The 47,766-nt window shown below is 35.8% G+C and carries 49 protein-coding genes and 2 tRNA genes (1 of these 51 cut by a window edge); 38 read left to right on the forward strand and 13 right to left on the reverse strand.

All coding sequences use genetic code 11. The features are described 5' to 3' along the window. From N7603_RS04805 to recN, 10 genes are all read left to right on the forward strand, one after another. Positions 1-421, forward strand: partial view of an ABC transporter ATP-binding protein gene (locus N7603_RS04805; RefSeq protein ID WP_262096227.1) — the 3' portion only. 638 nt of this gene lie to the left of the window's left edge; the window shows 421 of its 1,059 coding nt (coding positions 639-1,059); the start codon falls outside the window, past its left edge; the stop codon is at positions 419-421. Positions 422-423: 2 nt separating this feature from the next. After that, entirely contained in the window at positions 424-1,242 is an 819-nt protein-coding gene (locus N7603_RS04810) for an ABC transporter permease (RefSeq protein WP_262096228.1), read from the forward strand. After that, entirely contained in the window at positions 1,239-2,024 is a 786-nt protein-coding gene (locus N7603_RS04815) for an ABC transporter permease (RefSeq protein ID WP_262096230.1), read from the forward strand. The genes N7603_RS04810 and N7603_RS04815 overlap by 4 nt, the downstream gene beginning before the upstream one ends. Further along, positions 2,025-3,101 (forward strand): ABC transporter substrate-binding protein, encoded by a 1,077-nt coding sequence (locus tag N7603_RS04820; RefSeq protein ID WP_262096231.1) that lies wholly within the window; start codon positions 2,025-2,027, stop codon positions 3,099-3,101. Between the two features lie 105 nt (positions 3,102-3,206). Continuing rightward, on the forward strand, positions 3,207-3,575 hold the full coding sequence (gene nusB, locus N7603_RS04825) for a transcription antitermination factor NusB (RefSeq protein ID WP_262096232.1): 369 nt from the start codon (positions 3,207-3,209) through the stop codon (positions 3,573-3,575). A 4-nt stretch (positions 3,576-3,579) separates the two neighbouring features. Beyond that, on the forward strand, positions 3,580-4,929 hold the full coding sequence (gene xseA / locus N7603_RS04830; protein WP_262096233.1) for an exodeoxyribonuclease VII large subunit: 1,350 nt from the start codon (positions 3,580-3,582) through the stop codon (positions 4,927-4,929). Further along, the gene (xseB, locus tag N7603_RS04835) at positions 4,920-5,129 is read left to right on the forward strand and encodes an exodeoxyribonuclease VII small subunit (RefSeq protein WP_262096234.1); all 210 of its coding nucleotides are present in this window, start codon (positions 4,920-4,922) and stop codon (positions 5,127-5,129) included. Before xseA ends, xseB begins: the two co-directional genes overlap by 10 nt. 9 nt (positions 5,130-5,138) lie before the next feature. Further along, positions 5,139-6,974 (forward strand): 1-deoxy-D-xylulose-5-phosphate synthase, encoded by a 1,836-nt coding sequence (gene dxs, locus N7603_RS04840; RefSeq protein ID WP_262096235.1) that lies wholly within the window; start codon positions 5,139-5,141, stop codon positions 6,972-6,974. Continuing rightward, on the forward strand, positions 6,971-7,663 hold the full coding sequence (locus N7603_RS04845) for a TlyA family RNA methyltransferase (RefSeq protein WP_262096236.1): 693 nt from the start codon (positions 6,971-6,973) through the stop codon (positions 7,661-7,663). The genes dxs and N7603_RS04845 overlap by 4 nt, the downstream gene beginning before the upstream one ends. Positions 7,664-7,676: 13 nt before the next feature. Beyond that, positions 7,677-9,338 carry a DNA repair protein RecN gene (gene recN, locus N7603_RS04850; RefSeq protein ID WP_262096237.1) on the forward strand — a complete coding sequence of 554 codons (1,662 nt, stop codon included), beginning with the start codon at positions 7,677-7,679 and terminating at the stop codon, positions 9,336-9,338. Positions 9,339-9,358: 20 nt separating this feature from the next. Here recN and N7603_RS04855 read toward each other — a convergent pair whose 3' ends face one another. Next, the gene (locus N7603_RS04855; protein ID WP_262096238.1) at positions 9,359-9,547 is read right to left on the reverse strand and encodes a hypothetical protein; all 189 of its coding nucleotides are present in this window, start codon (positions 9,545-9,547) and stop codon (positions 9,359-9,361) included. A gap of 70 nt (positions 9,548-9,617) precedes the next feature. On the opposite strand from N7603_RS04855, the gene dinB reads away from it, so the two are divergent. The 3 genes from dinB to N7603_RS04870 all read left to right on the forward strand — a co-directional run bounded on the left by dinB (position 9,618) and on the right by N7603_RS04870 (position 15,262). Next, on the forward strand, positions 9,618-10,769 hold the full coding sequence (gene dinB, locus N7603_RS04860) for a DNA polymerase IV (RefSeq protein ID WP_262096239.1): 1,152 nt from the start codon (positions 9,618-9,620) through the stop codon (positions 10,767-10,769). Between the two features lie 66 nt (positions 10,770-10,835). Next, positions 10,836-13,049, forward strand: a complete 2,214-nt coding sequence (locus N7603_RS04865; RefSeq protein ID WP_262096240.1) for an ABC transporter ATP-binding protein/permease — start codon at positions 10,836-10,838, stop codon at positions 13,047-13,049. Between the two features lie 8 nt (positions 13,050-13,057). Next, the gene (locus N7603_RS04870; RefSeq protein WP_262096241.1) at positions 13,058-15,262 is read left to right on the forward strand and encodes an ABC transporter ATP-binding protein/permease; all 2,205 of its coding nucleotides are present in this window, start codon (positions 13,058-13,060) and stop codon (positions 15,260-15,262) included. Positions 15,263-15,284: 22 nt separating this feature from the next. On the opposite strand, the gene ispH is transcribed toward N7603_RS04870, so the two are convergent. Beyond that, a complete protein-coding gene (ispH, locus tag N7603_RS04875; protein WP_262096242.1) occupies positions 15,285-16,217 on the reverse strand; it encodes a 4-hydroxy-3-methylbut-2-enyl diphosphate reductase in 933 nt (310 codons plus the stop codon). Between the two features lie 95 nt (positions 16,218-16,312). On the opposite strand from ispH, the gene N7603_RS04880 reads away from it, so the two are divergent. From N7603_RS04880 to N7603_RS04900, 5 genes are all read left to right on the forward strand, one after another. Beyond that, the gene (locus N7603_RS04880; protein ID WP_262096243.1) at positions 16,313-17,557 is read left to right on the forward strand and encodes a DEAD/DEAH box helicase; all 1,245 of its coding nucleotides are present in this window, start codon (positions 16,313-16,315) and stop codon (positions 17,555-17,557) included. Then, a complete protein-coding gene (locus N7603_RS04885; protein WP_262096244.1) occupies positions 17,557-18,444 on the forward strand; it encodes a deoxyribonuclease IV in 888 nt (295 codons plus the stop codon). The genes N7603_RS04880 and N7603_RS04885 overlap by 1 nt, the downstream gene beginning before the upstream one ends. A 52-nt stretch (positions 18,445-18,496) precedes the next feature. Beyond that, complete coding sequence (locus N7603_RS04890) at positions 18,497-19,369, forward strand: DegV family protein (RefSeq protein ID WP_262096245.1); 873 nt, start codon at positions 18,497-18,499, stop codon at positions 19,367-19,369. 114 nt (positions 19,370-19,483) lie between these two features. Beyond that, positions 19,484-20,473, forward strand: a complete 990-nt coding sequence (locus N7603_RS04895) for a VOC family protein (protein WP_262096246.1) — start codon at positions 19,484-19,486, stop codon at positions 20,471-20,473. Beyond that, positions 20,473-21,060 carry an alpha/beta hydrolase gene (locus N7603_RS04900; protein ID WP_262096247.1) on the forward strand — a complete coding sequence of 196 codons (588 nt, stop codon included), beginning with the start codon at positions 20,473-20,475 and terminating at the stop codon, positions 21,058-21,060. The genes N7603_RS04895 and N7603_RS04900 overlap by 1 nt, the downstream gene beginning before the upstream one ends. Before the next feature lie 59 nt (positions 21,061-21,119). On the opposite strand, the gene N7603_RS04905 is transcribed toward N7603_RS04900, so the two are convergent. Further along, positions 21,120-22,349, reverse strand: a complete 1,230-nt coding sequence (locus tag N7603_RS04905; RefSeq protein ID WP_262096248.1) for a glucose-1-phosphate adenylyltransferase — start codon at positions 22,347-22,349, stop codon at positions 21,120-21,122. A gap of 11 nt (positions 22,350-22,360) precedes the next feature. Beyond that, positions 22,361-23,785, reverse strand: a complete 1,425-nt coding sequence (locus N7603_RS04910; RefSeq protein WP_262096249.1) for a glycogen synthase — start codon at positions 23,783-23,785, stop codon at positions 22,361-22,363. A 162-nt stretch (positions 23,786-23,947) separates the two neighbouring features. On the opposite strand from N7603_RS04910, the gene N7603_RS04915 reads away from it, so the two are divergent. The 8 genes from N7603_RS04915 to N7603_RS04950 all read left to right on the forward strand — a co-directional run bounded on the left by N7603_RS04915 (position 23,948) and on the right by N7603_RS04950 (position 32,106). Beyond that, complete coding sequence (locus tag N7603_RS04915; protein ID WP_262096250.1) at positions 23,948-24,487, forward strand: hypothetical protein; 540 nt, start codon at positions 23,948-23,950, stop codon at positions 24,485-24,487. Positions 24,488-24,535: 48 nt separating this feature from the next. Beyond that, on the forward strand, positions 24,536-26,203 hold the full coding sequence (gene argS, locus N7603_RS04920; RefSeq protein ID WP_262096251.1) for an arginine--tRNA ligase: 1,668 nt from the start codon (positions 24,536-24,538) through the stop codon (positions 26,201-26,203). Beyond that, complete coding sequence (locus tag N7603_RS04925; RefSeq protein ID WP_262096252.1) at positions 26,203-27,234, forward strand: lysylphosphatidylglycerol synthase transmembrane domain-containing protein; 1,032 nt, start codon at positions 26,203-26,205, stop codon at positions 27,232-27,234. The genes argS and N7603_RS04925 overlap by 1 nt, the downstream gene beginning before the upstream one ends. A gap of 2 nt (positions 27,235-27,236) precedes the next feature. Next, complete coding sequence (gene mgs, locus N7603_RS04930; RefSeq protein ID WP_262096253.1) at positions 27,237-28,412, forward strand: alpha-monoglucosyldiacylglycerol synthase; 1,176 nt, start codon at positions 27,237-27,239, stop codon at positions 28,410-28,412. A gap of 12 nt (positions 28,413-28,424) precedes the next feature. Beyond that, positions 28,425-28,509, forward strand: a tRNA-Leu gene (locus N7603_RS04935). A 282-nt stretch (positions 28,510-28,791) separates the two neighbouring features. Beyond that, positions 28,792-29,931 (forward strand): DNA cytosine methyltransferase, encoded by a 1,140-nt coding sequence (locus N7603_RS04940; protein ID WP_262096254.1) that lies wholly within the window; start codon positions 28,792-28,794, stop codon positions 29,929-29,931. Further along, positions 29,922-30,998 (forward strand): DNA cytosine methyltransferase, encoded by a 1,077-nt coding sequence (locus tag N7603_RS04945; RefSeq protein ID WP_262096255.1) that lies wholly within the window; start codon positions 29,922-29,924, stop codon positions 30,996-30,998. Before N7603_RS04940 ends, N7603_RS04945 begins: the two co-directional genes overlap by 10 nt. Before the next feature lies 1 nt (position 30,999). After that, on the forward strand, positions 31,000-32,106 hold the full coding sequence (locus N7603_RS04950; RefSeq protein WP_262096256.1) for a protein NO VEIN domain-containing protein: 1,107 nt from the start codon (positions 31,000-31,002) through the stop codon (positions 32,104-32,106). Positions 32,107-32,187: 81 nt separating this feature from the next. On the opposite strand, the gene N7603_RS04955 is transcribed toward N7603_RS04950, so the two are convergent. From N7603_RS04955 to N7603_RS04970, 4 genes are read right to left on the reverse strand one after another with little or no spacing between them, the layout of a single operon-like run. Then, positions 32,188-33,393 (reverse strand): Eco57I restriction-modification methylase domain-containing protein, encoded by a 1,206-nt coding sequence (locus N7603_RS04955; RefSeq protein WP_262096257.1) that lies wholly within the window; start codon positions 33,391-33,393, stop codon positions 32,188-32,190. 51 nt (positions 33,394-33,444) lie between these two features. Then, entirely contained in the window at positions 33,445-35,541 is a 2,097-nt protein-coding gene (locus tag N7603_RS04960; RefSeq protein ID WP_262096258.1) for an ATP-binding protein, read from the reverse strand. Positions 35,542-35,559: 18 nt separating this feature from the next. Further along, the gene (locus N7603_RS04965) at positions 35,560-35,862 is read right to left on the reverse strand and encodes a hypothetical protein (protein WP_262096259.1); all 303 of its coding nucleotides are present in this window, start codon (positions 35,860-35,862) and stop codon (positions 35,560-35,562) included. Further along, positions 35,852-36,190 carry a hypothetical protein gene (locus tag N7603_RS04970; RefSeq protein ID WP_262096260.1) on the reverse strand — a complete coding sequence of 113 codons (339 nt, stop codon included), beginning with the start codon at positions 36,188-36,190 and terminating at the stop codon, positions 35,852-35,854. Before N7603_RS04970 ends, N7603_RS04965 begins: the two co-directional genes overlap by 11 nt. Positions 36,191-36,449: 259 nt before the next feature. On the opposite strand from N7603_RS04970, the gene N7603_RS04975 reads away from it, so the two are divergent. Next, positions 36,450-36,845, forward strand: coding sequence for a hypothetical protein (locus N7603_RS04975; RefSeq protein WP_262096261.1), 396 nt, complete (start codon positions 36,450-36,452; stop codon positions 36,843-36,845). On the opposite strand, the gene N7603_RS04980 is transcribed toward N7603_RS04975, so the two are convergent. From N7603_RS04980 to N7603_RS04990, 3 genes are all read right to left on the reverse strand, one after another. Continuing rightward, positions 36,840-37,556 carry a hypothetical protein gene (locus N7603_RS04980; protein WP_262096262.1) on the reverse strand — a complete coding sequence of 239 codons (717 nt, stop codon included), beginning with the start codon at positions 37,554-37,556 and terminating at the stop codon, positions 36,840-36,842. The genes N7603_RS04975 and N7603_RS04980 overlap by 6 nt on opposite strands. 24 nt (positions 37,557-37,580) lie before the next feature. Continuing rightward, entirely contained in the window at positions 37,581-38,165 is a 585-nt protein-coding gene (locus N7603_RS04985; RefSeq protein WP_262096263.1) for a hypothetical protein, read from the reverse strand. Positions 38,166-38,311: 146 nt separating this feature from the next. Beyond that, positions 38,312-38,902 (reverse strand): helix-turn-helix domain-containing protein, encoded by a 591-nt coding sequence (locus tag N7603_RS04990; RefSeq protein WP_262096264.1) that lies wholly within the window; start codon positions 38,900-38,902, stop codon positions 38,312-38,314. Positions 38,903-39,357: 455 nt separating this feature from the next. On the opposite strand from N7603_RS04990, the gene N7603_RS04995 reads away from it, so the two are divergent. The 7 genes from N7603_RS04995 (at position 39,358) to N7603_RS05025 (ending at position 43,707) form a co-directional block, all read left to right on the forward strand. Further along, complete coding sequence (locus N7603_RS04995) at positions 39,358-39,846, forward strand: hypothetical protein (RefSeq protein ID WP_262096265.1); 489 nt, start codon at positions 39,358-39,360, stop codon at positions 39,844-39,846. A 131-nt stretch (positions 39,847-39,977) separates the two neighbouring features. After that, the gene (locus N7603_RS05000; RefSeq protein WP_262096266.1) at positions 39,978-40,556 is read left to right on the forward strand and encodes an Arm DNA-binding domain-containing protein; all 579 of its coding nucleotides are present in this window, start codon (positions 39,978-39,980) and stop codon (positions 40,554-40,556) included. A gap of 235 nt (positions 40,557-40,791) precedes the next feature. Further along, positions 40,792-41,076 (forward strand): tyrosine-type recombinase/integrase, encoded by a 285-nt coding sequence (locus N7603_RS05005; RefSeq protein WP_262096267.1) that lies wholly within the window; start codon positions 40,792-40,794, stop codon positions 41,074-41,076. 37 nt (positions 41,077-41,113) lie between these two features. Continuing rightward, the gene (locus N7603_RS05010; protein ID WP_262096269.1) at positions 41,114-41,626 is read left to right on the forward strand and encodes a hypothetical protein; all 513 of its coding nucleotides are present in this window, start codon (positions 41,114-41,116) and stop codon (positions 41,624-41,626) included. A gap of 605 nt (positions 41,627-42,231) precedes the next feature. Next, positions 42,232-42,696, forward strand: coding sequence for a hypothetical protein (locus tag N7603_RS05015; protein ID WP_262096271.1), 465 nt, complete (start codon positions 42,232-42,234; stop codon positions 42,694-42,696). A gap of 80 nt (positions 42,697-42,776) precedes the next feature. Continuing rightward, complete coding sequence (locus tag N7603_RS05020; protein WP_262096272.1) at positions 42,777-43,238, forward strand: hypothetical protein; 462 nt, start codon at positions 42,777-42,779, stop codon at positions 43,236-43,238. Positions 43,239-43,251: 13 nt separating this feature from the next. Further along, positions 43,252-43,707 (forward strand): NUDIX hydrolase, encoded by a 456-nt coding sequence (locus tag N7603_RS05025; RefSeq protein ID WP_262096273.1) that lies wholly within the window; start codon positions 43,252-43,254, stop codon positions 43,705-43,707. On the opposite strand, the gene N7603_RS05030 is transcribed toward N7603_RS05025, so the two are convergent. Then, the gene (locus tag N7603_RS05030; RefSeq protein ID WP_262096274.1) at positions 43,679-44,242 is read right to left on the reverse strand and encodes a YdeI/OmpD-associated family protein; all 564 of its coding nucleotides are present in this window, start codon (positions 44,240-44,242) and stop codon (positions 43,679-43,681) included. The genes N7603_RS05025 and N7603_RS05030 overlap by 29 nt on opposite strands. 38 nt (positions 44,243-44,280) lie before the next feature. Between N7603_RS05030 and N7603_RS05035 the strand changes: the two genes are divergently transcribed. The 4 genes from N7603_RS05035 to N7603_RS05050 all read left to right on the forward strand — a co-directional run bounded on the left by N7603_RS05035 (position 44,281) and on the right by N7603_RS05050 (position 46,893). Continuing rightward, on the forward strand, positions 44,281-44,814 hold the full coding sequence (locus tag N7603_RS05035) for a putative immunity protein (RefSeq protein ID WP_262096275.1): 534 nt from the start codon (positions 44,281-44,283) through the stop codon (positions 44,812-44,814). Positions 44,815-44,887: 73 nt separating this feature from the next. Next, positions 44,888-45,679, forward strand: a complete 792-nt coding sequence (locus N7603_RS05040; RefSeq protein WP_262096276.1) for an alpha/beta fold hydrolase — start codon at positions 44,888-44,890, stop codon at positions 45,677-45,679. Positions 45,680-45,728: 49 nt separating this feature from the next. Beyond that, on the forward strand, positions 45,729-46,742 hold the full coding sequence (locus N7603_RS05045; RefSeq protein WP_262096277.1) for a PTS sugar transporter subunit IIC: 1,014 nt from the start codon (positions 45,729-45,731) through the stop codon (positions 46,740-46,742). Between the two features lie 60 nt (positions 46,743-46,802). After that, a tRNA-Ser gene (locus tag N7603_RS05050) sits at positions 46,803-46,893 on the forward strand. 202 nt (positions 46,894-47,095) lie between these two features. Here the strand turns inward: N7603_RS05050 and N7603_RS05055 are convergent. After that, positions 47,096-47,766, reverse strand: a 671-nt coding sequence (locus N7603_RS05055; RefSeq protein WP_262096278.1) for an IS66 family transposase, incomplete at its 5' end; no start/stop codon positions are given.

The following is a 47,766-nucleotide window of genomic DNA, read 5'->3' on the forward strand; positions in this document are numbered from 1 at the left end:
TGTCGTCATGAATGAAGGGGAAATCCTTCAAGTGGGTACCCCTGAGGATATTTATAATGAACCAAGCAGCCGCTTTGTTGCGGGATTCATTGGGGAATCGAATATCATTGAAGGGATTATGAAAGATGACTATCTTGTATCCTTTGACGGTAAAGACTACGAATGTGTTGACTATGGCTTTAAGAAAAACGAAATTGTCGATGTCGTTTTAAGACCCGAAGACTTAGACATTGTTGAACCTGGTCAAGGGTTCATCGATGGGGTTGTCGACTCGATTATATTTAAAGGGGTACACTACGAGATTGACGTAAAAGCGTCTGACCGCATCTTTACGATTCATACCATTAAATACCACGCGGAAGGTTCTAATGTGTCGATTGTATTTGATAAAGAAGATGTCCATGTCATGGAAAAGTGGTAATCATGCAAAAAAAGGTATTTAAAAACAAACTCAGTTTTAGGGACTTGAACCTCATGGGTAGCCCTTATTATGTTGTCTTGTTATTCTTAATCATCATTCCGCTGATTTTAATTCTGTTTTACGCGTTTACTGAACGCGTAAACGACTTATTTATCGCATTTTCATTTAAATATTTTAGCCAGTTTTTGAGTGAACCCTCCTTTATAAAGACCATGGTGGATTCCATTCGATTGGCTGTGTACACGACTTTGGTTACACTATCGATTGGCTACCCAACGGCCTACTTCATCACAAAGTTTAAAAAACGTACACAAGCGCTTTGGATCTTAATACTGACCGCTCCGATGTGGGTGAATATGTTATTGAGAACGCTCGCTTGGAAACAAATTTTTGAAATGTTGAATCCAGATTTATTAGGCACCGATTTCGCCATCATCACAGGGATGGTCTATGTGTTCTTACCATTTATGGTGTTACCGATTTATACCGTGTTATCCAAAATCGATCCAAAACTTTACGAGGCCGCAGACGATTTAGGAGCGAATAAGTTTCAAACGTTCTTAAAAGTGACGTTACCACTATCCATTTCTGGGGTATTATCCGGGATTACGATGGTTTTACTTCCAGCAGCAACCACGTTAGTGATACCAAAATATTTAGGTAAAAATCGTTACTTGATTGGAAATTTAATTGAAGACCGCTTCCTAACTGCAGGAAACTGGGGGTATGGGTCTGCTATCGCAATAATATTATCCATCGTCATCATGGCGATGGTCATACTCACTAAAAAACTCGATCGTAATAAGGGGGCACAAGAATGAACATCCTCAAAAAGATTGGGTCTAAAGCCTTCATCGTTACGATTCTAGCCTTTTGTTACGCACCGATTTTATCGTTAGTGATTTTCTCTTTTAATGAGAATAAGAGTTTAACCAATTGGGGTGGGTTTTCCTTCAAATGGTATGAAAAACTGTTTGACTCGACAGACATCATGACAGCGGTCATCATGACACTGCTGATTGCTATACTCGCTACCCTGATATCTGTATTTATTGGAACACTGGCTGCGATATCTTTATCGAAATCCAAAAAGGTATTTAAAGATATCATTATGGGTGTGAACAATATACCGATTGTCAACCCAGAAATTGTTACAGCGGTAGGGTTGTTGTTGCTATTTGTATCTTTCCAAATCGACCGTGGCTACACAACGATGTTACTTGCACACGTGGCGTTTTGTACACCCTATGTAATCATTACAGTTTATCCAAAAGTAAAAAGTTTAGACCCGAACCTCGCTGAAGCAGCGAACGACTTAGGGGCGACACCGGTTCAAGCGCTTTGGTTGGTGGTATTCCCACAAATCAAAGTTGCGATCTTCGCAGCGGCAGCGATCGCGTTTACGATGAGTTTTGACGACTTTGTCATCTCGTATTTCACCGCTGGGTCCGCAACCAATATTAGTATTTATTTATACACATTAAGACGTGGGGTAGAACCGACCATCAATGCGCTATCGACAATCATCATCTTAATCATTGGTGTGATTGTCACATACCGCTATTTAAAATCAAATAATGAACAAGTAAAGGAGATTGAATAAATGAAAAAAACGCTCGTTTTAGCTTTAATGGGCTTAGTGACTCTAGCCCTCACAGGGTGTGGGGTCGTAAGAAGCATAACTTGTATCAACAAAGAAAAATTAGCCCTATTCAACTGGGGAGAATATATTGACCCTGAAATCATCAAAGGTTTTGAAGAAGAATACGATGTGTGTGTCAATATGTCGACATTCGCTTCGAATGAATCTGCGATCACCAAAATGAAGACAGAATCGTTTGATTTAGTCGTTCCAAGTGATTACGCGATTGAACAAATGGTTTCGGAAGACTTAATCCAAACGATTGATTGGAATCAAATCGAAGGCTTCGATCAAACCACGGACTTAGCACCAGGTTTGGTATCTATTTTAGATGAACTCGATTTCGAATTGCTCAATTATGGCGTACCATACTTCTGGGGAAATGTCGGGATTTTATACAACAAAGATGTTGTGTCAAAATCTCAATTAGAAACCTTAGAATGGGAAGTATTCAAATCCAATGACTATGAGATTGCATTCTACGATTCTGCTCGTGATGGCTTTATGGTCGCGTTAAAGAATTTAGGTTATTCCATGAACACATCCAATCAAACAGAACTCAATGAAGCTGAAAACTGGTTGATGGATTTAGCGAGAAAAAACAATGTAGTATTCTTAACCGATGAAATCTTAGATGATATGGTTTCGCTTACCTACGATTTAGCCCTTACCTATTCAGGGGACGCAATCTATTTGATGAGTGAACAAGAAAAACTCGATTTCTTCGTCCCAAGTAGCGGTACGAACGTATGGGTCGATGCCTTAGTCATTCCTAAGAATGCGAAAAATGTTGATCTTGCTTATGCCTTTATTAACTACGTATTATCGTATGAATCCGCAACCCTCAACACCGAATACGTAATGTATTCAACCCCACGTAAAGATGTTTATGAAGCGATGATTTCTGAAGACTCTGATTTCTACGCTTATAAGAATGCCTATGAAGTTCAAATTCACGCGAATGACGAAGTGTTTCGTTACGTACCTGTAACTAAAGCCTTTGTTTCAGATGCATGGGCGAGAATTCGCGCAATCTAAACTAAACCTTAAAAGGGACAGTCACTAAAGTGACGTCCTTTTTTTGAGTTTGAATTTATTAATTCACATACTTATGGTAAAATGGAAAAGAATTGAGGTTTACTTATGCAAACAAGACACGAAATTAGAATCGAAACCATGACATTTTTATATCAACAAGACCTAAGAGGCGATATCGTTGTTGAAGAGTTTAAAGAATCCTACGATACCTACCAAGCGGTCTTAGCCCATTTAGCTGAAATTGACCAAATGATTTCATCGACGTTGGTGAACTATACCTTAGAAAGACTCTCGTTTGTAGACCGCGCCATCATCCGTTTGGCTGTTTATGAAATGATGTATACCGATACACCAAAATCGATCGTCATCAACGAAGCGATCAAACTCACCAAAGCCTACTCCAATTTGGATGATGAAAAACAATCCGCATTTACCAACCGATTATTAGACAATATTGCTAAACGATTAGGGTGATTCTATGCAAGACATCCGTTATTTGACGGTTACGGCTTTAACCAAATACATCAAACAGATTCTCGAAAATGACAAGCACCTAGGCCAGATTTATATCAAGGGTGAGATTTCCAACTTGACCAAACACAGCCGTGGTCATTTTTACTTTACACTGAAGGATGAGGGCGCTCAAATTCGCGTTACAATGTTTTCTAACTACGTAAAAAACCTAAACTTCAGTCCAAAAGATGGGGATAAGGTTCGTCTATTTGGTTCAATCTCGTTATACGAAGCAGGCGGGTCTTACGCCATTAATGCCTATACCTTAGAACAAGACGGAATTGGTAGTTTATATTTAGCCTATGAGAAACTCAAAAAGTCTTTAAACGACTTAGGCTATTTTGACCCAAAACGTAAAAAAGCCATCCCGAATTATCCCAAAGCAATCGGTGTGATTACCTCACCAACCGGGGCAGCCATCCGTGACATCATTCATACCATCGAAAGACGTTACCCATCCGCAACCCTTTACTTATACCCAGCTTTAGTTCAAGGGGAAGAAGCGAAGTATTCGATTGAAAAACAAATTCAAAAAGCAAACAAAGACCAACTTGTCGATGTCCTCATCGTTGGACGTGGGGGTGGGTCGATTGAAGATCTCTGGGCATTTAATGAAATGCCTGTCATCGAAGCGATTTTACAATCAAAGATTCCAATCATTTCCGCAGTAGGACACGAAACCGACTTCACACTAGCAGACTTTGTCTCAGACTTAAGAGCACCAACCCCGACCGCGGCTGGTGAACTCTCCACCCCAAGTAAAGATACGTTACTCGAACTCGTTTCAGGGTATCGAAATCAACTTGAAGTCTATACCCGTAAACACATTGAACAACAAAAAACACGACTCGTTCATTTAGATGAAAGACTCGCATCCAAAGCCCCAATGGCACTCATTAAACAGCTGTATGAACGTTATCAAAACGCGAACAAGCAATTAGAAGGTTCGATGGAACGTCTACTTTCAGGGAAAAAACACCAGTTTGATTTACTCAATCAACGACTTCAAGACTACGATATTCAAACACTGATAGCCTATAAAGTCGAAAAAACAACGCAATTAGCCAATAATTTAACTCAAAACTACGAACGCTTAAGGGTTAAGAAAGAAGACCAGTTCCAACTTTTACTTCAAGCTTTAAAACACCAAAATCCATTATCGCTGATGGATAAAGGGTATACCTATACGACAAAAAATCAAAAACGCATAGAATCCGTGACCGATATTGAGGTTGGGGATGCCATTGAAACCACCCTGAAGGATGGGAAACTCACTTCAGTGGTAAAAAATAAGGAGACACACACATGGAAATGACATTTGAACAAGCCATTCAAGCTTTAGAAAAAACCGTTAAAGCACTCGAAAACAAAGACATCGCTTTGGATGAAGCCGTTAAACTTTATAACGAAGGCTTGAAATTATCCAAAATCTGTTACGAATTATTGACACAATCTGAAAAATTGGTCGTGAAAACCATGACCGAGAACGGACCAGAAGATTTCAAACTAGAATAAGAGGTTATCATGAAACTTACCGATATCAAAAGCCCCAAAGACATCCAATCGATGTCGATCAAAGAACTCGAAACACTGTCTGCGGAAATCAGACATTTTTTGGTCGATTCGATCAGTAAAACTGGGGGACACCTCGCCTCGAATCTCGGTGCGGTAGAATTATCGATTGCGTTACACTATGTCTTCGATTCCCCCAACGATCAATTCATTTTTGATGTTGGGCACCAATCGTATACCCATAAAATTCTAACGGGTAGAGCAGACCAATTTGATACCTTAAGACAACACAATGGCCTTTCAGGTTATATCAACTATAAAGAATCTATCCACGATGTGTGGGAATCTGGACACGCGGGCACGGCAGTCTCTGCTTTACATGGCATCTTAAAAGCGAAACAGCTCAAAGGAGAATCCGGCACAGCCATCGCCTTAGTTGGAGATGGGTCCATTACCTCTGGGATGAGCTTTGAAGCTTTGAATTTATTAGGGTCAGACCATACTCTAAAAGGCATCGTCATTTTAAACGATAACAACATGTCGATATCTAAAAACGTTGGAGCTCTATCGAAAGTTTTGACCGCCTTACGCGGTAACCGCTTCTTCATGAAACTTAGAAATGGAATCGCGAAAATTATGCCCAATTTAATTGCGCGTATTTACCGTCGTTTAAAACGTGCGGTCAAAGCGCTATTTCAATCGGGTAATATTTTTGAAGAACTCGGTTATGCTTACATCGGTCCGATTGACGGGAACGATTTAAAAACCGTCATTAAGACCTTAAATCAAGCGAAAAAAATGAAAAAGAGCGTGGTGATTCACGCCGTAACTGAAAAAGGAAAAGGCTATGAAATCGCAGCCGCAGATGATAACGGCAAATTCCATGGGGTATCCTCGTTTGATAAAAACACAGGCGCTCCAGTGAAAACCAACCACAATGGGATGAAATCCTTCAGTGAAGTCATCAGCGAAGCGATGATCCACTACCAAAAAATCGAAAAAACATTCGTGATTATGCCAGCGATGCTGGTGGGTACGAAGTTTGAAAAGTTCTATCAACAATTTCCAGACCGCTTAATCGATGTCGGGATTGCAGAAGAACACGCCGCAACCATGGCGGGTGCGATGGCACGAAATGGGGTTTCAGTATTCTTACCCCTTTACGCAACCTTCACGCAGCGTGCTTATGATCAAATCATGAACGACATTGCGAGACCTGATACAAAAGTCATTTTCGGAATCGACCGTGCTGGGTTTGTTGGCGATGACGGGTCTACCCACCAAGGGTTGTTTGACGTTTCAATTTTTCACTCGATGCCAAACGTCGTTATCACGATGCCTTATGACGCTCAAGAAGCGTTTAATCTCATTCGATATGGCTATAGTCAAACCCACCCATTCGTCATTCGTTACCCACGTTTAGAAACCCACTTTGATCCAGCTAATCCACCGAAGTTTGAACTGATTACTCCGACCTGGACAGTATTTAGCGAAGGCGATGAACAAGTCTGGATCAGCTATGGTCCGGGACTTGATTTACTCTTAAAAGCGAAACAGGCTATAGGCATCAACGCGAGAATCCTCAATGCGAGATTCATCCGTCCAATCGATGAAGTGATGTTAAAAGAATCGCTTGAACTCAATACCAAAGTCTTTGTATATGAGGAAGCATTTGGTTCGGGGACGTTATATCACCACATCTTAGAATTCGCGATGAAACATCAGTTTGTTAACAAGATTGGTTCGATGTCTGTTAAAGACGTCATACATCACGGAACACGCGAACACAATCAAAAAGATGCGGGTATTGATTTAGACCATTTGATAGAAACCCTTAAGACCTTATGAGACTCGATCACTATATGGTAGAAGCGTACCAAAAGACACGCTCACAAGTTCAAGACTTAATCAAACAAGGCAAAGTGATGGTTGGTAATCAAATTATCACGAAGACCGGATATGAACTCAAAGACGAAGTGGTGATCCTCATTGAAGATAACCGCTATGTCTCACGTGGTGGTTTAAAACTACTAGACGCGATTACCGCGTTTCAACTCGATTTTAAAGATGTAGTCGTCTGTGATATCGGTTCATCGACAGGTGGGTTTACCGATTGTGCTTTACAACACGGGGCTAAGAAGGTGTATGCCTACGATGTTGGATCTAATCAGATGCATGACAGTCTAAGACATGACCCGAGAGTGATCCTCCACGAACAAACAAATATCCTTTCCGTCACATTACCGACAGATATCCAAATTTATACAGTCGATGTTTCATTCACATCGGTTAAACCAATATTAAATTACTTACAAACTCAAACAGGCACCTTCATCATCTTGGTGAAACCCCAATTTGAAGTTGGACCTGAATTCATTAAAGATGGGATCGTGAAAGACCCTAAAAAGCAAAAAGACGCACTCGATGGTATTATCAGTTATGCCAAACATTTAGGCTTTATCATAAAAGCCCATAAGACTTCAGATCTCTTAGGTAAAATGGGCAACCAAGAATTCTTACTGTACGCAACCAAGTAAAGGGGAATCGTCTATGTTACAAACGCTTAAAATCGAAAATCTCGCCATCATCGAAGACTTATCGGTCACGTTTCATCCAAACATGACCGCCCTAACCGGACAAACTGGTGCGGGGAAGAGCTTGTTGATTGACTCATTAAAACTCTTATTCGGTGCGAGAGCGGACGCAGACCTCATCCGTTATGGCTCAGATTCCGCCACCGTAGTGGGGGTTTTTAGCGATATTCGTAAACCTTTAGCCGACTACTTAAAAACATTGGACATCGACTCAAACCAACTCGTGATCAAACGCGAAATGAGCCGATCGAATAAAAACCAAATCAGTGTGAATCAAAAGCCGATTACACTTTCCGAACTCAAACGCATTGCGTTTTTCTTAGGCGATATTCATGAACAACATGATATCTCAAAACTATTAGACCCTAAACTCCAATTATCCTTGATTGACCAAATGGACCCCGATGGGATTTTACCCTTATTCAATCAATACCTTTTAAGCAAAGAACAGTATTTATCTCAGCTTAAAAAATACGAACACGCTCAAAAAGAACAATCGAATAAAAAAGAACAATTAGAACGACTAAAAGAAGAACAGGACGAACTTTCTAAGTTTGGATTAAACCCTACTGAAGTAAGTGAACTCAATGAGAAAATCGAAAAGCTTTCTCATGAGGAAAAAATTGTCACAAGGGTATCAAGAGCCTATGAAATCCTTGATGAACTCTATCAAAAAGGGGACCTCTATGAGGCCTCAGACTTATTATCTGAAATCAAAGTCTACGATGCGTTATACGCGACAGGTTCAGATTCATTAAAGAATGTATATTACGAACTCGAAGGCTTGAGAAGTGATTTAAAGAAGAGTTTAGATATTTTTGAATACCGATCTGAATTTGAACTTGATACCCTTCAAGAACGAGCTCATGAAATCACTCTAATTGAGAAGAAATATAAGAGGTCTATACCTGAACTCATCGAGTATTTAAAAGAAATCAGCGAACAGATTTTAATGACCGAAGACTATGAAGGTTATCTAAAATCACTCAAAGCCGAGTTAGATCAAAAATATAAACTCGTTCTAGACGCTGGAATGAAACTCCACCAAGCGAGACTCAAACTCTCGAAAAAATTAGAATCAGAAATCATCGATGAACTTCAAAACTTGGATTTGGAAAAAGTCCGTTTTGAAATTCATTTTGAACCAAAGACTACGCCGGTAACCCTTTATGAAGATGGCTTAGACATCGTCAATTTTTACATCGGCCTAAACCAAGGGGAGCCGTTAAAACCACTATATAAAACCGCCTCTGGTGGCGAACTATCGCGCTTTATGCTCGCCCTTAAAATCGTATTCGCGAAATTCCAATCTTTAGGTTTGGTTGTTTTCGATGAAATCGACATGGGGATTTCTGGGAAAACCGCTTCGAAGGTTGCGAATCGAATCCACGCTTTAAGCAGTCAAACCCAAGTCTTAACCATTACCCATTTAGCTCAGGTCGCTGCCAAAGCCGATCACCATTATCACATCCTAAAGAAAATAAAAGATAACCGTACGGTTACCCAAATTGATATACTCACCGAAGAAAAACGCATCGAAATCATCGCGGAAATGTTATCTGGTGAACGTATGGATAGTTATGCGATTCAACATGCGAAAGCCCTATTAGAGAAATAAAAAAAGGCTTTCGCCTTTTCTTATGCTCTTTCTATTAACATCATAATCAATGCAATAAACGGTAAAATAATCATACCTAGAACGAGGATAATCACAATGGTCTTACCCCACCAAGTCTTAAGTGGATTTCTTAGGGTTGGGACTTCAAATGTGTTTGAATTGGTTTCTGTTTTCTTCGCTTTTGGTCTATCTATTTTCTTATCAGCCATAATTATCACCTCAACTTGATTTCATCATTATGATTATAATATAAAACCCCTTAAAAAGGAAGTGATTTTAATGAAAAGTAGCGTAAGAGTCATTTTTCACATCGATTTAAACGCCTTTTTCGCTTCAGTGGAAATGATTGAAAATCCTTCATTAAAAAATAAAGTATTCGCTGTCGGCGGAGGCTTAAGCTATAACCGTGGTGGGATTCTTACAACTGCCTCTTATAAAGCGCGCAAATACGGCATTAGAAGTGCGATGACGGTTTCTCAAGCGTTATCACTTTATCCTAAATTGATCGTCGTTCCGAACCGTCACGGTTTGTATCAACAGTATTCTCATAAATTCATTTCGTATTTGAAGACGTATACAGACCTTGTTTGGCAGGTTTCGATTGATGAAGCGTATATGGATGTGACAGATATTGAAGGGATTCACCCCTTAGCACTCGCGAAGAAAATCCAAAATGAGTTGGTTTCTTTATATAAACTACCCTCATCTATTGGTATCGCACCGACACTATTTCTTGCTAAAATGGGTTCTGATATGAAAAAACCCATGGGGATCACCGTCATTCGTAAGCGGGATGTTAAACAAAAGATATACCCATTACCCATTAAAGATATGTATGGTTTAGGGAAAAAGACCTACCCCAAGTTAGAAAAATTAGGGATTTATACAATTGAAGACTTCGTTAATCCAGATAATCAAACGAAGGTTTTAAGTGTGTTGAGTCAGACGCATTTCGAGTCCTATATGAAAGATATTCACGGGTTATCATCAAATGTCGTAGACCCTTCAAAGTATGCACTACCGAAAAGTATTTCAAATGAGATGACACTATCATTTGACACCGATATAGAACAAGTCATCAAAGATACCTTAATTGGACAGTTAAATGATGCGTATCCAAGGATGAAAAACGATAAGTTATTCACCAAAACTGTCGGTATAAGATTACGTTATTCTAACTTTGAAACCACACAAAAGGTCAAAACCCTCGCGGATTACACAGATGATTATGATACCATCTTGAATATTGTCCTAGAACTCTTAGAAACCTTTTATACAGGTAAACCGGTAAGATTAATCGGGGTCTCATTAAATAACTTAAAACTCAAAACCGAGATTCAAAAACCTTATGACTTATTTGAGTATCAGGCCAATGAAGAAAAGTTAAAAAAGGCATACACAAAACCCGAAAACGAAGATAATGAGAAATAATTTACAATTAAAGCGATTGTTATAATAAAAAAAGTATATAATAGAACTTAACGAGGTGAACATATTATGATTCGATTAGAAGGCGTATCGAAGTACTACAATACGGATGCGAATGTCGTCTTAGGGTTAAGACGTGTTAATTTAGAATTAAAGTTAGGGGAGTTTGTCGCGATTACCGGGGAATCCGGAAGCGGTAAATCCACCCTTTTAAACGTGATTTCTGGATTGGATAAATACGATGAAGGGGAACTCTTTGTCAATGGCGAAGAAACCAGTTATTTTTCAACCGAGGAATTTGAACAGTACCGTAAACAGTACATTGGATTCGTATTCCAAAACTACAACATCATCGATTCGTTTACTGTTTATCAAAACGTCATGGCGGCTTTGATGATCCAAGGCTATGACCCAAAAAAACGCCGTGCTCGCGCATTAGAACTGATTGACCGTGTGGGATTAACCTCTCACAAGAACCACCGCGCAAGCAAACTGTCTGGTGGCCAAAAACAAAGAGCTGTCATCGCGAGAGCACTCGCGAAGGATTGCCCGATTATTGTTGCGGATGAACCTACCGGTAACTTAGATAGTGAAACGGGTAAGAAGGTATTAGAACTCTTAAAAGAAGTATCCAAAGATAAATTGGTCGTCATTGTTACCCATAACTACGAACAGGTTGAACCTTTCGCAACCCGTAAGATTCGTATGTTTGACGGTGAAATTGTGGAGGATAAAGCGGTTAAAGCACCACAAATTATTGAAACACAACCGGCATTAGCCTCTAAAAACCTCAGTCCTTTAGATGTTTTAAAACTAGCACTGGTATCGTTATTCAGTATTCCTAAAAAGACATTCTTAGTGTTGGTGACCTTGATGTTCGCATTCACAGCCATCAACTCTATTTATAGCATTAAAGAATGGTTGATATCGACCAATTTAAGCGATAACTCTAATCCAATCTTCAAAAATAACTTTGAAGGTAGAGTTATTGTTGTTAAAGAAGATGCTTCACTCTTTACACAGGATGAACTCAATACATTGCTAAATAAGAATCGTGTTCAAGGCTTAATTCATCACGATATTCTACTTCAAACCGAGTTTTATGTTTATAGCGAAGGTCGAGCGCCAAGTGGCACGTTAAGGCCTTATTATGGTCAAGAAATTACCCTAGAAAAAGGTAAATTTCCAACTACTAAAAATGAAATCGTCCTTTACGAAAGCTATTGGGGTGATTCGTACCAAATTGGGGATACCGTTCAGGTTTACTATCAAATGGATGAGAAAATCTTTGATGCACCAGAATCGCTTGCAGCTTTTTTTAACATGACCGTGGTAGGGATGATTGAATCTGGATACCATGACTATGTTGGTATTGTACACCCTTCGTTCTTCAATCAAACAGAAACGAACGCCGTAATGACAAACAACACCATGGCGTCATACGCTGTCAATTTAGGCGAAATGTGGACATCAGATTTCCAACCAATCACACTTTCTGGTGGCGATACTTATTTTATTCAAAAACGAAATATCATCATCAACAACGATTTACCCGATGGTCAGGCTCAAGTGAGCAGCGATTTATATTCATCATTGATTTATCTCTATTCAGACTTAACAACCATCCAAAATCACCCTTTTACACTCATTAAACCTAAGAATGGATTTACAGTTTCTAAATCTCAAAACATTCAAATCATTGGGGAATATCCGGGCATATCCTGGGAATATACGATTTACATCAATGAAAAAACCTATAATGATCTATTCTTTGAAGGTCCATATCAAGTAACCTTACTAGCCAAGGATGGGTTCGAAGCGAGACAAATCATCAGCAGTTTAGGGTCTGAATACATCGCGGTTCACCCGTTTGATTATGAAGGTCCTTCCTATGACTTCGGGATCAGTGGCGCGATGAACTTTGTTTATGTTTTGGTTGGTGGATTCATTTATATCATCCTTAATTTGGTCATTAAGTCCATCATTCAATCCCGTAAAAAAGATTTCATCATTTTCCGTTCGATTGGTGCTTCGAAATCTGACTTGCGTAAGATGTTATCCTTTGAACAAGTCTTATACAGTACCTTTGGGTTTATACTAGGTTTCATTCCGTTAACCATCATGAACATCTACATTAAGGAGTTTAAAGTGATGCGATACCTTACCTTTGGAGTATATATTGTCATTTATCTCATATTCTTAGGTGTACTGTTAACCATCAATAATAAGTTTGCCAATAAGTTATTTGGTAAGAGTGTCATTACGACACTGAAGAGCGAGTAGGTGAGACCATGATTAAAGCACATAAATTAGATAAACACTTTAACCGTGGTAAGAAGAATGAAATCCACGTCATCAATCAAATCTCGCTCGATTTACCCGATCATGGGTTGGTCGTTTTATTTGGACCTTCTGGTTCAGGGAAAACTACCTTACTGAATGTTCTTGGTGGGTTAGATCGAGCATCCGGAACCATCGATTTTGGTGATACTCAATTGAATGGGTATTCGATGTCCGCTTGGGATCGAATCCGTAATCGACACATTGGTTATATATTCCAAAACTACATGTTATTGGAAAATATCTCCATCTTTGAAAACATTAAATTAACCCTCAATATGATTGGAATTACCGATAAAGCGGAAATCAATAAACGTATTGAATACTTACTTGAAAAAGTGGGTCTTAAGAATTATAAGAAACGTAAGGCTGGATTGTTATCGGGTGGTCAACAACAAAGGGTTGCGATTGCGAGAGCTTTAGCTAAAAATCCCGATGTCATCATCGCCGATGAACCAACCGGAAATCTAGATTCGAAAAACACAGTTGAAATCATGAACATCATTAAAACCATTTCGAAAGAAAAACTGGTTTTATTGGTAACACATGAAAGAGAACTCGCAACCTTCTATGCAGACCGTATCATTGAACTATCAGATGGTAAAGTCGTATCCGATACACAAAACGAACAAAGCGGAAGCAGTCTTGAATTGAAACATGATTCCGATATTTATTTAAAGGATTTACAATCAAAAGCCGTTGAATCCGATGGTATTAATGTGTCTGTGTATAGCGATAAACCTGTAGACCAAATTGGGATTCGTCTAGTCTTGAAAAATGGTACATTGTATCTAGATATTGACCAAAAGATTGCACAAAAGGTCAACTTACTCAATGAAAAGAGTGAAGTTAAACTCATCAATGATCACTATAAAGACATGGAACAATCGGACATGCAAGAACTCGATTCATACCAGTTTGAAAATATCATAGATGAGAGCTTAATTAAAAAAGCTCAACCGGTCATTACTTGGAAACACGCATTTAGATTGGCACTCAACAAACTTGTGAACGCCACCACTAAACGTAAGTTCTTATTTGCAGGATTCATCCTAGCAGGGTTCTTATTATTAATTGCGTTTGGGTTTATGAACCGTATGCTCATTTTAGATGACAAACTGTTTATCCAAGTTGATAAGAGTTTTGTGACTGTGTATGATATTAACAAAACGGACTTACAAACACTTGTAGCTACCGATGAAGTGACCTATTATACCGAACGTAAAGGTTATCCAGTTCAGTTCGAGTACCCTACTTTCTATCAACAAAGTAATAATAGTAACCCATTCTTATCGATTGAATATTCAAGTAATGTGAAAAACTCAGATATCCTTCATGGCCGAAATATCCAAAATGAGGGTGAGATACTTGTAGATTACCGAATCTTTGAAGGTAAATTCAATCAATTGGTGAGTGTGATTAAAGCTTATGGATACCAAAGTCCTTTAGACCTCTTGAATACGAATATCACACTTGAAGATAGAACGTATAAATTGGTGGGCTATACCTCTCGTGGTTATGAAGCAATGTACATGGAAGAAATTGATTATTATAGACAAATACTGGGTTATGTTGCAGGAATGACTGTTGAAGAGTACCGTACCCAGTGGTTAAGTGTTACAGCTTTTCCGACTACAGTTTATGTAAGTTCATCCGACCCAGTCGAAACCATTCGATTCATCAAAGATAATTTTACCAATGTAGAAGCGGAGTATGATTATCTGCAACAACGTACCAATTACCTACAACAAATGGCCTTTTTCTACAGTTTCCTTTGGGTCTTCTCCATCGTTGTGATGTCGATTACATTGATTGCGTTATTCTTTGTCCTAAGAGCGTCCCTAACCGAACGTATTTCTGAAATCTCGGTATTCAGAGCCCTTGGGGTCAGACGTATCGATATCGTGAAAACCTTTGTGGTTGAAATCTTTATGATAACGACCACCTCATTCATTGTCGGTTATTTCTTTGGATTGTATTACTTTACGAACATCAATACCAACCTATATGACAATAAATTAATCATTTTCCCAATCTATATGGTCGCTTTAGGTGGGGTGTTCATTTATGGTATTAGCCAACTGATTGGACTCATTCCAGTCCTGTCGCTTTTACGTAAAACACCAGCTCAAATCATGAGTTCGTATGATGCATAAAAAAAACCAAGTTGGACTTGGTTTAAGCTAGAATATCTAAATAAGTTAAAGAAGAGACGTGGTCCCACGTTTCTTTTTTTGTATACTCGAATTGCTTCAAATACTGGATGACTTCATTGGTGAGTTTGGTGGGTGTAGAAGCACCGGAAGTAACGGATACCGATTCAACATCCTTAAACCATTCTGGGTTGATATCGGATACCCCTTCAATACGAAAACTTGGGATGTTTCGTTCGTGGGTCGAAACAAACGCGAGTTTGTTTGAATTCGATGAAAGGCTGTCTCCCACCACGATGCATAAATCGACAACAGGTTGTTCAATCACCGCTTTTTGGCGGGTTGTGGTAGCGTCACAAATATCGTCATCAAACGTTAAATCTGGGTATTTTACTTTAAGAACATCTAAAACAACGTTGATATCGTAACGAGAAAGTGTCGTTTGATTGGTTACGAAGAGTGGTTTCTCTGGAAATTTTTGAATGAAATTCATCGCGTCGATGGCTTTACATAAAAATGTAATGTCTTTAGAAATGCCTAATACACCTTCAGGTTCAGGGTGGTTTTCATGGCCGATGTAGACGACTTCATACCCTAATTCCAAATGGGTTTTAACGGCGTCATGGACTTTCGTAACATCCTTACAGGTTGCATTCACAACCGTTAGGCCTTTTTGTTGTGCTTTTACAATAACTTGATCAGATACCCCATGTGCAGTCATAATGACCGTACCGGATTCTACGGATTCTAAGAGTTCTAAACGCGTCTTTTTTGGATCATCCAACGAGATCACACCAAAATGTGAAAACGCCTCTGTGATGCGTTTGTTATGGACAATCAACCCTAGAATATGGATGGGTCTAGGGTAGCATTCATCTTGAATTACTTTTTTGACCATTTGGAGGGCACGTACTACACCGTGGCAGTAACCCCTGGGTCTTAAATCAATTACGTTCATACAATCACCTAATCTCATTATAACAAAGTGTGATTTCAAAACCTAACATTAGGATTAATGGCTTAAATAGAGTATAATATAAACGGTGATTTTATATGTTTAAAACAAGTATACAAGAAAAGATTCAAGCATTAGGCTACAAAACATTTACACCGATTCAAGAAGCGGTGTTTAAGGCGTACGAAAAGAAAGACAACATCATCGGATTAGCCCCTACCGGCACGGGTAAAACCCATGCTTATTTGTTGCCGATTGTGAATGAACTCGACCTCCAAGATGAATCCGTTCAAGCGGTTATTTGTGTACCAACCAATGAGTTGGTCGCGCAAGTAGAAGAAATGTTAAAAAAGGTAAACATCGGGTTTACTGTTAAGGCATATAGTTCCTCAAAAGATCGAAATAGAGAACTCGAATCCTTATCGAAAAAACAACCTCAAATTGTCATTTCAACCCCAGGTCGACTTGAAGACTACGCGATTAAAGAAGGAAAACTCAAAATCCATACAACTAAAGTATTCGTTTTAGATGAAGCGGATATGATGCTCGATATGGACTTTATGAATACCCTAGACCGTGTCTTTTATGCAGTTAAAGACGCGCGTATGTTGTTATTCTCAGCAACCCTACCTAACGGGTTAAACAAATGGCTCGATGCCTATTTTGGAAAAGCCCATGTCATCGATTTAAAAGACCCATCGGTTCTTAAGATTACACACGGATTAGTCTATACCCGTAATGAAACCAGAGATACCGATTTTAAGCGTCTCGTTAAAGCGATTAACCCATTTTTATGTATGGTATTCGTCTCTAAAAAAGAACAGGTTGACCATGTCTATCAACAACTATTAGACATCGGTATTAAAGCCATTCGTATTTCTGGGGATACCCCAGCTAGAGAACGTAAAACCATTTTAGATGATATCAAACAATTAAAGTATACTTTTATTGTTTCATCCGATTTAGGTAGTAGAGGTTTAGATATTGTCGGTGTCTCTCACGTCATTCATTATGATTTGCCTTATCATTTAGAATACTATATCCACCGTTCAGGTCGTACTGGTAGAGCCAATCAAACCGGGATGTCAATCGCCTTGGTTACCAATGAGAATTCAAGAAAAATTGACAACATCTCTAAAAGAGGTATTGGTTTCCAACGCTATCAAATTGAAGGCACTACGCTAGTTCCTGTTGTTAAAAAAGTGAAGAGTAATCTATCCGAAGAAGAACTTCAAGCAATTCGTAAAGTCAAAAAACCAACGAAAGTATCCCCAAACTACAAAAAGAAAAATAAAAAACTTGTTAAAAAAGCGCGAAACGCCGCGCGATATGGAGGTAAATAATGATTAAAATTGGTTCCCATGTCGGGTTATCTGGCAGCCAAATGTATGAAGGTTCTGTTTTAGAAGCTGTATCTTATGGCGCGAACGCATTCATGGTCTATACCGGTGCGCCTCAAAATACCATTCGTAAAGCCATCAAAGACTTAAATATCGAAGGTGCAGAAAAGCAAATGCAAGTTCACGGGTTATCGTTTGATAATGTCGTAGTACACGCCCCTTATATCATCAATCTAGCCAATCCAGATCCAGAAAAACGTGCATTCGCCGTAGAGTTTTTATCCAAAGAAGTTGAAAGAACGCACGCGATGCATGTAAAACAAATAGTCTTACACCCAGGCTCTGCTGTGGGTAAAGACCGTCAAGAAGCGTTAGAGTGGATTGCTGAAGGGGTTAATAAAGTTATTGAAAATACCAAAAACCTTCCAGTTAAAATCGCTTTAGAAACCATGGCAGGTAAAGGCAACGAAATGGGTAAAACCTTCGAAGAAATTCGTGATATTATTGCACGTATCGATGACAAATCTAGAGTTTCAGTTTGTTTTGATACTTGCCATACATCCGATGCTGGCTATGATATCCAAAATGATTTTGAAGGGGTCATTAAGCACTTCGATGAAATCGTTGGTAAGTCTTATATTTCTGTATTTCACGTCAACGATTCGAAAAATCCAAGAGGGGCAGCGAAAGACCGTCACGCCAACTTAGGATTTGGAGAAATCGGATTTGATGCTTTACTTAAAGTCATCTACCATTCTGATTTCAAAGACATTCCTAAAATCTTAGAAACGCCTTATATCGATGATAAAGCACCCTATAAGTTTGAAATTGAAATGGTCAAAAACCAAGCTTTTAATCCAAACTTGGAATCTGATGTGAAAAAAAGTTGAAATATTAACTAACCGTTCGTTATAATAGTACTTATAAAAGGAGAACTACTTTATGAGAGATTTCATCATCGTTACCGATTCAGCCTCAGACTTAACCGATGCGTTTGCTAAACAACACGACTTAGAAGTATTGCCACTTAAGTTTGTCATTGATGGGGTAGAATATCCAGATTATCTAGACCACCGATCGATGGATCCAAAAGACTTTTACGACCGCGTTCGAAAAGGGATGATGCCATCTACTGCTCAAGTCAATGCTCAAGAATATATCGAAGTTTGTGAAAAACTGATTAAGGCTCAAAAAGATATCTTAATTTTAACTTTCTCATCTGCACTATCCGGGACACACAATAGTGCTCGTATCGCAGTTGAACAATTAAGAGAGTCCTATCCAACTTCTAAAATTCTTTTAGTGGATACACTCGCTGCATCCTTAGGAGAAGGTTTACTCGTAGCTACCGCAGCGAAAATGCGTAAACAAGGTTACACCATTGAACAAGTTTACGAAGAAATCGAAAAGATTAAATTGAATTTGGCACACTGGTTTACAGTATCCGATATCAATCACTTAAAACGTGGTGGTAGAATATCATCCACAGCCGCTGTGGTTGCGAACCTATTGAATATCAACCCGATTTTACATGTATCGGATGAAGGGAAACTCATTGCGAGAACCAAAGTAATTGGCCGTAAAAAGGCTTTACATGCCCTTTTCGCAAAGATGAAAGAAACCTATAATCCAACGATATCAAAAACAGTGTTCATCAGCCACGGTGACGATATCGATGCTGCAAATCATTTAAGAGATTTGATTTTATCTGAACTTGACTGTGAAGTCGAAATGATCAACTTCATTGGTCCAGTCATTGGCGCGCATTCTGGTCCAAACACCATCGCACTATTCTTTTTCGCAAATAACCGCTAAACCAAAGCCTCACCGCTTTGGTTTTTCTTTTCTTAAATAATATTTCGAATTCGAAGCATGTTATTTGAATGTATGTAATTAATTCGTATAATGAGAAGCATGGAGGGTGAAATTATGAAACCACTATTAGGATTACACCATGTGACTGCGATGACGAGCAGTGCAGAAAAGATCTATGAATTCTTTACTTATATTTTAGGCTTAAGATTGGTTAAGAAAACCGTGAACCAAGACGACATTCAAACGTACCATTTATTTTTCGCTGATGACAGAGGTAGTGCAGGTACCGATATGACGTTCTTTGATTTCCAAGGCCAACCGAAGGCAATCCGCGGTGCGAATGAAATCTCAAAGACCGCATTCAGAGTCCCTAACGATGAGGCGATCCGCTACTTTGAAAAACGTTTTAAACATTATAATGTGAACGCTGAACCAGTTAAGACCCTGTTTGGAACTTTAATTTTACTATTTAAAGATTTTGACGATCAAGAATATGTCTTGATTTCCGATGAACACGACAAAGGGGTAAAAGCCGGGATTCCGTGGCAAAATGGTCCAGTACCGAATGAATACGCGATTTACGGATTAGGACCCATCTTCTTTAGAGTGAATAACACGACATTGATGGACCACATCCTCACGGAAAGACTCACATTTACTAAAACCCAAACTGAAGGCGCATTTACCCGCTATGAAACAGGTTTAGGCGGAAATGGTGGGAGTGTCATTGTTGAATACACCCCATTACTACCACAAGCTCGCCAAGGATTTGGTGGGGTTCACCACGTGGCCTTTGGGGTAGAAGGTGAATCCGACATCCAAAATTGGATCAAACGTTTGAATCAAATGCAAATCATGCATTCTGGATTTGTCGACCGTTTCTATTTTAAATCTCTATATACACGTATGTATCCTGGTATTTTATTTGAATTCGCAACCGAAGGTCCTGGTTTCATCGATGATGAAGAACCATATGAAACTTTAGGTGAACTTTTAGCTTTACCACCGAAGTACCGAGGTATGCGAAAAGAAATTACAGGGATGGTTCGTCACATCGATACAAAACGTAGCGATAAAATCTTTAAGAAGGAGTACACCTTCTAATGAAACATATTTACAAAAAAGGGAATGACCATACCTTAATCTTATTACACGGAACCGGTGGTAATGAATATGACCTCATTCCGATTGCGGAACGTATCCAACCAGAAGCTTCGATTCTATCGATACGTGGAAACGTATTAGAACAAGGTATGCCACGATTCTTTAAACGTATTGCGATGGGTGTATTTGATATGGAGAGCCTAAAAGAAGAAACCAAGAATTTGTATGAGTTTATCGTAAAAGCTTCGAAAGACTATTATTTTGACCTTAAGAAAACAACGCTCTTAGGGTATTCTAATGGCGCGAATATCGCGATATCAATGTTATATACTTACGATAACCCAGTTCAAAAAGCATTTCTCCTTAGACCGATGGTACCCACAGATGTGATTCTATCGAAAACGCTCAGTGAAGTAGAAGTTGTGATTTTATCCGGTAAGCAAGACCCAATTGTGTCTAATGATCATCCGACTAGACTTGAAAAGCAATTTAAGGCACTCAATGCGAAAACATCGCTGTATGTATTAAATACAGGACACAATCTAACACAAGAAGACTTAAGTATTCTAGTCAAATACACAAACTGAACCGACTTGGTTCAGTTTTTTCGAAAAAAAAGCCTGTACGGGTGTACAAGCTTTTAGAGTTATCGAATAGTGGAACCAGATTTGATGAATAAACTAGGGAACTTCGCGTGACGGTAGATGCGGCAGTTTCTCGCAATCTTCGCGTTATCTGGAACATACCCATGTTTCTCAATGACGTTAATACCGGAGGATAACACATTTGGACGTTCTTCATTCGGTGTATAGTCGTCTGAGTAGCCAACGATGGCGTTTCTACCGACATAGACTTTCTTATCCAAAATGGCCTTTTCAACAATCGCGTTTTCAGAAATAATCGTATTATTTAAAATAACTGAATCTCGCACAATCGCGCCTTTTTCGACACGTACACCAGGGCTTAATACACTGTTGATAACTGTGCCATCAATAACAGAACCGTTAGAGATTAATGAGTTCACGATGTGCGCATTAGAACCTACACGAACCGGTGGCATTTCTTCAGAACGGGTATAAATCTTCCAAGCATCTGAGTATAAATCGAGTCTAGGTTCAGACATATTTAAAAGTTCAATATTGGTTTGTAAGTAAGAGTCATACGTACCGACGTCTCTCCAATAGCCATTGAATTCGAAGGCGTAAACCTTACTTTCAGCTTCTTTAATAAGGGCTGGTATGATGTGTTTACCAAAGTCTAAGTTTGGATCTTTAATGGTTTCTAAAGCACGGTATAAGACTTCTGCTGAGAAGATATAAATCCCCATAGATGCTTGGTCAGAACGTGGTTGTTTCGGTTTTTCTTCAAACCCAATAATACGTTTTTCTTCATTGGTTTCCATAATCCCAAAACGATGCGCTTCATCCATCGGGACACGTTGTGTTGCAATCGTTAAGGACGCCCCTTTTTCGATATGGAAATTAATCATCTTACGGTAGTTCATCTTATAGATATGGTCACCAGATAGAATTAAAACAAACTTAGGTTCACGACGTCTTACGAATTCGAGGTTTTTTAAAACAGAGTCTGCTGTACCCATATACCATTCGTTATGAGGTTGTAAAAGGGTGACTTGAGAGTCTCTACGGTCTAGGTCCCAAGGTTTACCGGTACCAATGTGTTCATTTAAAGAGAGTGGTAAATATTGTGTTAAAATCCCAATGTCATAAATACCAGAGTTGGCGCAGTTCGACAATGAGAAGTCAATGATTCTAAACTTACCTGCAAATGGGACAGCAGGTTTACTGCGTTTTTCAGCTAAAAGGTCGAGTCTTGAACCTTTACCGCCAGCTAAGATGAGTGCTAATGTTTCCATATTTAAGTCTCCTATTTCTTCACTATTTGTTTATATAAAGACAAGTACTGTTCGCCCATGTGCTCAAGTGAATGATCACCACGCATGGCTGCTTGGACCAATATACGCCAGTCTGTTGGGTTGTTGGTATGAAGCAAAATTGCGTCTAGTAATACTTGTTTTAATTCGTGTGCATTGTAATTAGCAAAACTGAAGCCGTTACCTTCTTTGGTGTATTTGTTATAAGGGATAACAGTGTCTTTTAACCCACCGGTTTCTCTTACGAGAGGTAGACAACCATAACGCATCGCAATCAATTGGCCTAAACCACAAGGTTCAAACTGACTTGGCATCATCAAGATATCGGCAGAAGCATAAAGCTGATGTGCTAAAGCGTTGTTAAATCCAATGAAGGTATACACACGGTTACGATACTTCGTTTGTAAGTAGCGTAAGAAGTTCTCGTATTGTATATCCCCACTACCGATGAATACAAACTTCGCTGTACTTTCTGCAATCGCCTCTTCTAAAGTCGACATCATGAGGTCAATCCCTTTTTGTTTTGCGAGTCTACCAATGTAAGCGACAAGTGCGGTATCTGTGGATAAATCGAGGTTTAGTTTTTGTAAAAGGGCAAATTTGTTTTTCTTCTTCGCTGTAACAAAGTGTTTATCATTAAATTGCTGTTCAATGTAGGTATCCGTTTCAGGATTATAGATGTCATAATCAATCCCGTTTAAGATACCACTGAAGTGATTCAATCGAGATTTTAGAGCGCCATCTAAAGTAAATCCATAATATTCAGTTTGGACTTCTTGCATATAGGTTGGTGATACGGTATTGATGTGGTTTGCGCGCATGATCGCACCTTTTAAGAAGTTTAATCGATCAAAGTGAATATAAGCATAGTTGAATGGTCTACCAATCAGTCGGTACGCATCCTTCGGGAATGACCCTTGGTATTCTAAGTTATGAATGGTTAATAAAGTTTTTATTGGATTATAAAGTGGTTTTGAACGGTATATCTCATCTAATAGATACGGAATCAATCCAGTTTGCCAGTCGTTGATGTGTAGCAAGTCAAAGGCTTGATTTACCAAATCGATATACTCAAGGACGGCGTAATCATAAAATAAAAAGCGCTTATCATCATCAAAATAACCATAATAATTCGCTCGCTTAAAAAATAATTCATTTTCTACAAATATATATCTTACACCATCGTGCATTGTTTCATAATATTTAGCTTTAAAATCTTCACCAGCAATGGTGATCATTTTTTCACCTAAATATTTGAAACTAGACATTTTTGAATAAATGCCATCATAAAGAGGAGTAATCACACTGGCATCTTCACCCAGCTTATTCATGATTTTTGGTAAGGCTGAAGCCATATCAGCTAATCCACCCGATTTCGAAAATGGATAGGCTTCGCTAGAACAGAATAAAATACGCACATTCTCACCTCATTCCTATTATAACTTAATGAAACGGGTTACACAACTAGCCTACAGCCAAAATTAAGAAAGTCCCACACAAATCCCCATATTCATAAATGAATTGATAAATAAAAAACACCATGTTATAATGTTACTAGTCATTTAAAGGAGATTCAAAATATGTCTAAAAAAGCCTATGCAAGACCACAGTATAAAGTTAAACCTGCAGTCATCATCATTGTTGCAGCAATTGTATTTTTATTTGCAGCCGTAATCGTATTACTTCAACCTACAGATCAACAAAGAATCTACAACGCATATGATGTAGGTAACTCAACTATAAAAAAAGACCATGTTTTCGAAAGCATATCTGCAAGTAAACTTGCGAAACTAATTGAAAAGGGTGATCCAATTGTTGTTTTCTTTGGAGACCCATCTTGTTCAGTTTGTGTTAGCGAAATCGGTTGGTACGATCAAGAATTCAAAGATGCTGGATTGGTTTCAGAATTATCCGTTATCTATTATGTTAAATTTGGTAGCATGACTGAAGCTAGTAAGCAAACTCTTCGTGATAAATTCGGTATGGCGTTAACTGAAACACCTGAAGTTTATTACCTCAATGAAGGTGAAATCGTTTCGAAGCGAAAAGATTTTACAACAGGAACGATGGCAGGACAAATTAAGGCATTCTTTACCTTAGTCAAAAACGATTTACAATAAAAAGCACGCCTCACGTGCTTTTTTTATCATTAGAAAGATTGGTGCATTATGATTCAAACTATTAAACAAACCGTTAAGGCGTTAGTCCTTAATCATTTTCAATTAGATAATCTCAATGTGGTTGTAGAAGAACCAAAAAGAGGCACAACGGATCTTGCGATACCGCTTTTCGCATTGGTTAAACAACTTGGTAAACCGATGCCAGTGGTATTAGAAGAGGTTAAAACTGCCTTATCACAATACGAAATGATTACAGATATCCAGTTTTTAAATGGATTCTTGAACTTATCGATTAACCGTGGCGTGTTCGCTTCAAAAGTCATTGACCGCATTACAGAAGAACAAGCGTCTTTTGGTAATCAATCGGTTGGTAAAACTGTGTGTATCGATTACTCCGCTCCGAATATTGCGAAAAGCTTCTCCATTGGTCATTTACGTTCGACAATGATTGGTAATGCTTTAAAGAATATCTATACTAAACTCGGATACCGCGTCGTTGGTATCAACCACTTAGGCGACTGGGGCACTCAATTTGGTAAGATGATTGTAGCTTATCAAAAATGGGGTAACCGTGCCGATATTGAAAAGAACCCAATTACGGAACTTCAAAAACTCTATGTTAAATTCCATGAAGAAGTCGAAAGAGACCCTTCATTAGACGACCAAGCCAGAGCCGTATTCAAAGCCCTAGAAGATGGCAATCCAGAAATGTTAGCTCTTTGGCAATATTTTAGAGAAGAATCCTTAAAAGAATTCATGTCAATGTATGAACTATTAGGTGTCAGCTTCGATTCATATGACGGAGAATCCTTTTATAACGATAAAATGGAAGCTGTCGCGAAAACCTTAGAAGAACAAGGTTTACTGGTTGAAGACGATGGTGCAATGATCGTTAAACTTGATCCGTTACCACCAGCCTTAATCAAACGTCGTGATGGAGCAACCCTCTATATTACTCGTGATTTAGCTGCGTTGTTATACCGCTTTAATCACTATCATTTTGATAAAGTATTATATGTTGTAGGTAACGAACAAAAACTTCACTTTGACCAACTTAAAGGTGTTTCTAAGTTGATGGGGTATGACCTAGATATCCATCATGTCAATTTCGGTTTAGTCATGCAAGATGGTAAGAAGATGTCTACGCGTGGCGGTCGTGTCGTTAAACTCTATGATGTCATCAAAGAAGCCATCGAAAGTGCATCGAACGCGATTGTTGAAAAAAACCCAAATCTTAAAAATCGCGATGAGGTTGCGAAGGCTATCGGTATTGGAGCTGTCATCTTCAACGATTTGAAGAATGATCGAAACTTAGATATCGAATTCAACTTAGAATCGATGTTGGCTTTTGAAGGTCAAACAGGCCCTTACCTCCAATATTCAAGTGTCCGTATTGCATCCATTTTAAAGAATCAAGTATTATCCAAAAACTATCCAGTAAATTCATACACAGAAGACTTACCATTTGAACTCATCAAGCAACTCGCCGCGTTTGAAGATGCAGTTCAAAAAGCCGCTGAAGTCAATGGTCCACATGTCATCAGCAGATATTTATTACAACTTTCACAATTATTCAATCAGTTTTATGGTCAATATAAGATCATCACGGAGGACGAAGCACTCAAACAAGCGAATCTCCACTTAATTCAAGCCGTCAGAATTGTTTTAAATGAAGGCATGAGATTGCTCGGTATGATTGCACTCGATGAAATGTAATGGAACAACCAAAGAAAACCAATATAGCTAAAAATCTATTATTTGTAGTCATAATGCTAGCAGTGGTCCTCATTGTTGTTTTTAGTTTGAATGATATCAGTTTAATTCTAGAGGCGGTTAAAACGGCCAATGGGCGATTGATATTATTAGCTGTTGTTGTCTATTTAGGATACGTCATCACGACTAATCTCGCGCTCCACTTTGTGACGACAGGTCTTGGTATTAAACTGCCATTTCTAGATTCGATGGCCATTGGGTCAGCAGAATACTTCTTTAATGGGATTACCCCGTTTTCATCTGGTGGGCAACCGTTTCAGGCTTATTTCTATGTGAAAAAAGGGGTGAGCGGTGATAATGCGATGTCCATCTTGATGTCGAATTTCATCGTTTATCAAGTCATTATGACAGTGATGTCAACCTTAGGACTTATCCTATTTTATCGGGATATTAAGGATGTTCTAAATCAGTACATGTTCTTAATCCTTATTGGATATGTCGCGAACATGTCGGTATTGGCTATACTCATATCCATATCTACTATTCCAGGTATATCAAGGATTTTTGAATGGTTATTCAGAACCGTTGGTAAAATCAAATTTTTGACTAAGTCGATGCAAAAACTTGAAAATAGAACTTTTGATTTTGTCAAAGAGTTTCAAATTGGCATGGGTTTATTGTTCAAGCGTAAACGTGTCTTGATTGGGGCTTCATTACTTCGAGTTCTGGGTTTATCTTTACTACACTCTGTACCCTATGTTATTTTCTTAGCATTAGGTGTATCATTAGATATGAGTGACTTAATCTTTGTCATATCGATGAGTTTATTTTCAACAACATTTATGATGTGGGTACCTACACCGGGGGCTTCTGGTGGGACAGAATGGGCCTTTACGGTGATTTTTACCAGTTTAGTTAGTGGAGCGACTACAATCCTAGTCACCTCCATGTTGATTTGGCGTTTTGTTACCTATTATTTAGGCATGTTGATTGGTTTTATCGCGTACATTGTTTTACGCAAAAGGGGAATTTAATCATGAGGATTGGGATATTTACCGATGCTTATTTACCACTCATCAGTGGTGTTACAACTTCAATTTATATGTTAGCTGAAGGCCTTCGTAAAGAAGGTCATGAAGTTTATATCATTACGACTTCTGGCAAAAATGTGGTAGAAGAACCGTATGTGATTCGTTTAAAAGGTATGCCAATACCTAAAAAAGGTTTAAAGACGTTTAGAATTGTGCCTTTCACCAAAGGTCATATTAAAAAGATTGCTGCGTTAAACCTTGATGTTATGCACGTCCATACAGAGTTCTCAATCGGGTCAGTTGCAGTCCACATGCGTGACAAATACGGTATTCCAATGGTATTTACTGTCCACACCATGTATGAAGAATACCTTCACTATGTTTCTAAATTCTTAGCTAGATTCTTAAGAAGACCATTGATGCACTATTTGAAAAAGCTCATGAAACGATTCATTTTAAGAGCGGATGTGACCATTACACCGACACAAAAAGTATTGGATTTAATGAAGAGCTATGACATCCATGGACATTATGAGATTATTCCAACCGGTATTAAGCTCGATAAGTTCGTGGGTGAAAATTATACACAAGAACAAGTTTCTACCTTGAAACAATCCCTTGGTATTCAACCAGATGAATTCGTTTATTTATTCTTAGGACGTGTATCTAAAGAAAAGTCCATACCAGTCTTAATCAATGCTTTCGCAGAAATCCATAAGGATGTTAAAGCGAAGTTCTTGATCATTGGGGATGGTCCAGCCATGAATGAACTCAAAGATTTGGTTGAAACACTTGGTATCAAAGACAAAGTCATTTTCACAGGCTTTATCAACTGGAATCAAGTTGGACTATACTATCAATTAGGGGATGCATTCTTAAACGCATCCGTCACAGAAACTCAAGGCTTAACTTATATTGAAGCTTTAGCTGCTAGCTTACCTGTTATTGTGAAATACGATAGTTGCTTATTAGATGTGATACAAGAATTTGATAACGGCTTATTCTTTAGACAAAACAATGAATTGCCTTATTTGATGAAACGCATTTATGAGGACCCTGAACTCAGAAATAAACTTACTAAAAATGCGTATAAATCTATTGAAAAATATTCTCAAGAATGTTATTCTAGTAATGCACTCAAAGCTTATCAAAAAGCAATTGAGATTAAAAAAGCTGAATAAGCTTTTTATAATGCCCGAGTGGTGAAATTGGTAGACGCGCTGGACTCAAAATCCAGTGGGGAGACTCATGCCGGTTCGAGTCCGGCCTCGGGCACCAACACGTATATAACGGCTCTGTTGAGCCGTTTTATTTTTTTAGAAATGTCAAATTACACATAAATTACACATTTTCATGAACATACTTCGTAAACCTCTTTTAAAAAAAGGGTGTGAATTGATCATTTCATTATGCAAGTTTCATATTAAAAATGGTATCATTATACATGTAAAAGATAGTATATGATTATTGGTAGTATTCTTATTTCGCAACTAATTATCACATAAGATATTAATGAGTCCTATATATTACTAGTATTATTTATGAAGGAGTATACTTTTTATGCAAGGTATCAATAAAAGAAAAACGTTCATAGACTTATTTGCTGGATGTGGTGGATTAGGTCTTGGCTTTGAAAATGCTGGTTTTGAACTTGTATTTGCAAATGATATTGATTCAGTAAGTTTGGAAACCTATAAAAGAAATCGATCCATATCCAATGATAAATTTTATTGTGGTGATATAAATGATTTGATTGAGCGATTTACTCATAATTTTAACTTTGGACAAGTGGATTTAGTAGTCGGGGGTCCTCCATGTCAAGGGTTTTCCAATGCCAATAGACAAAGACTTATTGACGATCCACGAAACCATTTATACAAATCATTTATAATGTTCATAAAGAATGTCTCCCCTAAAATATTCGTTATGGAAAACGTCAAAGGAATGGCAAATAAAATAGATGAAATTCAAAACGATTTTGATGTTTTACTTAATGGCGAATATCAAACAGCATTTAATGTGTTTAAAACTTCTGATTTTGGAGTACCGCAATTGAGAGAAAGACTTATTTTAATTGGAGCGAAAAAGGGAATCGATCCAAGTAGAATAATTGCAGAAATATTAAATAAATCTCATAATTACCCGAAATTTACTCTTAGAGATGCGATTGAGGATTTACCAGTTTTAATGCCTAATAAAATTAAAAATAATAGTAGTATTGAAAATAGTAATATAGGTTTTTTTGAGACTCAATACTTATATAAAAACACACCATATAGAGATTTTATTAATCAAGGTCGAAGTGTTAATGCTCTTTTTAATCATAGAAATCGGTTCAATAACGATCGAGATATTGAGATTTATCGTAGATTACCACAAGGGGCAGATTCTTTACATGAATCTATCAAAGATATAATGCCCTATTCAAGTAGAAATCATATATTTAAGGATAAGTACTATAAACTAAAATATGACGATTTTTGCAGAACAATAACTTCTCACATGAAGTTTGACTGTAATATGTATATTCATCCAACACAAAGTAGAGGACTTTCACCTAGAGAAGCTGCAAGAGTTCAAACATTTCCGGACGATTATGTATTCTACGGTCCATATAATAGTTGGTATAAGCAAATTGGTAATGCAGTACCGGTTAAATTTGCAGAGGCAATTGGAAAGGTTGTGTCAGAATGGCTATAAAGCATCTTGAGTTGTTTGCAGGAATTGGTGGGTTTAGACAAGCATTCGAACTGTTTAGTCGAGATTTTAATATTCCAGTTTTATCTGTTGGATATTCTGAAATTGAACCAAATGCAGTAAAAACATATAAATCTAATTTTGACACAAGTGATGAAATTGAAATTGGTGACATAGTTCGATTCGTAGATGAAAACGATTTATCAAGGAAACTTCCTAATTTTGATATTTTAACTGGTGGATTCCCATGTCAATCATTTAGCATGATGGGAAAGCAAAAAGGTTTTGATGACCTTAGAGGTAATGTATTCTTTAAGATTGGACCAATAATAACAGAAAAAAAACCGAAAATCGTTTTATTGGAGAACGTCCGTAATATAAAAAGCCACAACAAAGGTGAAACATTCCAAACAGTAATCAACTACATTAAACAGTGTGGATATCCATATATTTATCATGATGTATTTAATACTTCCAATTTTGGACTTGCACAAAAAAGAAATAGAATTTTTATCTTAGCCTTAAGAGAGAATCCAGGTGAATCTTTTAAGTTTAATGAAGAAGTTGTGAAAAGAGCATTCCTTGAATTAAAAAAGAACATATCAATAGAATTTCAAACATCGACACTTGATGTACTTGAGATTAATGTTAATTCGAAATATTTTCTATCAGAAACCATCAAACCTACAATTTTAGCTCATGGTTCAAAGAACTTTAAATCGAATTCTACAATTAACTCATTAATTGCAAAGCCATTAACAGCAACAATGGTAAAAATGCACAGGGCGTGTCAAGATAATTACTTTAGTCAAGATTTTATTGTTTCTAGAAATCTCGAAATGGCCTCAATCACAAACACTCCCGAGAATAATTTGGTTAAAGAAAAAATCAGAAAATTAACACCAAAAGAAGCGTTTATGCTTCAAGGGTTTAGTGAAGATTTTTTTAATAAAGCATCATTAACTGGTATAAGTGATGCCCAACTCTATAAACAAGCAGGAAATGCAGTCAGTGTTAATACAGTATATGCTATTTTAAATTATCTAATTAATGCAAAGGGGTTAATCTAGTATGTCATTTTTTAGTCTTCATAATGAAAAACGTATAGGATATAAAGTTCTTTCTAAAGCCGATCTTGGGATGACAAGTGGTGGGACTAGCCACCAAACTCACATAGGATTATTTGGTGATGTCTTGACATTTTTACCTAATAATTATGAAGCGGATGATTCACTAGTAATTTATAATAAGAAAGCAACTAATTTAAACATTTCATTTGACAGAATCATGAATCCAGATGGAACCTTTCGTAGTCCTAAAATTAGAAGTGGTGGTATAGGTACTATAAGTGTTTTAGCATTTATAAGATCACAAGCACAATCTCTACCTGATAGCATTAATTGGTACCTAATATGGTTTGGTTTACAAAGTGAGCAAACAGTATTCTTTCTTCTCAATGATCAATCAGTTGAGTATGATGAAGTTAAAAGATTAGGTGTTCCTCTAGGTTCCGTTCGGTCTGGCCGATTAGTCAGTAGTGATTTAGGCTTTGCGAAATTAGTTACATATTTGGAATCGATAGTAGATGCAAGTGAAGACACGACGTTGCGAGAATTAGAAGTTCAAGCACAAATGGGATTTTCAACTCTAGATAATCTTAGATTCAGAAAATTTGATATTGATAAGGCCACTGAACTAAATAGAAGAGCAGGTTATTTCGGTGAATCACTTGTGGATAGATATCTCAACTATCAAAAAATGCGAAATCAAATTGTTGAATACACTTGGTATAACAGAGATAAAGAATCATATAAGCCATTTGATTTTTGCATTGAAGAACTTGATGGAAACATCATTTATTTGGATGTGAAAACAACCAGATATGAGCATGATCAACCAATGTTATTTACTGCTAATGAAATCAAATTTGTAAAAAATAATGATAATAACTATCACATATATCGTGTTTCAGAAGTAGATATTGATGGAGTAATATCAAATGCTAAACTGAGAATCTGTAAGAACAGTAAGGAGTTTTTGTTAATAATTAATCACAAAGATCGTGAATTTGAAGCATCTTTAAATGGATTAGCTGCAGTTAGAGACATTACTCTAAGCATTCAACCTTCTAACCCTTACATTACTTTTTTAGCACCAGTTACATTGAATAATAGTTAATTACATTTTTAGCCATTAATTTAAGAATGAATAACCTACTTTGAATTAGAAAAAAAGCAAAGAAAACTGTCTTTGCTTTTTTTATTTACTAAAAACTATAAGATACTCTTTTGTCATCGAGCTAACTGATGTGTTATCTATTTTTGAAGTCTTCGCAGGTATTCTTTTATTTGGTATTGCTCGATACTCGTTTTCGATTAGGCTGTAACCTTTTTCGACTAAATATTTAACAGTAATGTCTGTTAGATTGATGTTAATCTTATCAACGGTTCTATTTCCTAGAGTTAGTGAAATATACTTTTTAGATAACCTGGATATGTCATCCAAAAACGAGAAGTAGTCTTTCATAAAAGAAATAACTTTGCTTCTTTTTCGTTCTGATATGCTATCTAAATAATGAGACATAAGTAACATTTGATTATCATTAAGGGGACTTACTTTACTTTTTCCACCCATACTTATTCTGTCAATGGATGAATAACTGTCGAGCTCAACATTTTCAAGTTCTAGATCATTTGATGATATCCACCTTAAGGCTAAGTTTGAAAACTGTCCATAGGGCACAGTTGTCTTATTATCACCATAAGGAGGAGAAGTTATTATCATATCGAAGGAATCATTGTCAAATTCTTTCATCAGTTTTAGTGAATCAGCCTTATAAAGATAAATTGGATTGTCAATTTTGGTGATATAGAAATTTAGGTCAGATGTTATTTTCTCACAATAAGCAGCAATTGCATTATTTGTCATTCTATCGATTTGTTCTTGAGGTTTTAAATGTAACTTGTAGGTGGATGATCTTGAATTACTGTATTTACGTACAATATCAATGAACATAGTCCACAAGTAAATTCGATTTCTCAAACTGTCGACTAATGTTATAACATATCGGATTTTTGATAGACTGTGTATAATATCTTGTCTGTACCATTTGTCAATTTTGTCAAAACTATGTATAGGATACTTAATTTCTGAATTGAGCATTAAAACAACAAAATCTACATCCTGATTAATATTTTCATCAACACCTAGTAATTTTGCTTTGCTTATTAAGTTCGCCAAGGGATTAATATCAGAACCATATATTTCTAACAAGGGGCTGATTTTAGTTGCTTCATATAAAGATACTGACGACCCGTGAAAGGGGTCATAAATGCTTAATGGCTGTGTTTTATCAATATATTTGTCAAGTACATCAAATTGCATTGGAGCAATCATTGGAGCCGGATATAAGACAGTTCCATGAATATCATTTTTCTTTTTATAATCTAGATAAGATATGTCCACAGTATCACCTCAAAACCATTTTACTATTTTTTAAGAAAAGAGTCCAGGAACTTATGAAATCGAGGCATCTTTGATAATTTCATTGCACAAAACTACAAAATAACCAGCCTTTTTACCCATTAATAATAAATTCTCAGTAGTCAAATGCAACATTGATGTATGTGCTCCAAGATTACACTTCCCCATGATTATTTCATATTCACTTGCATCTAGCAATGCTTTTACACCTCTTGGTGATTCTCCAAGAGCTTTAGCAAAGTTATCCAATATAGATTTTTGTTTTTTAGAATAACTAACAACTGCAGCAACATTAACAGTTACATTATTACCGTCATCGATTGATGTCCTTATAATAGATGAAAGCTTGTTATTTTTAATCAATTCTAAAATACACAATTCAAAAACAGATCTTATTGATGTAGCTAATACATAAAACGCTCTCGGTCCTGTTCTATATAGAGAATTAATTTCTGTTACTAATGATGCAAGATTTGTACTAACTAAAATGGTGTAACTTTTTACGACACCATAGTCGATTAAATCCAATGGCTTTATCGGAATATTTACTTTGGTATCTTCCTTTTCAATGGTTATTGTTTGTGAAAAAATAAAATCACCAGTATTTGGATCGTCATATGTGATTTCGATAGCAACATTACAAGGAGTGTCATAAGATTTCAAAATGTTAGTGTCTTTACCATCAATTTTAATTTTAATTGAATCAATAATGTTTTGGTTCAAACTATTCTTTATTGATTGGATTTTCTTTTTTATATCAAGTTGTGGCTTTTTTGTATACCAAATAGACGGAATATCGTGGATGATCTCAACATTGTTGTATGAAATACTTTTTTGAACAGTTGTATATGTTTTTAGAATGTTCAAAAAGTCAAAGATGACAATATTATCTTTTATTTTGATTGAAACATTGTCTTTAAAGTAAAAATCAGATTTAATAGCTTTATATGCGGACTCTTCACTTAGAACAAAATCTTCTCCAAGAAGTATATTTTCATCAACATAGTCTAAATCTTTAAGATAGGGTTTCATTTTAGAGCCTTCTATTTGAATCATTTTGTTTAATTCTGATAAATTATACAAAATCGATTTAGTAAGCACGTTTTCAACGAAATCAGTTCTTTCAGCATTAAAATCCATTTTTGGATTTGATGAAATTATGTTAATTGATCCAATCATTTGCGGCAAAACAGACGAATTTGATTGATATCTCAATATTTCAGTATTCCATAAGCTGTAATTTGCGAAGAAGTTGTTATTAGTAAATACTAGAGGTGTTATAGAGTTTTTTATTGGTGATTGATATAATGATGGTACCTTTTTGCTATTACCACTGACAAATTCATATATTGCAAGGTCGATATCTAAAAGATATTCATTGTATACATTAGGATATTCAATTGAACTCAATAATCTATCCTTACAGTAAAAATGAATTCTTTTATCTGCTGTCTTATATTTAACTCTATATAACAAACGTTCTGGTAAGATATTTTCTAATGCAACCTTATTTTCAGACGAATAGGATTTTTCATCAATATTCAGCTGGACAATAAAACTATCATCTAAAAATGAATGTATAATCTTTTGAAGAATTTTATCATCAGAGTAATAATTAATCAAACTTGATATGATTTCAGGTGAAGACTGAATAAATATTTCCGTATATGAAGGTTCAATTTGTTCGATACTTCCATAATTGATATCGTAATCTGTTAAATTATCAATCTTAACAGCTTCACTATAGTCGAACTCGAATTTGGATTTTATATTATTGTGCACTGTAATCCATTTAACAAAGGATCCTAGTTTAAATACAGATAAAAAACCTAAACCTTTTGAGCCTTGTGTAGGTCTTCCACATTCACTTATGGATCCATAGACTTTTGTGCTTTGTGATAAATGAAATAGCCCCTCTATTGTGGTATAACTCATACCAGTTCCATCATCTTTGATGACAATTGTTGAATTCTTAGAATTGATTGTTACAGTAACTTTGTTAGCGCAAGCATCATAGGCATTCTTTAGTAGTTCATTTAGTGCGATTGAGTACGAAGGCAATTTTTCGGACAACTCTTTTAGAAGATGCCCGTGCACTTTAACTTTGATTTTATGTGTTTCTTCTAGCATACAAATGTCACTTCCAATCTACTTTTTATATTCATCAGATAACTCCCAAACACCAAATGGTGAATATTTTACACTATCGACTACATGATTGGAACGTGAAGAAAGCTTTAAAATGCCTTGTTCACGAAGAACAGAAGCAGACCAACGAATGTCATATTGCCATGTGTAAAAGATATCCTCATTCTGAGAAATATTGTGTCCATACTTTTTCCAAAACAAGCGACAAATCTCAATAATTGTACCTGATCCATCTAATTCTTTAAGTAGCAATATTAAAATTCTATTCAAATCTTCACGTGATAAAGTTGATTTAGTATTCATAATCTACACGTTCCCCATTATCTTTTCTATATATACCGTATTCAGGTTTCTTGATTCGTTTGGTTTCATAAATCACATCATCAATTACATAAGAAGTTTTATTTGCTATTGTGTCATTTACATAAATTGATGTCAACTCAATATTTAGTTTGTCATCTTGTCCACCTTTAGTCAAAGGTTGCTTATGGTGAATATTCCATCCATACTGACTGTTTCTATCGTTATAGGCACCTTTTCTCATTAGATAACCGGCGAAGTCAGGTACCTCTGTTCTATCGCCATAACGTTCGTTCCATAAACTCATTGCTTCATCACGTGTTGCCATCATAATCATCTCCCTTTCATAAACGGCATCAAAAAGCAAAAGCATAACCTTAAAAAAAATAAGGGAAAAGTAAAAAAACTTACTTTTCCCCATGTTTAATTGGATAATTCATAATACGACTTAATTGTAACTGAGTTAAGCTAAAAATGCAACATCATACAAGAATATTAATTTGTATGTCAATGAATTAATGATTCTTGAATTCAATGAAACATATTTTCAAATCAATAAACATTTGATAAAATCGAATAAGGTGATAAAAATGGATAAAATAGAAATCTTTATGAAATATGCATCCAGGTTATTGGGAATGGATGGTTTAATCGAATATTGTATTGTTGATGGTACTGGACAAGAAAGAACAAGAGCAATTTGTGATCGTGAAAACTACAGAATATACTTCAACAAACAATGGCTAGAGAAAGCAAATGATGTTGAAATTCTACAATGTGTTCTACATGAGTGTAGACACTGTTATCAACAAGCTTGCATTGATTATCCGGATATCTTTAATAGTGAAGAAAAAGATACGGTTGAAAGATGGAAGTATGAGTTTGAAAATCCAATTTATCCTGAGATTGATGAGGTTGGATACTTTAATCAGTCGAATGAAGAAGATTCCAGGTCTTTTATGATAATTAAGAATAATAATCTATAGTTTTTTAATAACTTCTTTGAGTTTATTTATATCAAGATTAATTAATGCTTGTAATGATAACATAAAACATATTTGAATAAAATCTTCCTTTTGCCTGCTGTACTGTTCAGCAAGTTCTTTATCTTGATTTGGATTAGCGTGTCGAGTTACATTTATATATCTCATAGCTTCGCCAATTATTTTATTAGCCTTAGACTCCTTTTTTGATTCGAATAAAACGTATATTTCCCTTAAAGTATCAATTTTTGAATCAATAGTTGAGCCTAGCATGTTAAACTCATAAATACGCCATTTAACTCTCTCATCATTTATCTCATGAATAGCATCTTCAAGGTAAAGATTTTTCTTAAAAAAAATGATTTCATTTCGATCTTGATCAAATTTTATAGAATAATTTAGTCTGTCTACTATATTCTTATAATAATTAATAGATAATGATAATATACTATTGTAATACGTAACCAATACAAACTCGAATTCAAGTAATAATCTTATTAAATTAAGCATTTTATCATCTTTTGTGATGTTAAAAGTAATGACTCTTTCATATACTTCCCATAAGGCAGTTGCATAATACTTTGATAATACCTCACTATATCTTGTTAGAAAATAAATTGAGTTTTCATCAATCATACTTAGTAAGTCTCTGAGTTTTGTTATTTCTTTACTAGCATTAATATCATAATTCTTTAGTAAATCACCTGTAATCATATAGCCTCCAGAATAAAATATAACCTAAAAACGCGGACTTGAATCAGTATTGAAACATTGCATCTGACCATATAACTCTTTTTGAGTGTTTCTTGAATTATCAAAGTACAAAATTTTATAACTGATATCAAGCTCATTGTTATGAAAATATAGACTATTTATATCAATAGTTTCAAAACTATCTATCTTAATAAATGGATAAAACTTTGTAAGTGTTCTATCTTCGATGTTTACTTTGTATTTAAAGCAAAATTCGATATTTATATTAGTTGCTGTAGAGTTACCGAAATTATGCAAAATTAGATTTTTATTCTTATATTCTACAAATAGATGCGCCGATTTGCTATATTCAATCTGTCCAATTTCGATTTCCAATTGTTTTCTCTGTACATTTAAAGACTCTCTAAAATCGTAAATTTGAAACAAAACTAATGCCATCAAAAAGCCACTATAAATAATTGAAACGAAATCGAGTGAATACAAATATAACCATGTGTTAAATTTTGTACTGATTAAAGTCTCTGGTATTGATAGTATTTGAATTACTGATAAAAATACAGCGAAACCAAAAATGATAATCAAAAATCTTTTAAAAATTTTTTCAGACATAAAATTCTCCTTTTATTTATAGATAAAAGGGAAAGCGTAGAAAAACAATCACTTCCCCCTTATTTGATTTTAAGTTAAAGCACTTTTGAAGGTGCTTTTTTAATCGTAACTCTGCGAATATTTTCCCACTATATTCGCATTATCCTTTACTTAAAGACCCTTGAAGACATGATCACCTTACCAACGATAAAGTGTGACTCACCAATTGGTTCGATTCCCACATCAGAAACCAATAGTTTTTTGTCCTCCATAATTACAAACTTCCTTATAACAACTGGATTGCTCCCCTTAGCAACCGCTACAAAACAGTTATTATCTAACTTACTATTTTTACTTATAAGCAAAATGTCCCCACGCATTATGCCTGTATTTTTCATTAAATCATCATTAGCTGTGATTACTATGCTATCAGACTCATCAATGTCATCAGAGATACCTAAATAACCCTGAATAAACTCTACATGCACAGATATATTCCCTCCATCAACATTGATTTGCGAATATATTGGGATTTTCTTAGCAGACTTATTAACAGGTTGAATGTTTTCGGACTTTCCCAATAGATAGTCTGAAGTAACACCAAAAAATTGAGATAGAACATCGATGTGCTGTTGATTCAAATAAGACTCACCACGTTCAATTCTCGCTAATTGACTATAATTAATATTAACTTTTGCGTCAAGTTCACGGAGTGATAAGTTTCTTGACTTTCTGAGTTCTCTTAGTCTAGTTTTCATAATTTCATTCTAGTCTTTTTTGAATGATTAAGCAACACAGTTAAAAAAATGTGGATTAAATCTTCACAAATGTATTGACACTAGTTAGTTTTGTATGTATATTGTGAATGTAATGTTCACATTAGGAGGAATGAATTATGATTGATATCCAAAGTATTAAAGTAGAAATGGCAAGGAAAATATTAGTCAAATGCAGTTAAGTAAGAAACTTGGATTATCGTTTCAAACTTTAAATCTTAAAATGAGGGATAAAAGACCATTCAAAGCAGATGAAATTTCTAGTATTGTAAGAATATTAAGTGTAGATTTAAATGTTTTTTTAACAATAATGTGAACAAATAGTTCACTTAAATGAGGGAAACTAAATGAGTGATACTAAAAAGTACTATTGGCTAAAGCTCGATAAGAATTTTTTTAAAAGACATGATAGGGACATGATACAATAAGGTGTATTTGTGATATTAGGTGTATTAATAGGTCATTTTCTAACAATAATGACTGGAAAAGCAATAATAAGAGACCTAAAATGTGAGCGTATTGAGTTACAAACAAATCCAATATCTTTTCTAAACGATTGGGCATACTATACCTTCAGAATAGCGATATATAATCAATCTGATAAGTATGCAACAATGGGTTCAATTAAACTTTTATTAGAGAAATTTGATAATACGACTATAGACATAGTTTTAAGATCAAAAACGATTGATGAGTTTTCAGGAAGAAGTTATTATAAAGATTTTACAAATCTTGTACTCAGCCCCAGACAAATATTTGAAAAATATTTCACTTTTAAAATTCATTTTGATGACGAAGACTACTTTTCACTAGTTTCATCCATAAGGTCATTAAAAATAGAATACTTAAACGATAAAGATAAGAAAGATACATATTTATTGAGTTTTAGAGATTTTACGGATGGGATTGAAGTAGAAAACTTATAGTTCATTTTAGTACAAGGGCACCACAAAAGACTAAAACGGCTTAACGGCCGTTTTTTTTGTGGCATCCATGCATGGTATTACACATTTTATTACACATTCATAATAAAATTTGAGTGTAAGGAGTGATTTTGATGATTGGTAAGAAGAAGAGTTTTTGGTATTTTAGGATTCGTGTATATGATTATGTGCAAGGAAAGAACATTGATGTTTATAGATCAGGATTTAATACAAAAAAGGAAGCATCGGAAGCAGCACATGAGTATGCAAAATCATTTGAACCTAAAACTGAGCAATATTCGATTAACTCAACTTTCGATGATGTTTATAATGAGTATTTGGAAATCCGCAAAAAGAAAATAAAAATTACTGCGTATTATAATGAACTACCAACACTCAATAAGCATATACTAAGTTTTTTCACCGGGATAAAAATCCGACAAATATCAAAACAGTTATTCGATAGATGGATTAAGGAAATGACAACTAAGAAGTTATCCATTTCGTATAAGAACCAAATTCTTAACACTCTCAAGCAAATTGCTGTTCTTGTTAGAAGACGATATAAAATGGATTTACAGCTTATTGAAGAAGAACCATTATTTCGATCAGATGAGTATAAGGATAATGAGAAAAAGATATATACTCTTGAACAAGCACAGAAACTAATCGATGCAACCGACGACGTCTTTATAGAACATTATTCACTATAATGTACTATAGTGGAATGAGACTTGGGGAGATCAGAGCATTAAACTGGAAAGATTTCGATGGTAGCGGATTAAATGTAAGAAAATCAATTAATACCAGGATTAAAAAGCATACAGGTGAACCAATAATAACTACCCCAAAGACAAAAAAATCTGTGAGAAGTGTTCCTTTACCAAATAATGCATCTGAGAGTTTAAAACACTATAAGCATTATGTGAGAATAAAGCTGGTTACTCCATGGAGTGGTTCATTTTTGGAGATTCTGAACCGTTATCAGAAACTACGTTACGAAGAAAGTTATTAAATTATTCGAAGAGAGCTGGTTTACATTATGTTACACCACATGGGTTTAGGCATTCGTATACGACACTACTGTATCTACTAAAAGTACCGGATGTAATTGCTCGAGAAACCTTGGGACATGAATCAATTGAAACAACTAGAAATATATACACACACATTTCAAAGACTACAGTTGAGAATGTAATAATGGATTCTTTTAAAAAGATATTAAATGATTGATTCATAACTGATATCATATATACGAGGTGAGTCATTTATGAGCGATTTTATTAATAATAATTCAAGTGCGATTTTTGCTTTAATCACATTGACTGTTACACTTTTAGTACCGGTATTTGGTAAAATGATAGAATTCAGATTTTTAATTAACAAAGATTCTTTAAAGGATAAAAGCACCTTTTTGAAAGATTTAATTTTCTATTTAGTTCAAGTTGATGAAGAATCAGAGCGTATTTTGGAACTGTTTTATCTTCATTTTAATGGAATCCATAAAACATTGGATTATGAGCAGATTAACAAAGAATATACTCAATTATTAGATTACTACAATAAAACTCGTCATGCCAGTAGAATTACAGTACACTTAAACAAAAAACAACAAGATTTACTAGAGGCTTGTATTTCTCTACAATTCAGTTTGATAGAGATTATTGAGGATTTATCATCAAATGCCACTGAGGATAAACTAAGTGAAATAACTAGACGCGTAAAGCTTTATAGACAACAGTATTTTCATTTTAAAAGAATTGTTAAAAAGTATGTCATTTAGGATCCTAATGATTACACATTTCACAAAAAAAAGTAAAAATCTTATAGTGTAAAAAGCCAAAAACATATAAGTTTTTATAGAAAAAGTATTAATTAGTAATGATTTTCTATATATAACTACTCCGGCCTCGGGCACCAAAGTTGACTTTAAAGACTCCAATGTGAGTCTTTTTTACTTACCTAAAATAAACGTTCATGGTCGTTTTGCAGGTAAATTTGTTCTATGAAACTAGAAAATCGAAGTATCACAGTACTACAACTTAATAATCCCATTTGATAGTGGTCTATTGATTGAATTTTCAGATTTTTTTCATACAATGTTGTGTCCTACACGAAATGCTATCTTGTAAGTATGAAACAATCGATACAATCAGATATGAAAACCCTAAAGAATATAAACTAACCTATAATAAGAAGGTATTTGATCTCAGTTCTGTCAAACTTAAAGAAATAGATCTTTCGAGGGCATTAAATGTACGTGATATCGTTTCTATTGAGTTGACTCATGTTGGAGCTTATGTAATAAAATAACATTTAAGAAAGTATTTTTTTTGAAATATTTGTGTTAATATATAGTTGTTTTGTAGGGTCATGGAGGTGCTTTAAATGATCACAATCGGTAAAAAGTCGTATGGAGATCTATTGATTTCGATAATATTCTTTATTCTAATGACTATGGCGTTAGTCTTTGTATTACCTTACGTAGATGTGACAAAGGAATCAGAAGAAGTGCTCTTACCTTTAGCAGGTGTTTTTCTATTTTGGCTACTATCTATAGGGATGATGATATCAAGTACAACTCGTAAGAAAAACCTGATTGAGTATGAAAATGGCCGATTTTATCTAAACTATCGACGTAAAACAATCAAAATTTCGATTAAAGATATTGAACGAATTCACGCTAGACGAGATACGGCTAAAGGATTTAGTTATCCATTCGGAAAAATTATGATTTATACTGAAGAAAGAATATTCAAAATGCCTGGTGTAGCGAATGTTGAAGAAGTAGAGAATCGAATGAATAGAATTTACTTTGACTATCAAAAGCAATCAGAAAATCAAAACGCCTAATGCAGGCGTTTTATTTTCATGGCTATATTTTGGTAAGTAGACTATAATATTGATAACAAAACATTGAGATGAGGTGTTTTATGAAAACAATTGGTATTAAATCTTCAAGTGAATTGATCTTCAATATCCTACTTTCAGCATTACTTTTACCCCTTGTGTTCATTTTTATAACGATTGCGTTAGATGCAGGATTTGAGTATGGCATTCATTTTACACTGTATATGGGTGGATTATTATTGATTACGATTATTCTCGCATTGATGCTTGAAATCTTTAAACCAAAGCACCTTATTCAGTACGATAACGATCATATTTATATCAATTACTTTTTAAAACAACATCAAATTGAATTAAAATACTTCGTAGGTGCATCAGCCAGAAGATTTAGACTCAAAGGCTTTAAGTTTGACTTTGGAAAAGTCATCATCCGATCGATTGAGGGCAAGCGTGTGATTTATGGGGTGATGAAATGCGAGGATGTTGCACTAGAATTATCGATACTAAAAAATGCATATGCTACAAGGACAGAGCAGTCCAATTAATTAGGGTAAACAAATGAATAATAAAAAAACTGTTTTAGTCTATATTGAACAAGATCATAAGTATTTACTGATCCACAAACAAAAACCAGATATGAGTTTTAACAAATACATGGGTGTTGGTGGAAAAATTGAAGCTGGAGAATCCCCGAAAGAAGCTGCTTTAAGAGAGGCTTTTGAAGAAACAGGATTAACATTGTTGGATTTAACTTTTAATGCAAAAATATTTTTTCATTCTCAAGACTATATAGAAGAAATGTATCTCTATACGGCTACATCATTCATTGGGACCCTACAATCCAGTAGTGAAGGCACTCTGATATGGGTACCTAAAGATGTAATTAAAAACCTCCCCATGTGGGAAGGTGATATCCATTTTTTAGAGAAACTACATGAAAAAAATTTATTTGAAATGCACCTATATTATGAAGGTGAAAAACTCGTTAGAGTGTCATCGGGTCCATTGGTTTAAGATTTTTTTCTAATCTTTTGATAATCAACTCGAGTCTTTTATTTCTGGATGTTTCAGTTTTTAGTACGTAATAAGATAAAGCATAAGTCTTTTGAACTGATGGTGACATTTTCAAAAAGTTCTCTATAGCAAGCGGATACAGTTTAAGCATGATTGTAAACTCTTCTAGTGAAAAATCATCTGGAGGTAAATCTGCTTTTTCCCAACATCCATTCGATTTTGCAATCTCAACCATTTTCAAACCTGCCGCAGTCATTTGATTGGTTTCAATCAAATAGTTAGCGGTTTTTTTGTTTTTGGTCGACCAAATACTCTTTGGACGTCTTTTCGTGAAATAGCGAATATAGTAATTCTCATTGAGACGCTTCATTTGGCCATCAATAAAACCATATTTAATGGCGGTCGTAACAGCTTCCTCGTAGGTTAGTTTGGGTTCGTTCAGTTTAGAAAATTGAATCCAAAATCCTTCCGAATTGATATTGTTCAGAAAATATGAATCTAAATCACTTTGATTGATGAAACTCAGGATAGTCATAGGTTACCTCGTGGTATGATAATGAAGGGGGAGATCATATGTCTTATACAGATATTATAGTCGAAAGAATCCATAGGAATCGAAAGATTTTAGTAGAACAAGCAGATTCTCCATTGATTTCACTAACTATTCGTTTTGAAACATTATCTCACAAAGATACGATCCGTTTTGCCTTTAAAGCCATTTTATCGATCTTAGATGAACTTATAGATCAGACCAGTCGTATCGACTTACAAGAACCTTTTGATAATTCTAAAGCATGGGCTGCTGGATTATTAAAGATGCAGGATGTGAAACCACTCATTTTAAGACTACACAGAGATGCGAAAGAAACAAATAATCTCGCTTTAGAAGCCTTATACCATGCGTATGGCCAAGGTTTATCAGTCATTCATACGAAAAAACATGCAATGGGTTTACCAATCTATGAACTGACAGCTAAAATTCGTCAAGCACAACCTGAAAATTACGAAAATGTTGTTAATAAAACCATTCAACATTATCATGAAATTCTCAATCAAATTGAAAGAGAACCCGATCTGAATACATGGGCTTTATTTATTCAAAAATAGGATAATGTGTCACTATTTACTATGTAAACATTTGTTTTATCATGGTATACTAAATAAAGAAGAAGGTGTCCAAATGAAAGACTTTACAATCCGTTTTAAAGATTGTTCGATATATTATGAAATGCACGAAAATAAAACCAAGCCAACCTTGGTATTTTTACATGGGTACACATCCGATCTTACCATTTTTGAAACAGTCACAGTTACGTTTAAGAAAGACTACCAATTGTTGTTGATAGACCTACCAGGTCATGGCCGTAGTGGTGTTTCTAAATCAGTGAGTATTAAAGATATGCCTGAAATCATTAAAAGTATTTTTGATTACCAAGATATTCCATCTGCGTATTTTATTGGTATCGATTTAGGGTCTCTTTCAGCTCAGGCTTTTGGTCATCTATACCCTAACCAATTACAATCTTTAGTATCCATCGGAAGCTATTCTATTTATCATGATTCTTTCAATAAAATCAACCGCGAACACAGATGGACACGCTTTGGTTTAGCCCTACGCTTTTTGTTTAATTTTAAAGGCTACTTAAGTCATTTTGCAAAAGAAGCGGCCATATCAGATTCAGGGATTCATAAGTTTGAAGTATCACAAAAACTATTCAAGAAAAAAGGTATTCAAACCTTTAAAGGCATCGACCGTTTTATGAATTTTGGTCAACCTATGAAAGCCTATCCAATTTATGTTGTTTGTGGCGAATTTGAAGAAGAAGTCATTAAAGACGCTTCATTACAGTTTGAACAGAAAGTCCCTAATGCAATCCTAGAAGGATTTAATAAGAGTAAGCATGTGGTGTTTTTAGATCAACCACGTATTTTTATTGAACACGTCCAAACGTTTTTCAAGACACATGCTTAAATATTTGATACAATATATCCGAATTACAGTCTAGGGGGCAAGTTTAAACATGGAAAGTAGAAGAAAGAAAGTACTCAATTTTTTTATAACCAGTTTTAATGGTATGGCAATTGGTCTATTCTCAACTCTGATTGTAGGGGTAATTCTTGGACAATTCTCAAAATTGTTCGCAGAAATTCCAGGATTTGATTTCGCAAGTGATGGTTTATTAGAACTATCCAATCTTTTAAAACCATTCATGGGGATTGGTATTGGTTTTGGGGTTGCAATAGCCTTAAAACTGGACGGCATTAAATTAGTAGTTGCTGGGGTAGCTGGTGGGGTCGCTACTAAATTATATAATGACCCAATGGTCGCTTACATCGCAACGATATCCGTATATTTAGCATTTAAGTTCATTTTGAGTAAAAAGACACCAATCGATATTTTATTGGTACCACTCTTAGGCTCTATTGTCGCATACGTAGTAACCGCTTTGGTTGGACAGCCCATTCAAGAAAGCATGCTTGCAATAGGGCGATTCATCGATTCTGCAACTGAATTACAACCATTCTTGATGGGCATTGTAATCGCTGTATTGATGGGGATTGCATTAACTGCACCTATATCCTCAGCAGCAATCGCTATTGCGATTTCGTTAGGGGGTATCGCGGGTGGCGCTGCAGTCGTAGGCTGTTCTGTTCAAATGCTTGGCTTCGCTGTGATGTCTAGAAAAGATAACAACATCGGATCAGTCATTTCGATTGCAATCGGTACCTCGATGTTGCAATTTAAGAACATTTTGAAAAAACCAATTATTTGGTTACCAACCATCATTGTTTCTGCGATTTTAGGACCGCTTTCAACTTTAGTTTTCAAAACAGAAACCTTACCAAGTGGATCAGGTATGGGTACTTCCGGTTTAGTTGGTCAATTCGCAACCTTAGAAGCAATGAATAACTCTACACAAGCTTTCATTGCGATATTGGTGTTACAAATCGCTTTACCGATCATTTTGGTATACATTACAGATCTTATATTTAGAAAATATAACCTCATTCAAACAGGCGATTTGAAGTTGTAAAAAAGTATAATTTAAGTGTTGATTATCTAGCCATTTTACGTTATAATAAAATGGCTTTATGGAGAAATACCCAAGTGGTTGAAGGGGCGGGCTTGGAAAGCTCGTAGGTCGGTAACACGGCGCTGGGGTTCAAATCCCCATTTCTCCGCCATTAGACAAGCATTGGTCTGATACGACGCGAATTACGAATTCGCACTAGTATTAGACCTTTTTTTCATGTAGAAGTTTACTGTATAGGTCAAATATCTACACCATAAAGGTATATTAAAAGCGCTACAGTCCAAGTTTACTGGATGTAGCGCTTGTTTTATATTGAGAGTCGAGTTCCCAACACGGCGGAAAATGGCGGATTATTAAGTGTTTTTGAATCTTTTTAAGATGTCTGGATGATAAGGTAATAGCGTTTCAATCGGAGAAAATTGAATGTTATCTAGTACATATTCTAAGTACGCACTCACATTGATATCATTGATACGAGCAGTCCTAATAATCGAAAATATCTCTGTAGTATATCTAGCACCTGCATAAGACCCAGAGGTCATAAAGACTTTTCGATTTAATACGAAAGGTTTAACTGCCCGTTCAGCGATGTTATTTGATATCTCTATGTAACCAGAATCCATATAAGTGAATAGTTCTGACCATACTTTCTTAGTATAGTTAATCGCCCCTTCAATCGCTGAATTCGGTTTAAAATGCGCATTAAAAACCAAAACCTCAAGCTCTTTATGGATCACTGGATGAGTTTTGTTTCGTGCTTTAAGAATCTCTCTTGGTGTCAGTTTCTGTCTTTTATATTCTGCTTCAAGATGAAATAATTTACCAATAACTTCAATGATTTTCGCAGCGTAAGAGTCCTTCATATCAGATTCAGGTACACTTTTAATAATATCCATAAATCTTCTGCGGACATGCGCGAAGCACCTTTGAAGATTAATGTTTGGATTATCTTTTTTCAGTTTTGTGTACCCAGCGTAATCATCACAGACAATCGTTCCCCGGTAGTCTTTTAACCAAGCTGCTG

The sequence above is a fragment of the Paracholeplasma vituli genome, assembly GCF_025446935.1.
Classification (GTDB): Bacteria; Bacillota_I; Bacilli_A; order Acholeplasmatales; family UBA5453; genus Paracholeplasma; species Paracholeplasma vituli.

Excerpts from the sequence above, each read along its gene's own strand:
- N7603_RS04950 (WP_262096256.1), top strand. The coding sequence starts at position 31,000 with ATGTCATTTTTTAGTCTTCATAATGAAAAACGTATAGGATATAAAGTT.
- N7603_RS05000 (WP_262096266.1), top strand. The coding sequence starts at position 39,978 with ATGATTGGTAAGAAGAAGAGTTTTTGGTATTTTAGGATTCGTGTATAT.
- N7603_RS05040 (WP_262096276.1), top strand. The coding sequence starts at position 44,888 with ATGAAAGACTTTACAATCCGTTTTAAAGATTGTTCGATATATTATGAA.
- N7603_RS04885 (WP_262096244.1), top strand. The coding sequence starts at position 17,557 with ATGATTAAAATTGGTTCCCATGTCGGGTTATCTGGCAGCCAAATGTAT.
- nusB (WP_262096232.1), top strand. The coding sequence starts at position 3,207 with ATGCAAACAAGACACGAAATTAGAATCGAAACCATGACATTTTTATAT.
- N7603_RS04915 (WP_262096250.1), top strand. The coding sequence starts at position 23,948 with ATGTCTAAAAAAGCCTATGCAAGACCACAGTATAAAGTTAAACCTGCA.
- N7603_RS04855 (WP_262096238.1), bottom strand. The coding sequence starts at position 9,547 with ATGGCTGATAAGAAAATAGATAGACCAAAAGCGAAGAAAACAGAAACC.
- N7603_RS04895 (WP_262096246.1), top strand. The coding sequence starts at position 19,484 with ATGAAACCACTATTAGGATTACACCATGTGACTGCGATGACGAGCAGT.
- N7603_RS04925 (WP_262096252.1), top strand. The coding sequence starts at position 26,203 with ATGGAACAACCAAAGAAAACCAATATAGCTAAAAATCTATTATTTGTA.
- N7603_RS05025 (WP_262096273.1), top strand. The coding sequence starts at position 43,252 with ATGAATAATAAAAAAACTGTTTTAGTCTATATTGAACAAGATCATAAG.
- N7603_RS04810 (WP_262096228.1), top strand. The coding sequence starts at position 424 with ATGCAAAAAAAGGTATTTAAAAACAAACTCAGTTTTAGGGACTTGAAC.
- N7603_RS05020 (WP_262096272.1), top strand. The coding sequence starts at position 42,777 with ATGAAAACAATTGGTATTAAATCTTCAAGTGAATTGATCTTCAATATC.
- N7603_RS05030 (WP_262096274.1), bottom strand. The coding sequence starts at position 44,242 with ATGACTATCCTGAGTTTCATCAATCAAAGTGATTTAGATTCATATTTT.
- N7603_RS04815 (WP_262096230.1), top strand. The coding sequence starts at position 1,239 with ATGAACATCCTCAAAAAGATTGGGTCTAAAGCCTTCATCGTTACGATT.
- N7603_RS04820 (WP_262096231.1), top strand. The coding sequence starts at position 2,025 with ATGAAAAAAACGCTCGTTTTAGCTTTAATGGGCTTAGTGACTCTAGCC.
- N7603_RS04985 (WP_262096263.1), bottom strand. The coding sequence starts at position 38,165 with ATGTCTGAAAAAATTTTTAAAAGATTTTTGATTATCATTTTTGGTTTC.
- ispH (WP_262096242.1), bottom strand. The coding sequence starts at position 16,217 with ATGAACGTAATTGATTTAAGACCCAGGGGTTACTGCCACGGTGTAGTA.
- N7603_RS04880 (WP_262096243.1), top strand. The coding sequence starts at position 16,313 with ATGTTTAAAACAAGTATACAAGAAAAGATTCAAGCATTAGGCTACAAA.
- N7603_RS04960 (WP_262096258.1), bottom strand. The coding sequence starts at position 35,541 with ATGCTAGAAGAAACACATAAAATCAAAGTTAAAGTGCACGGGCATCTT.
- N7603_RS04990 (WP_262096264.1), bottom strand. The coding sequence starts at position 38,902 with ATGAAAACTAGACTAAGAGAACTCAGAAAGTCAAGAAACTTATCACTC.
- N7603_RS05045 (WP_262096277.1), top strand. The coding sequence starts at position 45,729 with ATGGAAAGTAGAAGAAAGAAAGTACTCAATTTTTTTATAACCAGTTTT.
- dxs (WP_262096235.1), top strand. The coding sequence starts at position 5,139 with ATGAAACTTACCGATATCAAAAGCCCCAAAGACATCCAATCGATGTCG.
- N7603_RS05035 (WP_262096275.1), top strand. The coding sequence starts at position 44,281 with ATGTCTTATACAGATATTATAGTCGAAAGAATCCATAGGAATCGAAAG.
- xseA (WP_262096233.1), top strand. The coding sequence starts at position 3,580 with ATGCAAGACATCCGTTATTTGACGGTTACGGCTTTAACCAAATACATC.
- N7603_RS04965 (WP_262096259.1), bottom strand. The coding sequence starts at position 35,862 with ATGAATACTAAATCAACTTTATCACGTGAAGATTTGAATAGAATTTTA.
- dinB (WP_262096239.1), top strand. The coding sequence starts at position 9,618 with ATGAAAAGTAGCGTAAGAGTCATTTTTCACATCGATTTAAACGCCTTT.
- N7603_RS04865 (WP_262096240.1), top strand. The coding sequence starts at position 10,836 with ATGATTCGATTAGAAGGCGTATCGAAGTACTACAATACGGATGCGAAT.
- N7603_RS04900 (WP_262096247.1), top strand. The coding sequence starts at position 20,473 with ATGAAACATATTTACAAAAAAGGGAATGACCATACCTTAATCTTATTA.
- N7603_RS04945 (WP_262096255.1), top strand. The coding sequence starts at position 29,922 with ATGGCTATAAAGCATCTTGAGTTGTTTGCAGGAATTGGTGGGTTTAGA.
- recN (WP_262096237.1), top strand. The coding sequence starts at position 7,677 with ATGTTACAAACGCTTAAAATCGAAAATCTCGCCATCATCGAAGACTTA.
- N7603_RS04870 (WP_262096241.1), top strand. The coding sequence starts at position 13,058 with ATGATTAAAGCACATAAATTAGATAAACACTTTAACCGTGGTAAGAAG.
- N7603_RS05015 (WP_262096271.1), top strand. The coding sequence starts at position 42,232 with ATGATCACAATCGGTAAAAAGTCGTATGGAGATCTATTGATTTCGATA.
- N7603_RS04845 (WP_262096236.1), top strand. The coding sequence starts at position 6,971 with ATGAGACTCGATCACTATATGGTAGAAGCGTACCAAAAGACACGCTCA.
- N7603_RS04905 (WP_262096248.1), bottom strand. The coding sequence starts at position 22,349 with ATGGAAACATTAGCACTCATCTTAGCTGGCGGTAAAGGTTCAAGACTC.
- N7603_RS04940 (WP_262096254.1), top strand. The coding sequence starts at position 28,792 with ATGCAAGGTATCAATAAAAGAAAAACGTTCATAGACTTATTTGCTGGA.
- N7603_RS04975 (WP_262096261.1), top strand. The coding sequence starts at position 36,450 with ATGGATAAAATAGAAATCTTTATGAAATATGCATCCAGGTTATTGGGA.
- mgs (WP_262096253.1), top strand. The coding sequence starts at position 27,237 with ATGAGGATTGGGATATTTACCGATGCTTATTTACCACTCATCAGTGGT.
- xseB (WP_262096234.1), top strand. The coding sequence starts at position 4,920 with ATGGAAATGACATTTGAACAAGCCATTCAAGCTTTAGAAAAAACCGTT.
- argS (WP_262096251.1), top strand. The coding sequence starts at position 24,536 with ATGATTCAAACTATTAAACAAACCGTTAAGGCGTTAGTCCTTAATCAT.
- N7603_RS05005 (WP_262096267.1), top strand. The coding sequence starts at position 40,792 with ATGGAGTGGTTCATTTTTGGAGATTCTGAACCGTTATCAGAAACTACG.
- N7603_RS04970 (WP_262096260.1), bottom strand. The coding sequence starts at position 36,190 with ATGATGGCAACACGTGATGAAGCAATGAGTTTATGGAACGAACGTTAT.
- N7603_RS05010 (WP_262096269.1), top strand. The coding sequence starts at position 41,114 with ATGAGCGATTTTATTAATAATAATTCAAGTGCGATTTTTGCTTTAATC.
- N7603_RS04980 (WP_262096262.1), bottom strand. The coding sequence starts at position 37,556 with ATGATTACAGGTGATTTACTAAAGAATTATGATATTAATGCTAGTAAA.
- N7603_RS04890 (WP_262096245.1), top strand. The coding sequence starts at position 18,497 with ATGAGAGATTTCATCATCGTTACCGATTCAGCCTCAGACTTAACCGAT.